41 protein-coding genes, 1 tRNA gene and 13 pseudogenes (1 of these 55 running past the window's edge) are annotated in these 57671 nt (G+C 37.0%); 33 read left to right on the plus strand and 22 right to left on the minus strand.

Annotation, left to right across the window (positions count from 1 at the left end; genetic code table 11):
- The 4 genes and pseudogenes from OWR28_RS01785 to argS form a co-directional block, all read left to right on the plus strand.
- On the plus strand, nt 1-1697 hold a 1697-nt coding region (locus OWR28_RS01785; RefSeq protein ID WP_494168418.1), incomplete at its 5' end, for a SusC/RagA family TonB-linked outer membrane protein.
- Between the two features lie 14 nt (nt 1698-1711).
- On the plus strand, nt 1712-2173 hold the full coding sequence (locus tag OWR28_RS01790) for a hypothetical protein (protein ID WP_332385237.1): 462 nt from the start codon (nt 1712-1714) through the stop codon (nt 2171-2173).
- A gap of 12 nt (nt 2174-2185) precedes the next feature.
- A pseudogene (locus tag OWR28_RS26730) lies at nt 2186-3607 on the plus strand (SusD/RagB family nutrient-binding outer membrane lipoprotein).
- Nucleotides 3608-3737: 130 nt separating this feature from the next.
- A pseudogene (argS, locus tag OWR28_RS01805) lies at nt 3738-5497 on the plus strand (arginine--tRNA ligase).
- 115 nt (nt 5498-5612) lie between these two features.
- Here argS and OWR28_RS01810 read toward each other — a convergent pair.
- From OWR28_RS01810 to ccoN, 5 genes and pseudogenes are all read right to left on the minus strand, one after another.
- Nucleotides 5613-6553 (minus strand): annotated as a pseudogene (locus OWR28_RS01810) (YihY/virulence factor BrkB family protein).
- A 1-nt stretch (nt 6554) separates the two neighbouring features.
- Nucleotides 6555-8875, minus strand: a pseudogene (gene tamL, locus OWR28_RS01815) (translocation and assembly module lipoprotein TamL).
- Between the two features lie 10 nt (nt 8876-8885).
- Nucleotides 8886-13682, minus strand: coding sequence for a translocation/assembly module TamB domain-containing protein (locus tag OWR28_RS01820; RefSeq protein WP_494168419.1), 4797 nt, complete (start codon nt 13680-13682; stop codon nt 8886-8888).
- 505 nt (nt 13683-14187) lie between these two features.
- Nucleotides 14188-15069: pseudogene (locus OWR28_RS01825) on the minus strand (cbb3-type cytochrome c oxidase N-terminal domain-containing protein).
- Nucleotides 15070-15088: 19 nt separating this feature from the next.
- Nucleotides 15089-17367: pseudogene (ccoN, locus tag OWR28_RS01830) on the minus strand (cytochrome-c oxidase, cbb3-type subunit I).
- 183 nt (nt 17368-17550) lie between these two features.
- On the opposite strand from ccoN, the gene OWR28_RS01835 reads away from it, so the two are divergent.
- The 11 genes and pseudogenes from OWR28_RS01835 to OWR28_RS01880 all read left to right on the plus strand — a co-directional run bounded on the left by OWR28_RS01835 (nt 17551) and on the right by OWR28_RS01880 (nt 26169).
- Nucleotides 17551-17844, plus strand: a complete 294-nt coding sequence (locus OWR28_RS01835; RefSeq protein WP_332385240.1) for a helix-turn-helix domain-containing protein — start codon at nt 17551-17553, stop codon at nt 17842-17844.
- Nucleotides 17845-18209: 365 nt separating this feature from the next.
- Nucleotides 18210-18431 (plus strand): two-component regulator propeller domain-containing protein, encoded by a 222-nt coding sequence (locus tag OWR28_RS01840; protein ID WP_332385241.1) that lies wholly within the window; start codon nt 18210-18212, stop codon nt 18429-18431.
- Nucleotides 18432-18490: 59 nt separating this feature from the next.
- Nucleotides 18491-19243, plus strand: coding sequence for a hypothetical protein (locus tag OWR28_RS01845; RefSeq protein ID WP_332385242.1), 753 nt, complete (start codon nt 18491-18493; stop codon nt 19241-19243).
- A gap of 122 nt (nt 19244-19365) precedes the next feature.
- Nucleotides 19366-19587 (plus strand): annotated as a pseudogene (locus OWR28_RS26735) (DUF5074 domain-containing protein); the annotation flags it as partial.
- 27 nt (nt 19588-19614) lie between these two features.
- Nucleotides 19615-20355, plus strand: coding sequence for a hypothetical protein (locus tag OWR28_RS01850; protein ID WP_332385243.1), 741 nt, complete (start codon nt 19615-19617; stop codon nt 20353-20355).
- A gap of 14 nt (nt 20356-20369) precedes the next feature.
- Nucleotides 20370-21101 carry a HAMP domain-containing sensor histidine kinase gene (locus tag OWR28_RS01855; protein WP_332385244.1) on the plus strand — a complete coding sequence of 244 codons (732 nt, stop codon included), beginning with the start codon at nt 20370-20372 and terminating at the stop codon, nt 21099-21101.
- Nucleotides 21098-21712, plus strand: coding sequence for a response regulator transcription factor (locus OWR28_RS01860; RefSeq protein WP_332385245.1), 615 nt, complete (start codon nt 21098-21100; stop codon nt 21710-21712). The genes OWR28_RS01855 and OWR28_RS01860 overlap by 4 nt, the downstream gene beginning before the upstream one ends.
- A 177-nt stretch (nt 21713-21889) precedes the next feature.
- Nucleotides 21890-22669: a hypothetical protein gene (locus OWR28_RS01865; protein WP_332385246.1), complete on the plus strand. Its 780-nt coding sequence runs from the start codon at nt 21890-21892 to the stop codon at nt 22667-22669.
- Nucleotides 22670-22846: 177 nt separating this feature from the next.
- On the plus strand, nt 22847-23671 hold the full coding sequence (locus OWR28_RS01870) for a hypothetical protein (protein WP_332385247.1): 825 nt from the start codon (nt 22847-22849) through the stop codon (nt 23669-23671).
- 187 nt (nt 23672-23858) lie between these two features.
- Nucleotides 23859-25277, plus strand: coding sequence for an amino acid permease (locus tag OWR28_RS01875; protein WP_332385248.1), 1419 nt, complete (start codon nt 23859-23861; stop codon nt 25275-25277).
- A gap of 259 nt (nt 25278-25536) precedes the next feature.
- Complete coding sequence (locus OWR28_RS01880; RefSeq protein WP_332385249.1) at nt 25537-26169, plus strand: DUF308 domain-containing protein; 633 nt, start codon at nt 25537-25539, stop codon at nt 26167-26169.
- Nucleotides 26170-26231: 62 nt separating this feature from the next.
- On the opposite strand, the gene OWR28_RS01885 is transcribed toward OWR28_RS01880, so the two are convergent.
- From OWR28_RS01885 to OWR28_RS01895, 3 genes are read right to left on the minus strand one after another with little or no spacing between them, the layout of a single operon-like run.
- Nucleotides 26232-26555 carry a hypothetical protein gene (locus OWR28_RS01885; RefSeq protein WP_332385250.1) on the minus strand — a complete coding sequence of 108 codons (324 nt, stop codon included), beginning with the start codon at nt 26553-26555 and terminating at the stop codon, nt 26232-26234.
- Nucleotides 26531-27118 (minus strand): hypothetical protein, encoded by a 588-nt coding sequence (locus OWR28_RS01890; protein WP_332385251.1) that lies wholly within the window; start codon nt 27116-27118, stop codon nt 26531-26533. Before OWR28_RS01890 ends, OWR28_RS01885 begins: the two co-directional genes overlap by 25 nt.
- Nucleotides 27043-27444 (minus strand): hypothetical protein, encoded by a 402-nt coding sequence (locus OWR28_RS01895; RefSeq protein ID WP_332385252.1) that lies wholly within the window; start codon nt 27442-27444, stop codon nt 27043-27045. The genes OWR28_RS01890 and OWR28_RS01895 overlap by 76 nt, the downstream gene beginning before the upstream one ends.
- Nucleotides 27445-28096: 652 nt before the next feature.
- Here OWR28_RS01895 and OWR28_RS01900 point away from each other — a divergent pair.
- The 5 genes from OWR28_RS01900 (at nt 28097) to OWR28_RS01920 (ending at nt 32332) form a co-directional block, all read left to right on the plus strand.
- A complete protein-coding gene (locus OWR28_RS01900; RefSeq protein ID WP_332385253.1) occupies nt 28097-28567 on the plus strand; it encodes a hypothetical protein in 471 nt (156 codons plus the stop codon).
- Between the two features lie 63 nt (nt 28568-28630).
- Nucleotides 28631-29047 carry a hypothetical protein gene (locus tag OWR28_RS01905; protein WP_332385254.1) on the plus strand — a complete coding sequence of 139 codons (417 nt, stop codon included), beginning with the start codon at nt 28631-28633 and terminating at the stop codon, nt 29045-29047.
- A gap of 102 nt (nt 29048-29149) precedes the next feature.
- Nucleotides 29150-30451, plus strand: a complete 1302-nt coding sequence (locus tag OWR28_RS01910) for a hypothetical protein (RefSeq protein WP_332385255.1) — start codon at nt 29150-29152, stop codon at nt 30449-30451.
- A gap of 16 nt (nt 30452-30467) precedes the next feature.
- Nucleotides 30468-31013, plus strand: a complete 546-nt coding sequence (locus tag OWR28_RS01915) for a hypothetical protein (protein ID WP_332385256.1) — start codon at nt 30468-30470, stop codon at nt 31011-31013.
- Nucleotides 31014-31258: 245 nt separating this feature from the next.
- Nucleotides 31259-32332, plus strand: a complete 1074-nt coding sequence (locus OWR28_RS01920; RefSeq protein ID WP_332385257.1) for a hypothetical protein — start codon at nt 31259-31261, stop codon at nt 32330-32332.
- A 198-nt stretch (nt 32333-32530) separates the two neighbouring features.
- Here OWR28_RS01920 and OWR28_RS01925 read toward each other — a convergent pair.
- Nucleotides 32531-32601: transfer RNA gene (locus tag OWR28_RS01925), tRNA-Gln, on the minus strand.
- Nucleotides 32602-32701: 100 nt separating this feature from the next.
- Here OWR28_RS01925 and OWR28_RS01930 point away from each other — a divergent pair.
- The 4 genes and pseudogenes from OWR28_RS01930 (at nt 32702) to OWR28_RS01945 (ending at nt 36423) form a co-directional block, all read left to right on the plus strand.
- Nucleotides 32702-33724 (plus strand): AMP-binding protein, encoded by a 1023-nt coding sequence (locus OWR28_RS01930; protein ID WP_332385258.1) that lies wholly within the window; start codon nt 32702-32704, stop codon nt 33722-33724.
- 36 nt (nt 33725-33760) lie between these two features.
- Nucleotides 33761-34153: an alternative ribosome rescue aminoacyl-tRNA hydrolase ArfB gene (arfB, locus tag OWR28_RS01935; protein WP_332385259.1), complete on the plus strand. Its 393-nt coding sequence runs from the start codon at nt 33761-33763 to the stop codon at nt 34151-34153.
- A gap of 542 nt (nt 34154-34695) precedes the next feature.
- Nucleotides 34696-35074: pseudogene (locus OWR28_RS26740) on the plus strand (GreA/GreB family elongation factor).
- A gap of 374 nt (nt 35075-35448) precedes the next feature.
- Nucleotides 35449-36423, plus strand: a complete 975-nt coding sequence (locus OWR28_RS01945; RefSeq protein WP_332385261.1) for a deoxyhypusine synthase family protein — start codon at nt 35449-35451, stop codon at nt 36421-36423.
- A 261-nt stretch (nt 36424-36684) separates the two neighbouring features.
- On the opposite strand, the gene OWR28_RS01950 is transcribed toward OWR28_RS01945, so the two are convergent.
- Nucleotides 36685-36831, minus strand: coding sequence for a hypothetical protein (locus OWR28_RS01950; RefSeq protein ID WP_002976595.1), 147 nt, complete (start codon nt 36829-36831; stop codon nt 36685-36687).
- Between the two features lie 68 nt (nt 36832-36899).
- Here OWR28_RS01950 and OWR28_RS01955 point away from each other — a divergent pair, with 68 nt between their 5' ends.
- Nucleotides 36900-37196 carry an MGMT family protein gene (locus tag OWR28_RS01955; protein WP_332385262.1) on the plus strand — a complete coding sequence of 99 codons (297 nt, stop codon included), beginning with the start codon at nt 36900-36902 and terminating at the stop codon, nt 37194-37196.
- A gap of 286 nt (nt 37197-37482) precedes the next feature.
- Here OWR28_RS01955 and OWR28_RS01960 read toward each other — a convergent pair whose 3' ends face one another.
- Together OWR28_RS01960 and htpG are read right to left on the minus strand one after the other, a co-directional pair.
- Entirely contained in the window at nt 37483-37875 is a 393-nt protein-coding gene (locus OWR28_RS01960) for a helix-turn-helix transcriptional regulator (protein ID WP_332385263.1), read from the minus strand.
- A gap of 255 nt (nt 37876-38130) precedes the next feature.
- Nucleotides 38131-40022: pseudogene (htpG, locus tag OWR28_RS01965) on the minus strand (molecular chaperone HtpG).
- Nucleotides 40023-40173: 151 nt separating this feature from the next.
- On the opposite strand from htpG, the gene OWR28_RS01970 reads away from it, so the two are divergent.
- The 3 genes from OWR28_RS01970 (at nt 40174) to OWR28_RS01980 (ending at nt 44644) form a co-directional block, all read left to right on the plus strand.
- Nucleotides 40174-41520, plus strand: a complete 1347-nt coding sequence (locus tag OWR28_RS01970) for a hypothetical protein (RefSeq protein ID WP_332385264.1) — start codon at nt 40174-40176, stop codon at nt 41518-41520.
- Entirely contained in the window at nt 41448-43061 is a 1614-nt protein-coding gene (locus OWR28_RS01975) for a prolyl oligopeptidase family serine peptidase (RefSeq protein ID WP_332385265.1), read from the plus strand. Before OWR28_RS01970 ends, OWR28_RS01975 begins: the two co-directional genes overlap by 73 nt.
- Before the next feature lie 149 nt (nt 43062-43210).
- Nucleotides 43211-44644, plus strand: a complete 1434-nt coding sequence (locus OWR28_RS01980) for a hypothetical protein (RefSeq protein WP_332385266.1) — start codon at nt 43211-43213, stop codon at nt 44642-44644.
- A 312-nt stretch (nt 44645-44956) separates the two neighbouring features.
- Here the strand turns inward: OWR28_RS01980 and recA are convergent, their stop codons facing one another.
- The 4 genes from recA to OWR28_RS02000 form a co-directional block, all read right to left on the minus strand.
- Entirely contained in the window at nt 44957-45958 is a 1002-nt protein-coding gene (recA, locus tag OWR28_RS01985) for a recombinase RecA (RefSeq protein WP_002976601.1), read from the minus strand.
- A 306-nt stretch (nt 45959-46264) separates the two neighbouring features.
- Nucleotides 46265-47455 carry an oxygenase MpaB family protein gene (locus OWR28_RS01990; RefSeq protein ID WP_332385267.1) on the minus strand — a complete coding sequence of 397 codons (1191 nt, stop codon included), beginning with the start codon at nt 47453-47455 and terminating at the stop codon, nt 46265-46267.
- A gap of 73 nt (nt 47456-47528) precedes the next feature.
- Nucleotides 47529-48002 carry a helix-turn-helix transcriptional regulator gene (locus tag OWR28_RS01995; protein ID WP_332385268.1) on the minus strand — a complete coding sequence of 158 codons (474 nt, stop codon included), beginning with the start codon at nt 48000-48002 and terminating at the stop codon, nt 47529-47531.
- Nucleotides 47999-48163, minus strand: coding sequence for a hypothetical protein (locus OWR28_RS02000; RefSeq protein ID WP_332385269.1), 165 nt, complete (start codon nt 48161-48163; stop codon nt 47999-48001). The genes OWR28_RS01995 and OWR28_RS02000 overlap by 4 nt, the downstream gene beginning before the upstream one ends.
- 137 nt (nt 48164-48300) lie before the next feature.
- On the opposite strand from OWR28_RS02000, the gene OWR28_RS02005 reads away from it, so the two are divergent.
- The 3 genes from OWR28_RS02005 (at nt 48301) to OWR28_RS02015 (ending at nt 49999) form a co-directional block, all read left to right on the plus strand.
- A complete protein-coding gene (locus OWR28_RS02005; RefSeq protein WP_332385270.1) occupies nt 48301-48678 on the plus strand; it encodes a hypothetical protein in 378 nt (125 codons plus the stop codon).
- A 266-nt stretch (nt 48679-48944) separates the two neighbouring features.
- A complete protein-coding gene (locus OWR28_RS02010; RefSeq protein ID WP_332385271.1) occupies nt 48945-49766 on the plus strand; it encodes a hypothetical protein in 822 nt (273 codons plus the stop codon).
- Nucleotides 49763-49999, plus strand: coding sequence for a hypothetical protein (locus OWR28_RS02015; protein WP_332385272.1), 237 nt, complete (start codon nt 49763-49765; stop codon nt 49997-49999). Before OWR28_RS02010 ends, OWR28_RS02015 begins: the two co-directional genes overlap by 4 nt.
- 112 nt (nt 50000-50111) lie before the next feature.
- Here the strand turns inward: OWR28_RS02015 and gap are convergent, their stop codons facing one another.
- The 4 genes and pseudogenes from gap to OWR28_RS02035 form a co-directional block, all read right to left on the minus strand.
- Nucleotides 50112-51116, minus strand: coding sequence for a type I glyceraldehyde-3-phosphate dehydrogenase (gene gap, locus OWR28_RS02020; protein ID WP_002976605.1), 1005 nt, complete (start codon nt 51114-51116; stop codon nt 50112-50114).
- 32 nt (nt 51117-51148) lie between these two features.
- Nucleotides 51149-52133: pseudogene (gene pfkA, locus OWR28_RS02025) on the minus strand (6-phosphofructokinase).
- Between the two features lie 83 nt (nt 52134-52216).
- Nucleotides 52217-53017 (minus strand): DUF4846 domain-containing protein, encoded by an 801-nt coding sequence (locus OWR28_RS02030; protein WP_332385461.1) that lies wholly within the window; start codon nt 53015-53017, stop codon nt 52217-52219.
- Nucleotides 53018-53160: 143 nt separating this feature from the next.
- Nucleotides 53161-53509, minus strand: a pseudogene (locus tag OWR28_RS02035) (winged helix-turn-helix transcriptional regulator).
- Nucleotides 53510-53604: 95 nt separating this feature from the next.
- Between OWR28_RS02035 and OWR28_RS02040 the strand changes: the two are divergent.
- On the plus strand, nt 53605-54405 hold the full coding sequence (locus OWR28_RS02040; RefSeq protein ID WP_332385273.1) for a DNA alkylation repair protein: 801 nt from the start codon (nt 53605-53607) through the stop codon (nt 54403-54405).
- Nucleotides 54406-54724: 319 nt separating this feature from the next.
- Here OWR28_RS02040 and OWR28_RS02045 read toward each other — a convergent pair whose 3' ends face one another.
- Together OWR28_RS02045 and OWR28_RS02050 are read right to left on the minus strand one after the other, a co-directional pair.
- Complete coding sequence (locus OWR28_RS02045; protein WP_332385274.1) at nt 54725-55483, minus strand: TIGR03915 family putative DNA repair protein; 759 nt, start codon at nt 55481-55483, stop codon at nt 54725-54727.
- Nucleotides 55484-55501: 18 nt separating this feature from the next.
- Nucleotides 55502-56759, minus strand: a pseudogene (locus OWR28_RS02050) (putative DNA modification/repair radical SAM protein).
- 155 nt (nt 56760-56914) lie between these two features.
- Between OWR28_RS02050 and OWR28_RS02055 the strand changes: the two are divergent.
- Nucleotides 56915-57671 (plus strand): annotated as a pseudogene (locus OWR28_RS02055) (hydroxymethylglutaryl-CoA reductase, degradative) (it continues 570 nt past the right edge of the window).

The following is a 57671-nucleotide window of genomic DNA, read 5'->3' on the forward strand; positions in this document are numbered from 1 at the left end:
AAAATCCAGCCTCATACATCAATAGTGTAACGTTAGAAAAAGGACAAAAAGGGAAAAACATCAGTTTTACTTATGAAAATATGATGTCTGATGGATTAATGCCTAACTCGCACCTGAATAAAAATAATTTTTCCTTAAAAATTAATTATGATCTAACTCCAAAATTGCATTCTTCTTTTTATTCTACAATGACATTACAGGATACGAAGGGTAGGAGTATTACAGGGTATTCAAACAATATTGCTACCGGTTTCAGACAATGGTGGCAAACCAATGTCGATATTAAGGATTTGCAAAATTTATATTTTGCAAATGTGGATCCGCATGTAGCTAATGCATCCAATAATTATGGTAATGTTACATGGAACAGAAAGTCTGCTGCAAATGGGGCACCTGCATATTGGAATAACCCATATTTCCAGGCTTATCAGAATTATTCTTCAGACAAAAGATATAGAAATTTTACTTATGGTCAGGTTACATATGATCTGCTGGATAATATTTCTGTTACCGGAAAAGTTTCTTATGACAGGTCAAATCTTATGGCTGAAACAAGGTTGGCTGTTGGATCTTTGCCACAGGCTTTTGGACTGTCAAATAACTCAATTGGTTCCGGATATGGAAGACGTGATATACTGCAGACAGAGACCAATTATGATTTAATGGTGAATTATAAATTCGATATTACTGATAATATTAACCTTTCGGGAGTTGTAGGAGGAAATATACGTAGAAATTATTATAATTCAATCTATGCCTCAACAGAAGGAGGATTGATAGTACCTGGAATTTATGCTTTATCAAACTCTAAAAAGGCACCTCTAGCACCGGATGAAATAGAATACACAAAACAAACTAATTCGTGGTACGCAACGGCATCATTTGATTTCTATAAAAAATTCTATTTAGATGCGACATTTAGGGTAGAGGAAACATCAACATTATTAAAAGGTAACAATGTTTTTAATTATCCATCAATCACAGGAGCAGTGATTATGTCTGAAATTCTAGATACTAAAACATGGATGAATTTTTGGAAAATCAGAGCCAACTATGCTCAGGTTGGAGGATCTGCTGATTCTTATCTACTATATAATAATTACAAATCCGCCGGAATTTTATCCAATCAAGGAATTTATAACTCTATTTTAAATCAATCTTTTCCAGGTCTGCAGCCTCAAAAGGCTAATGAATTTGAGGTGGGGACTGAAGCACATTTCTTAAAAGATAGAATAACAGTTGATTTCGCCTATTATAAAACAAGAACTACTCCTCAGATTCTTAATCCACTTCCTACGTCTGCAGCTATAGGATATACAGGTAAAGTATTCAACGCCGGTAGAATTGATAATAGTGGAGTAGAAGTACAGTTAGGATTGGTACCAATAAAGACAAATAATTTTACTTGGAATATTGATGCGAACTGGTCTAAGAATCAGAATAAAGTAGTAGAACTATATCCTGGAATTAATAATTATCTCCTGAATAGTTTTCAGGGAGGAGTGTCTTTAAATGCCAGAGTAGGTGAAGCCTGGGGAACATTGATCGGTGCTGATTATACTTATTTAAATGGACAAAAAGTTATTGACCCTAGCACAGGAAAATATTTGCAAAACCCAAATCAGGTAATAGGTAATACTACTCCGACTGGATTGGGGGGATTAGAAATAGCTTCAGCTATAAAGGATTTTCTTTAAGCTTCTTGATTGATATGCGTAAAGGAGGGGATATATTCTCAACAGATATGTATTATGGATTATCATCCGGTCTGTATAAAGAGACCGCTGAAGGAGACTTCAGAGACAAACCTATTGTTTTGCCAGGTGTTCTTCCTGATGGTACTCCAAATAATATTGCAATATCACCTGTTGATAATAGTGGTTCTACCGGGTACAAAACACAGCCTGCAAGCGCATTTGTTTATGACGGATCTTTTATTAAGCTAAGGGAAGCAAGTATTGGGTATACACTTCCAAAATCCTTATTAGCAGGAACAAAGATTTATGATGCTAAAATTTCGATTGTAGGTAGAAATCTATGGATTATTCATAAAAATTTGCCATATGCTGATCCGGAAGCGATGGTAGGAGGAGGAGTTAGCTCTTACGGATGGTCAATCGGTTCAATGCCTACAACAAGAGATTTGGGTATCAACGTTACATTTAAATTCTAAATTACTTTAAAAATGAAAAATATTATAAAAATAAGTTTGGTGTCTGCATGTATTGGATTAGCTTTAAGTTCATGTCAAAGTGATTTAACTTCTCTTAATGATGACCCTAAACACCCGTCGGTTCTTCCATCTGATAACTTACTAGCTACTGCATTATACCAGTCATCTTATTATATGGATAACCCTAGTGTAAATTTTAATAATTACAGATTCTTTACACAACAATGGGCGGAAACTCAGTACCCGGACGAAACCCAATATAATTTGGTAACCCGTAATCAGCCTCGTAATCATTTTAACAGAATGTATGTTTACAGTATTAACAATCTGAAACAAGCAAAAGTGAATTTGATGAATGAAGTAGAAACGGATGATATACGCACTAATAAGTTGGCAACCTTAGAAATTGAAGAAATTTTTATTTGGGAAAATATTGTGGATACTTATGGGGATGTTCCTTATTCTGAAGCTTTCAAACCGGATGAGATTCTAACCCCTAAATACGATGATGCTAAGACTATTTATCTTGATTTGATCAAAAGAATCGATGCTGTTACTGCTACTATAAAACCTGCAGCTACAGGTTATAGTGATCTGGTTTACGGAGGTAATATGACTAAATGGAAGAAATTTGCTAACTCTATTAAATTAAGATTAGGGATGAATTTGGCAGATGTTGATCCTGCATTGTCAAAAACTACTGTTGAATCTGCAATTGCCAGTGGTGTTATTTCTTTCTGATGACGATGCTTACAAATTCAAATATGATGGAAATACTTTTTCCAATCCGGTATTTGATAATTTAGTAGCCTCGAATAGAAATGATTTTTTACCTAGTGAATTAACAATTAATACTATGAACGCTCTTTCCGATCCAAGAATGGATGTGTGGTTTACCAAAGTAGGAGGAGTATATAAAGGAGGAGTTTTTGGAGAATTAAATGATCCATATACTAATTTCTCTCAATTAAGCTCTTATTTCAGAAGTGCTACTGCAGCATCCAATCTTTTTAGTTATGCGGAAGTAGCCTTCTTAAAAGCAGAGGCTGCTGCAAGAGGATATTCAGCTGGTGGAACTGCTGCAGAGCTTATGCAGCTGCTGTGAAAGAATCTATGAGGGAGAATGGAATAAGTGGTACCATCGCAGATGCATATGTGCTTGCACATCCTTATAATCCGGCTAACTGGAAGCAGTCTATAGGTGTACAAGCTTGGATTGCTATGTTTAATAAAGGTTTTGCTAGCTGGAACTTTACAAGACGTTTGGATTACCCTGTTCTTGTGAATCCTCCGAAATCTAATTTATCTTCAGTGCCTTACAGAATGCCTTATTCTGATCAGGAATATGTATTGAACGGAGCTAATGTAAAAGCTGCCGGTGATAAAATTGGTGGAGATAAGGCTACAACAAAGCTTTTCTGGGATAAGAATTAACACATATTTTATTAACATTCATATTATACCGCCTTCGGGCGGTTTTTTTATTTCCGTATATTTGTACTTCAAAATTTTGAAATGAAATGCGGGCTATTACATGTGGCCTATGAAAAATAAGTATGAACACATGAATATTAAAGATATTATAGAGCAAAAACTTTCGGAAGTTATTTTAAATGTATATCAGTTAAAAGACATCAAACTGGAAGTTCAGGAAAATAAAACTGAGTTTGAGGGCGATTTTACGATTGTCACTTTTCCGTTGGTAAAACAGTTGAAAAAGAATCCTGAAAGCATCGGGGTTGAAGTAGGAGAGGCTTTGACAGAGCAGACAGAACTTTTTGAAAGCTTCAATGTCGTAAAAGGATTTCTTAATGTTAAGGTGAAAAACCAATTGTTTGTGGATAACTTCAGGTCTGTAAGTGAAAATTTCTCTACAATAGAAAAGAAAAATTCTACGGTAATGGTAGAATATTCTTCGCCGAATACTAACAAACCATTACACTTGGGCCACATCAGAAATAACCTGTTAGGATTCTCGGTTGCTCAGATCTTAAAAGAAGCGGGATATGATGTGATTAAAACTCAGATTATTAATGACAGAGGAATTCATATCTGTAAATCCATGCTGGCATGGGAGAAATTCGGGAACGGAGAAACTCCTGAAACAACCAATACCAAAGGAGATAAATTTGTTGGAAACTATTACGTAGAATTTGACAAAAACTATAAAAAAGAAATTGCAGAGCTAGTAGAGCAGGGTGTAGGAGAGGAGCAGGCTAAAAAAGAGGCTCCGGTAATGAAGGAAGCTCAGAAAATGCTTCTCGATTGGGAAAACGGAGATGAGAAAGTAAGAGCGCTTTGGGCAGAAATGAATTCATGGGTTTATAAAGGATTCAATGAAACGTACAAAAGATTAGGCGTTGACTTTGATCAGGTTCAGTATGAAAGCAATACTTATATTTTAGGGAAAGATCTTATTCAGGAAGGGCTGGATAAAGGGGTTCTGTATCAAAAAGAAGATGGTTCTGTATGGTGTGACCTTACAGATGAGGGTCTTGATCAGAAACTATTGCTGCGTTCAGACGGTACTTCAGTTTATATGACGCAGGATCTTGGAACAGCCGTAGAGCGTTTTAAGCAAAATAATATTCAGAAACTGATCTATACAGTAGGAAATGAACAGGATTATCACTTCCAGGTTTTATTTAAAATCCTGAAAAAGTTAGGATATGAATGGGCAGACCAGCTGTATCACCTTTCTTACGGAATGGTGGAATTGCCTGAAGGTAAAATGAAATCCCGTGAAGGGACTGTCGTAGATGCTGATGATCTGATGCAGGAAATGTATGAGACCGCAAAATCTAAGGCTCAGGAATTAGGAAAACTGGAGACTCTTTCTGAAGAAGAGAAAGAAGCTTCTTATGAAACAGTAGGACTGGGAGCATTGAAATATTTTATGCTGAAAGTGGATCCTAAGAAAAAATGCTTTTCAATCCTGCAGAGAGTATTGATTTCAACGGGAATACAGGTCCGTTTATTCAATATACTTATGCACGTATTCAGTCATTGTTGTCTAAAGCAGGTACTTTGCAGACTGGAACAGCTGAGATTGAATTAAATCAGTCTGAAAAAGAATTGATTATGCAGTTGGCAAACTTTAAAACTGTTGTAGCCAAGTCAGCAGAAACATTAAGCCCGGCATTGGTTGCCAATTATGTTTATGACCTTGTGAAAACATACAACTCTTTCTATCAGAATAATCCGATTCTGAATCAGGAAGATGAGAAGATAAAACAATTCCGTTTGAATATTTCAGATATCACAGCGAAAACGATCAGAAAATCGTTGGAACTGCTGGGAATCGGAACCGTAAACAGAATGTAAACATAAAATCCTCCTGAATTTCAGGAGGATTTTTTTATATCAATTAATCGGTTTTTATGCTGGCAATTCGATCGCGCATCTCAAAATCCTGAACCTAGAATCCCGCATCCCGCATTTATGTCTTATCATCGGGCTCACTATGCATCTGCTTCAAACTATCCGCATACAACTTAGCCGGAGTCCATCGTGCATGCTTGGAAAGCGTGACTTTATATCCCTTTTTATAAGTGTAAACCTTGGTAAATTCAGCACCGAAAAATATCAGCATACAGGAATAGTTGATCCACATCATGATGAGAATAACCGTTCCGGCTGCACCAAAGGCTGAGGTAGGCTTTACCTGGTTAAAATAAAGGCTTAATAAAATTTTCCGAGGGTAAATAAAACGGTTGTCAGAAATGCTCCTTTCCATACAGGTTTCCAGCTGATCAAAACATCAGGGAGCACTTTAAACATTAAAGCAAATAGGAGCATAACCAAGCCAAAACCCACCGCAAAATTGACAAGTTCTACCAGCATATAGGTTTCAAAACCAAAATATTGGGTGATAATTGTATTAAACAGACTGATCAGAGAAGACAAAATCATAGTGATCATTAAAAGGAATCCCAGAATAAGAATCATTCCTAAAGAATTGGCTCTGTCCAGTAAAAATTTTACTAATGCTTTTTTGGGAGCAGCTTCTACTTCCCAAAGTGTATTCAATGAATGCTGAAGCTGGAAAAAAAGCGTTGTAGAACCAAAAACCAATGATCCGACTCCTACAGCCTTCATAAAAATATTCTTTTTGTCAATCAGAGCGCCTGCCAGCATCCCCTCGATACTTTTTGCCACATCCGGACCCATAATACCGCTGATCTGGGTGCTGATCTGTCCGCGGATCGCTTCCTCTCCAAAGAAATTTCCAAGTACCCAGATAATAATGATCAGTAATCCGGGTATTGAAAAGATAGCATAATAGGCAAGACTTGCTGAATCTTTTGACGCAGAAGAATTGTTCCATTCTGTAAATGTGTCTTTCAGAACCTCCCAGAAAAATTTGGCAGTTTTGATCATATTAAAAAGGATATCCGATGGCAATATTTAAAACAAGATTATCTTTCCTCCAGCTTGAGTCTCCGAAGTTAATTTTATCGAAGGCCCATCTGTCCCCTTTCTGATAGTAAGGAACTCTCAGTGGCATGGCAAGATCCAGTCTTAAGATCAGGATAGAAAAATCCAGTCTCAGACCTACTCCGGCTCCCACTGCAATTTCATTTAAAAAATCTTTTGAAAACTTAGCCCCGGGTCTGTTTTCATCGTCGTGAAGAAGCCAGATGTTTCCGGCATCTACAAAAACGGCAGCATTTAAGAACTTATAAAGATTGGCACGGTACTCTGCATTTAATTCCAGTTTGATATCTCCGGACTGGTCAAAGTAAGTACCAGGATCTATCGTTCTCGGGTCAAAACTTCCCGGTCCTAATGTTCTTGCACGGAATGCTCTGATACTGTTACTTCCTCCTGAAAAAACTGCTTGGAAAAAGGAATAAACTCCGAGTTTCCATACGGATAGGCGATTCCTCCGATAAATCTCGTTGCCAGTGAAGATTTTTCACTAAACTTATGATAGAATCTGAAATCATTTTCAATTTTTACATACTGACTGAAAGGAATTCCGAATATTTTCTTTTCCTTATCTTTTTTTACATCAGCACCCGTAACCAGCCCTGTAATATTTCCTGCCAGATCAAGCATCCCTTTATAGTAAATGGTATTGGTCTTAGGCAGCATGGTATTGGTATAGGTGTAAGAATAGGTTGGACCGAAAATAAGCTGTTTTGCAACAACTCGCTGCATAGCAGGATTGCTGGCAGACTTAATATGATATTCTTCTGTAACATTTGCAGGAGAAACCAATGTAATATCAATGACTTTCAGGTCATGTTCCTTCCTTGCATTTTCTTTCCATAAATATCCGAATGACCCGGTGAAATTATTAAGCGTGTAATACTGTGTTCTGTTTTGGAATTCATATCCCAATGTGATATTGGTTCTGGGAACAAACTCACTGGAAGAATGAAAACGGAAAGGTGCCACAATTCTCGGAATTGAAAGCTGTACATTTGTTCCTGCGCGGAAAATATTATTGGCATTCTGGGCTCCTCCCATCTGGAAATCAAAAGCGCCGTAGATCGCAGCTTTGAATTGTTCTGCGCCCCTGAAGAAGTTTCGGTGCGTCCAGTTCAGGTTCAGCTCACTTCCTGCATAGTTGGCAGAATTGGTTCTTCCTAATGCTTCCAGACGAAGGGACTGAATTTGTCTCGGAGTTAATAAATAATAGGCGTCAAATTTATGGCTTAAAGAATCGGATACGATGAATTCATTCTTTACAAATTTAAAAACCCCCAGACTGATCAGCCGGTTCAGAGTCAGGTTATGATTGGAACGGTTATACAGATCTCCTGCTTGAAATATAGGGCCCTGTCAAAAATCTTTGGTTTGAATTTATGCTGTGGATCGATAACATAGATATCATCGAAAGCATACTTTGAAAGAGAATCCTTATTCATCGGGATGCTGTATTTTCCATCTTTTACATCCTGAATGTTGTAGTTGGGAAATACAATCACTTTGTCAATACTGAATTGCTGAGTCGCCAAATCCGGAGTATTGTCTTTCAGTTTTACGTTAAGTTCAACCTTATGATTTTTGCTTACCGTACTGTCTGCCTGTACGATAATATTATCCGGATGAAAATAATAAAACCCCTTTCCTTTAACCTGTTGTCAATTCTTTCTCTTTCCGCCTTAATGACATCAAGGTCAAAAGGTCTGCCGTTTTTGAGAAGGGTTTTATCAGCAAAGCTCTGGATTTCCTGATTAACCAGTGTAGAGTCTTTCTGAAACTTTACTCCATCAATAAGGTATCTTGAGCCAGGTCTCACCGTATAAATAACCTGGGCTTTTTTATTCTTTGAAACGGTATCATAAGTAGCTCTAGCATTAAAATACCCTTTGTTTTCAGAATAATTTTCAATAATATCTTTATTGAACTCTCTGTCTACATCCCCTAATAATACTGGTTTTTCGCCTACTTTATACTTAAGCCAGTAATTAAAGCCTTTGTCTTTTTTGGGCTCTTTGGCTATGTTATAGAAATACAGCTTTGGGCGCATTCCCAAAAATGTAGAATTGGGTTTGGGAGTGAGATTGGCTTCCAGTGCAGACTGCAATTCTTTTTTCTTTTTGAAATCGTATCGTTTTCAATCTTTACTTCAGCTCCTGTGTAGAGCATCTGGCCTTCTTTCAAAAACCTGGTATTGCTGCACGAAATCACCGTTGATGCCATTCCGGAAACCAACAGGTACTTACAATATATATGGAACTTATTACTCATTATTTAAATTCTACCACTTGGTTATTTTGATTCTTTTTCGGTTTTTTTCTTTGGATTTCTGGAAAATCTCCCGGAATTTGTCATAATCCAATGTAATAATGAATCCGACTCCGGTTTCTATGATCTGCCCCTGAAGAGCCACCTGATATTCATCCTTGCGATAAGCACGAAGCATATATCTTCCGTCTTTGGAAAGACTGTAATCTACAGAAACATTACCTGCAATATTCGTCATGTTTTCATTCTGCCGGGCCTGGCCTTCCAGTCCGAAGTTACTTCCCACCGTTACTTTCAGTCGGTCATTCAGTAATTTTTTACTGATATCCACATTCAGATCGGTTCTTGTATTTTTCTCCCCGCTGGAATAATCTTCTGAAGAATCAAGACCAAAATTAAGATCTACCCCTTTAATCAGGCCTGCCGCAAGATTATTCAATTGCTGAGAAAGGATTTTACTCACACTCTGTCTTGCCATGGTCTCTGCAGACATTCCTGCTCCGCTTTCAAATGGATTCTCTCCTATGAAACGGTTCAGAAGCAATAAGGCAAATACCTGCTTATTCAGTTCTGATTCCTGGGTTCTGACCTGAGCGAGTTTCTGGTCAATAATATCTTTTACATTCGTGGATACGGCATTATTTTTTTCATCCGTATTAATATCAAAAGTGAGATGGGGTTTCAGAAGCTCACCTTTCATTTTCAATAATGCATTGAAAGGAACCCTTTGCTTAAACTGATTGATTGTAGAGGCACTTTCTCCACTGATCTGCTGTTCTACAAGATCAATAGGCGGTGCTTCAGTTTTGTACACAGCTGTAATATCCATTTGAGCCATGGTAGGTTCACCTGTCCAGGTAATAGTGCTTCCTTTCTGGATATCAAATTTACGTTTCAGGAAGCTTACAGAGAGGTCATAGCTTCCTTTGTTCACTTCATATACTCCTACCAATGTGGTTTTTCCTGAAGGGTCTATTCCTCCGGTTAATTCTGCCTCTCCCTGGAGCTGTACAAAATCACCATTGGCTTTATCAATAATTAATGAGAGTTTTGCTTCTTTGCTGACTTCAATATTGACACTTACATCCATCCCTTTGATGCGGCTCTGCGCAGTAAGGGTATCTGCTTTAATGGTTTTATTCAACACAACCTGATCCTGGTCTACAAACTCTACAATACCGTCTCTTTCCTGTAAAGATGGGCTGGATTGAGGAAGAACGAAAGTGAAATCCGTATTGTCAGCCACGTTCAGTTTTCCGTCTACTTTTGGAAGATCCAGGTTACCACGGATATGAAGACCGGCGTCAATAGCAAGAATACCATACATGATTGCATCATTGGATTTTTCCGAATTAACCACTTTAAAGTCTTTGGCATTCACATTCAGGTTAAATGCAAAATCTCTGTATGTCTGGGTAAGAACCTGCCCATCTACGACAAGTGCGTTACCGTCTTTATCTTTTATTTTGAATCTGTCAAACTCAATTCCACGGCTGGTAAAATCTATTTCATCGCTCAGATGTCTGAAATCACTTCCTGTTTTGGCAATTTCCAGCCCTGCATCATTGAACTTTACTTTTCCTAAAATATTGGGCTGAGCAGTAGTTCCTGTAATCTTTAAGTTCCCTGAAAGATATCCTTCCGTATTGGTAATCGCATTCATAGAGAATCCCTGAATGCTCTTCATCTGAAGCTGGTTAATCGCCATATTCAGGTCAAAAGTACTGGATGAAGTATTGTAATCTCCCAGGATTTTTACATCATTGTTATTCCCGGAAAGAGCGATATCGGCATTTAAAACATTCGGTGAAGCATTGTTCACTTTTACGGCAAGGTTTCCGACAGGGCTTCCATAGACGATTAAATCTGAAATATTCAGGTCGGAAGTGAAAGTCATATTTTTAGTGACATCCCGAAGCTGTGCCGTACCGTTGATAGTCCCTCTTGCAAGAACTGTATCTTTTTTAATAAGTTCCGTAATGGTTTCAATCTTAAAATCTTTCAACGAAATATTTAAAGGACTGGCAGGACTGGCACTTTCAGACTGAACAGCAATTTCACTGCTTCCATTGGATAGAATAAAGTTGTCCGCCAGAATTCCTTTGCTGCTGATCTGAATTTTATTGTTTTCTGCAACATTCCAGTCAGTGTAATTCAGCTTTAGACCATTGGGATTAAGAGAAATTTCGGTAATGTCATTCAAGGATTTTGCGTTTCCTGCAATCAGGAACCGGGTGGCATCCTTTTCATCTTTTGTCGTGACATTGTATCGGATTGTGTTATCTGCAACATCTCCGTCAATACTGATTTTATTTAATGAAAAGCTTGAGCTTTTTAAAGCTGCAACATTCAGATTATATTGTAATGCCTGATTTTCATTTGTAACTTTTAAAGTTCCTTTTTCAATAGAATTTTCACCATACAATAATCGTGGGATCTGCCCGTCAATTTCAATTTTCTGAGAATCGGCGTCATAGTTTCCTGCTAAATTTATGGTTTCAAAATCTTTCAGATCCGGAACAAATTTTCTGATCAGGTCATCATTTTTGATTTTGGCTGTAAAGGTAAAGTGCTGCCCCGGATCAATTTTCCGGTTTTTATCCAGCTTCTGGAACTGATAATACTGATTTACCGTTTGTGTTAAAGCTCCAAAAATCTGAGTGAGCTTATATTTTCCTTTCAGTTCTGCGTCGGCAATCTGGGAATTGAAAATAATCCGGGTGGAATCCTGGGTGGAGGAAGCCTTCAGATTAACTTCCTGTACAGGATATACTTCTTTGGTATCTGAAAAAGCAAAATCTTTAAGATTGAGATATCCGTTCAGGTTATTCGGATCTAAACTGGAGAAATCACCATCAATTTTTCCGGCAATAATCATTGGCTTTTCATAGAAGCCCAGCTTATTAACATCCAGTTTAATAACTTCTCCATTCACTTTTACCGTTGGATTTTTTTCGTCATAAACTCCTGAAGCAGTCAGTTGTAAACTTGCATTGGGATCTTTTGAGTCCAAAAGAACGTGATATACTCCTTTATTGATCTTTCCGGTAAGGTTCATATTCTGATAACGGTATCCTTTGTACACAGCAGAAGCAACATATCCCTTTACATCAGCATTGGCATTTTTAAAATCAAAGCTTTCTCCTTTCGCGGCAATTTGTGCAGTGACAGGGCCTATGTCTTTATTCTGAATAATTTTTCCTACCTGTATTCCCTGAAGATTGGCTTTTACATTATACAGTTCATGATGCTTTCTCCTCAGATCTACCTGCGCGATAATGGCTGCATTACCGAGTGTAGAATAGAGGTTAAGATCAGTATTGACTACTTTCGTTGTCCCTTTTGCATTTCCTTTGATACTGAAATGGGAAGGAAGCGAAATATTGGACGGAATTGTATTTTTAGGAACAAGATTGAATATCGTTTTGGCACTGGAAGAAAATTCGCCGATTCTCAGGTCATAATATAACTGATTCGGATTCATCGCATTCCTGATTTTTCCGGACGCCATTACCCTCAGCTGATCCAGGCCGGAAACCTTAAGATCCTGAATCAAAAGGTCATTGACGCTTCCTTTAACATTAGCATTTACATTAAGGATAGCATTCGGATATGTATTAAAAGGTACTGTATTTCTTAAAGACGGAACTATATTCAGAATATCTGAGAATCCGATTTTGGAATCTTTGATATTGGCCGAAATTTTCACGGCGCCTAAGTTTGAACTCAGCTGATCAATAGAGTTATAATTTAAAATAACCTCATCACGCAATATTGTTTTCGGGGTTTGCAGATAAAGATCTTTGAGGTAGGCCTCTTTTTCAGCATACACAAAATCCGTGTTGAATTTCTGGATATCCAGTCCTCTGCCTTCTTTGATCTCTGCAGAATTCACTGTTCCGGCAAAAGTATTATTCTCCATTTTAAAGCTTCTCACCTCAACATTCATTTTTGAAAAATTAAGATGGTTGAAGTCCATTCCCTGCTTGGTAGGAGCAATCGCAGTATTATTATAAGTTGCTTTTACATCATTCAGAACAAATTTTCCTAAAAGAAGCTTCATAGCTTTATCAGATACTTTTGAAACATCTGGTTCATTTGTTTTTTTCGGATTGGCATTCTTAGCCGGAAGATAAAGGTTGGCATTAATATCTGCCCCGGAAAGAAATACATTTGCTACGTTGAAAGCATTATTTTCCAGATCCAGTTTATTGATCTTTGTACTCAGCTCTTTGAAGATGATTTTTGCAAATGTTTTGGTGTTTTCATCACCGTAATCAATATCGAAATGGGTAAGCTTAATACCTCTCAGTCCAATATTCATAGGCTTCTTTTCATTGAGGGAGTCGACCTTTTTCTCCACCTTTTTGGCAACTTCTTCTACAAGGTCCTGCTTTAGCTTTAATTTTAATCCGTCAAGATTAATATCATTGACGGCATAGTTGTTTTTGTTAAGATCAAAAGTTTTTACCCTCGTATCGAATGATTTAAAATAGAGCTTAATATCATTCTTCGACTGCTGGTCGTTGAAGGTAACACCAATATCCTTTAAATTGATTTTATCAAGGGAAATAATAAAAGGTTTGGAAGGACTTTCCTCCTTGTCACTGGTGGCAAAAGCATCGATGATATAATCAAAATTGAATTTTCCGTCCGGTTTCCGTACCACATTGGCGCGGGCTCCTTCCATATTGACGGATGTAATATCTGCCGTAGAATTAAGAAGTTTCAGCATGTGCAAACCTACATCCAGTTTTTTCACTGCCAGAAGGGTATCTACATCCTGTCCTTTGAGATAAAGATTTTCCATGACAAGACTGTTGGGAAACCCGATGTAGACTCTTTCAAGGCTTACCGGAGTTTTGATTTTTTCTCCAGGTAAACAATGAGTTTGTCTTTAATGAAATTTTGAACGGCAGGAAGTCTTAAGCTTAATATCAACAGGGTAAGAAGAACCAATATTGAAATAAAGGTTATTGCAATACGCCTTAAGAGTTTTGTGGTGTTGATTTTCAGTTTCAAATGCGATGTGGTTTCTAACAAAGATAATAATACTATTTTATTTGATCTTTGTTGTGGTACCCTTTGCGAATGCAAAAATCCTGCCTTGGCCGTCTTTTTATGGAATTTTTAGTTTGTAGTTGTCAAGTGAATAGTTGAGTAGGACGAACCAAGGCAAGAATTGTTATTGTAAAAAACGCCCCCTTTTTATCATTTTTTTAATGTTGAAAAGGTTAGTTAGCAAAAATGAAAATTCAAATGTTAGTGTAGTAAAGGGGGCGTGGCATGGTTTATAAGATAGATAATAAATTTTTTTATTCATTTCCGTTTTCCCATTTTACCTCTTCTCCCTGAGGCGCTGCTCCGCCTTGTGCGGTTGTTATAGGAGCAGTTTCCTGGTTGATGTGGTAAATGTAAGCGGCAATTTTTTCTGCATCTCTTCCGGTAATGGTTCCTTCCTTGATGAATGGTCTCATGGTAGGATTGTTGGGAGAACCGTTTTCTAGCATCCAGAAAACATTTTTAAATAAGCTTTTTCTTTAATATTAATCCAGTGGGTATCGGTAAGGTTGGGGCCAATACCACCTTTTCCTCCGTCTCCGTGGCAGGTAACACAGTTCGTTTTGAAAAGTTCCTGTCCTTCCGCAATATTATCAGCACTGTATTTTGCAGATTCCAGATTGATCTGCGGGGCACTTTTCATATTCTTCGATGGAAGCTAACATGGTTTTTGCTTCTTTGGTGTATTCTACGTCCGGGTGGGCGTAATCTGTAAAAGAGAAAGCTACCAGATACACAGCGCAGAAGATACATCCGAACCAGAACAGACCGATCCACCACTTCGGAAGAGAGTTGTCAAGCTCTGTGATTCCGTCAAAACCATGGTCGATAAGGATATCTTTTTCTTCCGTAGCGGTTTGTTTTTGAAGGCAGAATTCCATAATTTCTGATAATAAGGAATCTTTTTTCTTCAAGGTATTGCTTTTTCTCCTCTTCTGATAATCTGTTGAAACTTTCATTCTCCACCAGATCTCCAATTGAGTTCATGATCAGCAGAAGGATAATAGCGATTAATATCAGTGCCCAAAAAAAGGAGAAGAAAAATATCCTGAATCTCCGGCGAACATTTCAAAGGCCATGATCGTTAAACCTATCGTTGTTGCGATATATACTGAAATTGGGGTTCTCGTTTTCATTGCATTACAATTTTAAATGTTACTCTACACTTGCGGTTTGTACCTGTGTTGTTTTAATATCTGTACCTAATCTCTGCAGGTATGCGATCATGGCTACAATTTCTCTCTGCTCAAGTGGTACATAGGCAGATCCTTTTGCTGTTTTTTCTTTGGTCATCTGATCTTTTACATCGGTAGCTTCAGAATAAATTCTCTGTACAATTGCTTTTGACTGGTTGTCCGCCCATTGGTTAGCAGAATCGATCTGAGCTTTTGTATAAGGAACGTCGAAAGCATTTTTCATCAGCTTCATTTTATCGACCATCTGGGTTCTGTCCAGTTTATTGGTGATCAGCCATGGGAAACGTGGCATGATAGAACCGGCAGATGTAATCCTTGGGTTATACATATGTTTGAAGTGCCATGAATCCGGGTTTCTGCCTCCTTCTCTGTGAAGATCCGGTCCTGTTCTTTTAGATCCCCATAAGAATGGCCTGTCGTATATGAATTCTCCTGCTTTGGAATATTGTCCGTTTTTCCTTCAAATCTTACCACTTCATCACGGAATGGTCTGATCATCTGGGAGTGGCAGGCGTTACATCCTTCCCGGATATATAAATCTCTACCTTCCAGTTCCAGTGGAGTATAAGGCTTCACTGCAGTAATGGTCGGAACGCTTTGCTTAAGAGATAGTGTCGGAACAATTTCCACCAGCCCGCCAATAGCTACCGTAATGAAAGCTAAGATTGATAGGAGAGTAGGCGTTCTTTCCAGCCAAAGGTGTACCCCCTCGCCTTCTTTTCTTGCACTTCCGATATTAGCCAGTGCAGGTGCTTCCGCCGGAACTTCCCTCTGGAATGAACCAGCTTTAATCGTTTTAATCACATTAACAACCATCAGAACAGCTCCTGAAATATAGAACAGTCCTCCTAAGAATCTCATTTTATAGTAAGGAATAACAGCGGTTACGGTATCCAGCCAGTTTTTCCATAACAGCGTTCCGTCCGGGTTGAACTGTTTCCACATCAATCCCTGTGTGAACCCTGAAATATACATGGGTACGGCATAGAAAATAATTCCTAATGTTCCCAGCCAGAAATGCCAGTTCGCTAATTTTACAGACCAGAGTTTTGTTCTCCACATAATCGGGATCAGGTAATAAACAATTCCGAATGCCATGAAACCATTCCACCCAAGGGCACCAATGTGTACGTGTCCGATTACCCAGTCGGTATAGTGGCCAATTTTATTTAATGATTTTGTTGCTAACAGAGGTCCTTCGAAAGTAGCCATACCATAGCAGGTAACGGCAACCACAAAGAATTTCAGAATAGGATTTTCTCTTACTTTGTCCCATGCCCCTCTTAGAGTAAGAAGACCATTCAGCATTCCTCCCCATGATGGTGCAATAAGCATGATAGAGAACCCGGTTCCTACGGCTTGAGCCCATGCCGGCAAAGCTGTATATTGCAGGTGGTGAGGCCCGGCCCAAAGGTATACAAAGATCAGCGACCAGAAGTGAATAATGGATAATTTGTATGAGAATACCGGTCGCTGAGCTGCTTTTGGCATAAAGTAATACATCAGACCCAATACAGGAGTGGTTAATACGAATGCTACCGCATTATGCCCGTACCACCATTGTACTAATGCATCTTTTACTCCTGCATATACAGAATAGGATTTCCAGCTTGTGAAAGATAACGGAACTTCAAGGTTATTGAAGATATGAAGCATGGCTACAGCAATCCAGGTTGCCATATAAAACCATATTGCTACATATAAATGTCTCACTCTTCTTTTAGCAATAGTTCCGAACATATTGATTCCGAAAATGATCCATGAAAATGCAATTAAGATGTCAATGGGCCATTCATGCTCGGCATATTCTTTAGAAGTATTGATTCCCATAAGGAATGTAATCACTACACTTACAATCATCAGCTGCCATGACCAGAAATGAATCCAGGAAAGGGTATCACTGTACATTCTGGTTTTAAGAAGTCTCTGCATACTGTAGTAGGCACCACAGAAAAAGGAGTTGCATACGAAAGCAAAAATTACAGCACTGGTATGAAGCATTCTGATTCTTCCGAAGCCCATAGCTCCCTGTGTATTGATCAGACCCTGAATATTACCCGAAGCCAGGCTTTTAATAGTTGTATCATCCGTACCGAATAAAAATTCAGGTAATTCAGGATAAAAAAGCATCAATGCAGCTGTAAGCCCAAGCAGAAATCCTACAAGTCCGAATGCGATAGTCGCATAGAGGAATGCTCTGACAATAGTATTGTCATAATTAAATTTTTGCGTCTCCATAAATTCCAATAGTGTTTACCGAAGTGATATTTCCTCTGAAAAAGATTTATTTTTAACCTTTTTATATGTTAAAAGTAAATATCATGTAACGTGTATAATGTTTTGCCAAAGGTATTTATTAACTTTGTTGAAGGCTAATAGATAATCTTCTAAAATATACCGAAAACTACTAAAACAGAAACGATGAAAGTATGTGGGCAAAATATCAGGAAAATACGTAGGAGTAAAGACCTTACGCAGGAGTATATGGCCTTTGAAATGGGAATTTCCCAAAAGGCTTATTCCGATATTGAAAATTCCAAAGTGAAGATCAATCTGGAAATACTGACTAAAATATCAGATATTTTAGATATCAGGCCATCCGATATCTGCAGTATTTCCCATAAGTGCGGAACGGACGGTTTTGAAGATAAATACCAAAGCCTCCTGGAATACATGAAAAAGAATAATATATCAATTCCCAAAGAATTTCTATAAGCTTGTAATACTTCTCTGTTACATTAACTTTTCTCATTATAAAACAATGATCTCCCCGGACAGAGGGAGATCATATTTTTTGCGAACAAAAAAGACTGTGTTTCTAGCATGCCTGATGACCATGGCATTGATGAGGGAACAAATGTTTGGTTTTTCAAATTTATTATAATTAATACAGTATTAATAAATAATTATGTAGAAAAAAATTCACATAATTGTGGATAAATATTTACAATAAATTTAATTTTGTATAATATATTTGCCTTAAATATAATGCTGGCCCTCTGAATGAAGCATCTCTACTTTATTTCACTTCTATTTTTTTATGTGTCAACGGCCAAAGCTATACGACCCAGTGGTATACTATGGACAATGGTCTGCCTCAAAACAGCATCAAAGACATTGTAAAGGACAAATATGGTTTTATCTGGCTGTCTATGGAAGGAAGGATCCTGAGATATGACGGAAGTAACTTTGTACAGTATAACAATTTTAAACTTAAAAATTTAAGTTTTGGAGATTTCTATGGCAGTATAAAAAAAGACAGCATTTCCGTTTTCAATATTTCTGAAAAAAAGCTCTTCTGATTTCCCGCCGGAGACCGGACATTATAACTGCCGATAATACATTTGGGCATGGGGGCGTTTTGAAAAATAAGGTATATAAAAGAATTGTAAGGAATACTCTTACGGCCAGGTATATTTCTTATTATATCAATTCCTATTATATTCAGCTGGATGAAGGAACCTATTACTTTGAAGATAATAATATTGTTTACGTTGATAGAAAAAGCAAGAAAAGAACTATTGTTACTGGTGGTTTTTCTTATGACCGGTTGAAAAAAATGTTTGTTCACGGCGAATCTGTATTCATTAGTGATCCGGCCCGTAAGAAAATAACCCTGTTATACAGAGGAACATTGTCAGAGATGGAAGCCGATTCTATTTATACAGATCCGGAAACGAGAATGTACTGGCAGCAAATTTCCGGACAGGTTTTTATCATTGATCGTGGTAAGATATACAAAAGTGAATTTTCAGGAGGTAAGCTAAAACTCACTTTTTTATTGGAGTATAGGGATATTGATAAAGACATCTCCGGAGCTATGTTTTATGATGAGACAGCAAGGAAGCTCTATATCGGAAGTTCTATTAATGGATTGAAGATTCTGAGCATGTCAGATTTCACGGTTTCCAGGAAAAATATGCCCTATCAGGATGAGGTTTGCTATGCCGCAATTTCTTACGGGGACAATTCTGTTCTGACACAGGAAGGAATAAAATATTCCCGTAATCTTTCACAGAGGGTTTTTTTGCTCCTCAGTCCTATGATAAGAGGTATATATTTGAGGATAATGCGGGAAATCTTGTATATCGGGAAAATAATTCCATTCATGTAAGATATAGAAATACCGGATTTTCAAAATATGATTCTATTTCTTATCAAGGGAAAGAGATTGACGGGCTTTATAAAAACGGGAATCTTTACAGTGCATCCATAGTAGATAAAAATAAGTTTTATCTGTATCTGTTTGCTCAAGATGATTTTAAGAAAACTGAAAAGATTATTCCGTGTGAAGATAATATAGATGCCGTTTTCAGGTATGATAAGGATCTGCTTTATCTGGGAAGCAGCGCAGGAATTTATGTATACTCTTTTTCCCGGAACAAAATCATAAAGCAGATAGGAAAAGGTCTTCCTGTAAAACAAATCATCAGAACAAAAGACGGAAATATCTGGTTCACCACTTACAGCAGAGGGATTTATTTAATGAAAGATCAGAAAGCTCTCAGAATCCCTTCCGATAAAAATGATTTTCTGGCCAATGCTCATTATCTGTTGGAAGATCAAAAGTCCAATTTATGGATATCTTCTGATAACGGGTTGTTCATGATTAATAAAAATGATCTCCTGCAGTACATGAAGACATCCCGGGGTGCGGTCACTTATTACCGGTATACTAAAAAACATGGCCTTTTGAATAATGAATTCAATGGAAGTGCAAACCCTTGTGCTCATGTGCTGAAGGACGGACAATTTGTATTTCCGTCTATGGAAGGATTTGTATTTTTTAATCCCGCAAATATCAGCGTTTATTATCCGGGCAGGAAAGATATTTATTTGGAAAGAGCAAGGATAAAAGGAAAAATGATCCAGCTGAAGGATAAACTCTTTCTGGAATGCGGATATAAAAATACGGAACTTTATATAGATATTCCTTATTATTCCGACCCTGACAATATCTATCTTCAGGCCAGGCTTTCAGGGAGTGAAGACAGTCGATGGATCAATATCAAAAGTGATAGGATATTCCGGTTAGCCAATGTAGAGCCCGGAACTTACAATCTTATTGTCCGGTTTTTATCTTCCGAAACCGGTAAATTCGTATATAAAACACTTCCGGTAGAAGTTGAGGCTTATTTTTATCAGACGCTGTTCTTTAAAATCATGATCGCAGGGATTATCATTTTCGTCATTCTCGTGATCGTGCAGGTCAGGACCAATTTTTAAGACTGAAAAATAAAGTGCTGAAAAATACCCTGGACCATAAAGACAAGCAACTGCTGGAAACCAATAACAAACTTAAAAACGAATCCGATTATCAGAAAAAACTGGTGGAAAGTATCAGCCATGATATTACGACCCCTGTAAAATTTATTGCACTTCTTTCACAGGAGCTCAACCAGTCTGAAGATCCGAAAACACAGAAAAAATACTTTGACAGCATTTACAAAACCTCAGAGCAGCTCTATAAATTTACATTAAGCCTTAAAGAATATACGGAACTCTATAAACAGGAAAATACAGAGAACGAAGAATATTCCATCTATGATCTTATTGAAACCAAAAGGCTGTTATTTGAAGAAATTGCAGCTCAGAAAAAAACATTTATCTACAATTTTTGTGATCATCAGCTGAAGAGTAAACTTAATAAAAACATTCTCCTCGCAGTTTTCCATAATATCATTGATAATGCAGTGAAAAATACTTCAGACGGAGAAATTATCATTACATCAGCTTCTGCGCAATCCCATATAGAGATCAATATTGCAGATACCGGAACCGGGATGTCTGATGAGCAGATGGCCTATTATTCAGGACTGTTTAAGAAAAACGGGAATGAACATATGATTTTTAAAAATTACGGTTTAGGGCTTCATATGGTTGTTCAGCTGGTAAGAAAGATACATTCTGAAATGACTTTCTATAAAAACACTCCGAAAGGAACCCTCATTAAAATCCTTATTAAAATATGACAAAAAAAATACTCATTGCCGATGACCACCATGTGGTAAGGATCGGGACCGCTATGATCCTGGAGAAAAATTTTAATTATGTTGAAGTAAGTTTTGCAGAAACTTATGACGAAGCAAAACAGAAAATTGAATCTGAGAAATATGATCTGGTTATTCTTGATATTGAACTTCCCGGGAGCATTCTCAAATCAATGGTCAAAGAAATTAAAGCCATCTCTCCGGAATCCCTTATTTTAATCTTCACTTCCTATAAAGAAAATATTGCGCTGCAATATATTGAAGAAGGTGCAAATGGTTTTCTTAATAAACAGAGTGACCCTGAAAATTTTGTCAAGGCTGTTGAAACAATCTTTAAAGACGGATATTATTATACTTCTGAGATGATGAATGAAATTTTAAAAGGGAACCAAAGGAAAAAAAACATTGAAAATCTGTCAGAGAGAGAACTGCAGGTTTTTAACCTTCTCGCCAAAGGAAACGGAAACCTTGAAATTGCTAATGCCCTTAATATCGAAGAATCTACCGTAGGAACCTACAAAAGAAGAGTCTACCAGAAATTAAAAATATCCAACCTTGTTGAACTGCTGGAAATTTACAGCGAAATTCATTAGAGCAATTTTCATAAAGTCATAATATCACTACGTTTTTGTGGAAAAATACGTACAGGATCGGTTCTTTATTTACTCATTTTTCGCAGTAGGTTCGTATTGTGAAAAATAAGTAAATAATAAGGTATTGGATGATGTCCCAAACCTTGGTTCTGAAAACGTATTTGTCTATGAAAAAAGATGTTTTTTATTATCCTGCTGGCAGGGTTAAATTATTCCCTTATCTCATTAAATGCACAAACAGGAAATGTAGGAATTAATACAACTGCTCCTGCCAATACGCTTACTGTAAACGGAAATACTTCCATAGGTTCCGGTTATACGGGCATTGCTGCTCCCACCAATGGAACAATTATAGAAGGAGACGTCGGTATCGGAACTTCTGCACCTGCTGCTAAGCTGGATGTTATCGGTAAGATAAAAATTACTGACGGTTCACAGGGAGCTGGAAAAATATTGGGTTCTGATGCTAATGGATTGGCAACATGGCAGCCTGCACCAGGCTCTATACTGATTACAGGGAACAATAATCAGACTCCTAATTTTTCTATTATTACCCCTCCAACAACAGAATTTATTGCAGACTGCCCTGTAACGCTAAACAAAGGATTATATACATTGTATTATTATGTACAATATGATTATTTTATTCCGGGAACCACCACTGCAAGGCCTATAGATCCTACCAGTGGATCTACAGTTGCAGCCACTTTTCCGAGATTTATCTATTTTAATTTTATTACCAGTTCAGGATCGGCAAGCTTTCCAAGTTATCCTGCATTTGGAGGGAATGAAGGACCTCATATAGTTCCTTCCATAAGCGCTCATCAGGTTGCAGCCAAAATAAGCCAGCTTGTTGTTGTAGATCAGGATAACACGGTTATACGCCCAAGATATTGGAATATTCCTGCATATGGGAGAGTTTCAAATATAGGGCCGATTATTGCTGTAAAAATGTAATTAAAAATATACAACCTTATTGAGCTGCTGGAAATTTACAGTGAAATTCATTAGAGCAATTTTCCTAAAGTCATAATATCACTACGTTTTTGTGGAAAAATACGTACAGGATCGGTTCTTTATTTGCTCATTTTTCGCAGTAGGTTAGTGCTTCAATAAACTTAAAAAACAATTTCAATGAAAAAGATTTATGTTATGATTTTAGGGATTTTTGCAAACTTAGCTGCTGCGCAGGTTGGGGTTAATACTCCAAATCCCCAGGGAATGTTTCATTTAGACGGAAAGAAAAACAATGAGGCTTCAGGTCCTGTGAACCCCGCCAACCAGGCAGATGATGTAGTAATGACGGCTGATGGCCGCATAGGCATCGGGAATAACAATCCGGCAGCAAGCTTAGATATAAAAACCGCAGGAACTTTAGCTGCTCCGGTATCAGGAATAAAAATTGCAGACGGAGCACAAAATGATAACTATGTTCTGACTTCTGACGCCAATGGTAACGGTTTATGGAAGCCTGTGAGACTAACTGTGGTAAGAGGTACCAATGGACCTGGAGTAGATATTCCTTTTACATTTACTAACGCATTCAGTTATACAGGCTCTTATATTGATTTACCACCCGGGAAATGGCTGGTGACTGTACAGCAGCTTATTATTCCTGCCGGAGCTGCATTAATCAGTGATCAGTGGATGTGGCTAAGGACAAGTTTTTCAGACCAGCCCAGTATTGTACCGGGAGATGTGGCCGATATTTCAGGAGATATTTCCCAGGCTCCGGTTTTGGTAAGCGGACTTATTCAGGGGCCGACTGCTCCTACGCTTACAAGATTTTCTATTATTCAGGGAAGTCTGGTGATTAACAATGCTTCCGGTGCTGTAAAAAGATATAAATACATAGCAGGAAATAATGTCATTGGAGGGGTGCAGACAACTGCTACTTATTTTCAGGGATTTGGAGGAAACTTTTCCGAAAATATTATTTATGCAGTACCAACAAATTAAACGACAATTATTAGGATTAAGCTCTTAAGAGAGAAAGATCAGTGATTTTATATTAGTGTTCAGATAAACCTTGTCAGATTGATGAGGTTTTTTCTTGTCGGCTCCATTGCCAATTGCCAATTTCGCCCATGGAATGTGAATTTCTCTGAAAAGTTTTTATATATTTAGCGACCGAATAATTCATTCAATGAACAACGAAAATAAAACAGGACAAAACGAGAATTTAGTTAGAGGATTAACAAATCGACACATACAATTAATTGCCCTCGGAGGTGCTATCGGAACCGGGTTATTCCTGGGAATCGGGCCGGCTGCAGTACTGGCCGGGCCATCCGTAATTTTAGGCTATGCTTTGGCAGGTATCATCGCCTTTTTTATTATGCGTCAGCTTGGTGAAATGGTAGTTCAGGAACCCGTATCGGGAAGTTTTAGCTACTTCGCTTACAAATATTGGGGAAATTTTCCAGGATTTGCTTCAGGATGGAACTACTGGATTCTCTATATTCTGGTGAGTATGGCCGAACTTACTGCTATCGGACATTATATTCACTTCTGGTGGCCGGAGATTCCGCTATGGGTGTCCAGTTTATTCTTTTTTGTAGTCATCAATGCTCTTAATTTAGCTTCTGTAAAGGTCTATGGGGAAACAGAGTTCTGGTTTTCCATCATCAAGGTAGTGGCTATTATTGCGATGATTATTTTTGGTGTATACCTTCTAATAAGCGGTACAGGAGGAGAAAAAGCAAGCATTACCAATTTATGGAATGACGGGGGATTCTTCCCGAAAGGATTATTTAATAAAACAGAAAGCGGATATTCAGGATTATTTGCAGCCATGGCGATGATTATGTTCTCTTTCGGAGGATTGGAGCTTATTGGGATTACTGCTGCTGAGGCGAAAAATCCGGAAAAAACGATTCCGCAGGCAACCAATCAGGTGATTTACAGAATCCTTATTTTCTATGTAGGAGCGTTGGTAATTTTATTTTCTTTAAGTCCGTGGAGAGATATTACGGAAGGATCCAGCCCGTTCGTAATGGTGTTCCAAAATCTGAACGGTCTTGAGTTCAGTCTTTTTGGAAAAGTAATTCAGTTCAATACTTTGATTGCCAATGTTCTTAATCTGATTGTTTTAACAGCTGCTTTGTCAGTGTACAACAGCAGTGTTTACAGCAACAGCAGAATGCTTTTCGGATTGGCCCAACAAGGGAATGCTCCGAAATTCCTTAAAAAGCTGAATAAAAATGCTGTGCCGATCAACGCAATTATTGTGTCGTCATGCTTTGCAGGAATCTGTATTATCATCAATAAATTAGTTCCTGAAAAAGCTTTTGAATATTTAATGGCTCTGGTTGTATCTACGTTGATTATCAATTGGCTGATGATATGCTACACCCATCTGAAATTTAAAAAAACAATAAGCGCAGAAGGAATCCGTTCAAAATTCCCATCCATTTTTTACCCGGTATCTAACTATATCTGTATTGCATTTCTGGTTTTGATTCTGGGATTAATGAGTATTACAGGAATGGAAATTCAGGTGATTCTGATTCCGGTCTGGCTGGGCTTTTTATTTGTGATGTATAAATTATACAAACCGAATTAAGGATTAAAACAATATTTGAAAAGGTGGAAATCATTTGATTTTTCACCTTTTTTGTTTGTGATTAGCAGTAAAATCAATCTTTTATGAGAGCTGCAGATAAGAATAATTCGGAGAATGTCATCGTTTTTTCCAACTTATTTTTTGTACATTAGTGATAGGTTATATTTCAAATTAAGGTGAAAATTGCAATCTGTTTGAAATTCCTGCGGATAAGCCGACACCCGCTATAAAAAAGTAGGCAGAACCAAAAAAGACACCTATGGCCAATTTATTTCAAGCCCTTACCAACACTGTAAAACATTGGTATATCCCGTTAATCTTCGGAATTCTGTTCCTGATCTTCGGTTTTTATGTATTCAGTGTACCTCTTGCCACGTATGTTACACTTTCTATCTTTTTCAGTGTTTCATTCTTATTTTCAGGAATTACTGAAATATTCTTTTCCTTACAGAACAGCAAATCCCTGCAGGGCTGGGGCTGGTTTCTTGTGAGTGGATTATTAACAACAGCAATTGGAATTTATCTTATTGCAAATCCACAGATTTCTATGACAGTACTTCCTTTTGTGATCGGATTTACTTTATTGTTTCGTTCATTTCAATTATTAGGCTTCGCATTTGACCTGAAAAGCATGAGAATAATGAGCTGGGGAAATGTGGCTCTTGCCAGCGCAGGAGGTATTATATTTTCTCTGTTGCTGATATTCAATCCGGTGTTTACAGGAATCTCATTAGTAACCCTTACCGGTGTTTCCTTCATATTCATGGGAATTGCTTCCATTATGCTGGCTCTGGATTTAAGAAAGATAAAAAAGATTCCGGGAAAGGTAAGTCAGGAATTAAGAGACAGGATCAGGTCAATACAGGAAGAGATTGATGAACTTAAAAAATAGTAACGGATTATTTCAATATAAAGACCTTGTGAAAGGTCTTTTTTTGACCAGAATAAAAAATGTTAAAGTTCCAGAATCCATTTCTGAAGTTCGACTTCTTGCGGGAGCTTCAATTTCTTTTTAAGCCTGTATCTTTTGGTTTCTACTCCCCGTAAGCTGATGTTTTCATATTGGCAGATTTCTTTATTGGTAAGGTTTAATCTGATATAGGCACTGAACTTTAGATCATGTTCTGTAAGTTCTGGCGTATGCGTAATTAATTTTGCGTAGAATTCAGGATAGACTTCCTTAAAACGTGTCAGAAATAATGGGCTTCTGCTTTCCATCAGCTGAATGATTTCTTCAAAGGAGTCATTTACTTTTAATTTAAGAACATCCGTTTCCAAAATCTTTTTTCAATAATTTTATCTTTTTTGAGTTCCTTTTTGATATAGATTTTTCGTATAAAATAGAATAATATCAAAAATACAGCTATAATAGCCAGCGCTACCACATAAAATGTTTTTCTTTCTTTTTCTTTTTCTTCCTTGTTTAATTCTACCAGCGTATTCACAGCAAGATTTACAGCTTCTCTTTCATTTTTGTTGAGACTGTCACTAAGGGCAGTGTACTGTCTTAAATAGGCATTAGACTTTTCAATTTCATTGAGAGATCTGTAAACACTGGAAATAGTATCATAAACGGTAAGTAATGCTGTTTTATTTTTTGTTTGCTTGAAGAAATCAATCGTTTTTAAATAATATTCTAACGCTTTCTTTTGATCTCCTTTCACATTATAAAGATCTCCGTAGCTAAATAATGCGATTCCTTTTTCAGTTCTTCTTGCTGTACTGAAGTTAAGCAGAGCCTTATTCATATAGTATTCTGCTGAATCTAAATGGATTTTCTTCGCAATAAAGCCATCAGCAATCCTTGTATAAGTAAGTGTGCCGGGGTTAACAGCCAGCATTTTTTCTCTATATGCTGTAAAGAATCCTGATCTTTCATCCTTACAAAATTCGTACGCTTCCATGAATAATTATAGAATAGAATAACTTTTCTCTGACGTTCGTTAGTAAGCTTTTTAATATAATATTCAGCTTTGTTGAATGCAGCATTGGATTGCTCTAATAATCCAAGATGAGTATAGTTCTTACCATACTCATTGTACAAATTTCCTATCAGAAGAGGAGAACTGATATTTTTAAGTTCCTTTTTAGCTTTATCAAGGTATTCCAGACTTTCTTTGTACCTGCTGAAATTGCATAATATACCGCCAATATTTGTATATACCATAACGATTCCTTTGGTGTCTCCACTTTGTTCATACTGGGCAAGCGCTTTGGTATTAAATTTTAAGGCACCTTCAAAATCACCTCTGCTTTTATATTCCCATGTTGTTTTTATAGGTTCGGGCTGAAATGAGTAATCCTGAGCATCATAAAATAGGGAGAAAAAAAGAAAATCAGATATAGTGTTTTAATTCTAAAATTGGGGAACATATTTTTTAAAATTATTAAAGCAAAAATAACTTTTTTATGAATATGATTAAAAATTTAATTAATTACAGATTATTCTTACACGTATAGAGTATGAAAATATACTTCAAAAATACTCCAGTCTATATATAAAATACTGTTTATTAATTCATTATAGTGTGAAGTATATTTGACGTAATGTTATGAATAGATAATATGGATACATTTATAACGAATTAATTTTTTTCATTCTTTCATGTTTGAAAATTGTTTGTGTTTATGAGCGGGGATATTCATGATCCCTGCTTTTTAAATGATACATAGGATAACAGTACGGAGCATTTATATTTTCCTTTATCCAATCCTCAAAATTGCTTCTGAAAAGTTAATAATTCACTTTTTCTGCTTACTTCAAAGTTACTTCATTTTGGTTTCAACTGTTTGTTTTACAGAATATTGAGTGTTGAAGTATGTTTGATGTAGGATTTTTTTTGTTTGCAGGCCGTAAGTTTGCACCATCTAATTCGAATAATGAGAAACTTCAGACCGGTCATGTTTTTCAGTACGATTCTAAATACACACACAAGAAAAAATTTAAACATCAAACCTTTTTAAAACGTAAACAAATGAAAAAAATAATCATTTCATCAGGGATGCTTATTTCGAATTTAATTTTCTCTCAGGTAGGCATAAATACTCCTAGTCCTCAAGGCGCTTTTCATGTGGATGGTGCAAAAGATAATGTTTCAACAGGAGTTCCGACAGTGGCTCAACAGTCTAATGATTTTGTAGTACTTAGCAATGGAAATGTAGGAGTAGGAACAGTAAACCCTGCAAACAAACTTGATATCCGTTCTGCGACCAGGGGTGCAATAAAAATTGTAGATGGAACTCAGGCGGATGGAGCTATTTTTACTTCAGATGCTAATGGAGTTGGTTAATGGAAGATTACAGCAGTTACAAAATCAACTGTTTCAGGTACATTTCCTACTGCGGGAGCTAATGTGTTGTCTGGAGGTGGGACAACTCCTAAATACAGTAATGTCTCTATTACTTTAACACCGGGCAAATGGATTGTAAATGCAGGAATGACAATGTATAACAGAAGTGAAGTAATAGAAAAATCAAGGGTTTGGCTGCATGCCTATCTATCAAGTTCAACTACAGGTATCCAACGGAATGGCTTTACATTATCAGGTCCTTCCGGTAATAATACATCTTATGCCGGAGTACTAACAAAAGGTAGTGGAAGTAGTTCTGGTAATGATAATGACCTGAATTTTCTGTCAGGAAGCTCCATGATAGAAGTAACGGCTGCCTCTGTAACACTCTATCTGTTAATTGAAGATAAACCTGTTAATACCTGGGAGTTTAATCCAAGAGCCTGGGAGAATTATTTCTATGCAATTCCAATTAATTAGTAAATGATTACATATTAATGAAATTCAAAACGATCGTGTTTTTATACGATTCTAAACACACAAGAAAAAATTTAAACATCAAACCTTTTTAAAACGTAACAAATGAAAAAAATAATCATTTTATCAGGAATACTATTCTCAAGTTTAGCTTTTACCCAGGTAGGCATAAATACTCCGAATCCTCAGGGCTCTTTCCATGTAGATGGTGCAAAAGATAATGCTTCAACAGGAGTTCCGACGGTGGCTCAACAGTCTAATGATTTTGTGGTGCTTAGCAATGGTAATGTAGGAGCAGGAACAGTAAATCCTACAAACAAACTTGATATCCGTTCTACCACCAATGGAGCGTTAAAAATAGTCGATGGTACGCAAGGCAATGCCAAGGTTCTTACATCTGATGCTAATGGTGTAGCGACATGGAAAGATCTTCCAGCAGCTGTAAATACTAACATTTATAATTCAAACGGGGCACTTACTGGAGCCCGTACAGTGGCTCAGGGAAATAATTCTCTGGCATTTACAAATACTGCAACTACAGGAACCAACCATTTTTCAGTGGATGGAAGCACGTTTTCCGTAGATGCTGTTAATAACAGAGTAGGGATAGGAACAACAACGCCCAAGAATATGCTGGATTTGGGGGTTGGCAACGGAAAAAAATTGGCATTATGGAACAGTACTGCAGGAGATGATTTTTACGGATTAGGAAATGAAGCCAATGTATTGCAGCTGTTTGCAGGTGCTACAGCTACAGGGGACCCGTTAATGACTTTAAATAAAAATGGTAGAGTAGGAATTGGTACTACAGCTCCCACAAATGTACTGGATGTTCGTTCTGCAACCAGCGGTGCATTAAAAATTGTAGATGGAACACAGGGAGCCAATAAAATATTAACTTCCGATGCCAATGGTGTGGCAACATGGCAGAGAGCTGCATCAAATGTTGCTGTAGGAACATTGGGTGGAGGGTATGATGTTCCTTTTTCTCAATTTTCTGATTACAGATATACAGGCTCTTCCATTACTTTACCTCCGGGAAGGTGGATGGTTACCATTTCATTATTATTAATACCGCAGGGAACAATTACAGCAAGTGACTGGATGTTTGTAAGAAGTACTTTTTCAGAAGCAAATCTTACAACCATCGGACAGGCCGGCACTCAGTCAGCAGATGTCATAAGACCTACTTTAATGAGTTTTCAATTGGAAGGACCATTTAATGGTGGACAAAAATATAGTGTTGCTACGGGTACAGTACAAATTAATAATACATCCGGGACAACCAAAACGTATAGATATATTGTAGGGAATACTCAGGCTAGTGGTACTGTGATAGGGGCCGGATTGGGTAAAGTAGGAGGAGTATGGTCTGAAAATGCGATTTATGCTGTTGCAGTAAATTAGTAATGAAAGAAGAGCAATGAAAAGAAGTATTAGATTATCATGCATTGCACTAGGTGTCGCCGCCGTCACACTGATTATGTCCTTAGCACTCTTTGTTGGTACCGCTTTTTTTGATACCAGTACATCTTTATTATGTATTTCTGTTTTTCTAGTCCTAATTGAAATTGAATTCCTTCTTCTTTGTTTCATCCCGATCTGGAAGCTATTTGCTCTTTTAAAGAAAAATAGTAAGGATAAACAGATTAGACTCGCTCATTTTTTAGCTGCGATTCCCCTTTTTTTAATAGGCGGATATGTGTCACTGTGGTCCGCATCAAAGCTTTATCTGAAAGCAAATGCAGTATTCAGGGATTACAGGGCCGGGACCTTTACCTATTATTATGAAGAGAAATTCCCGGTTTGGGTTACATACAGTATGGATCGTGATTATGCCGAATTTACATCTGAGATCATTTTCAGATATTTTATCGCAGGCTTATGGGGATTTTTACTGGAATTTGGAATATTGCTGATAACAGCAGCATTTGCTTTTATCATAAGGCCAACCTTTCGGAACGCTTGAAAGTAGTGCATTATCAGGTATAGATACTGGGATTTTGGTTACAATAAATAGATATTCTGGCAAAATGTTATGTTGTGTATATGATTTTTATAATGAATTATTTGTGTTAATTTAATATTGAAATAGGGTTAAAAAGTGTAAATTTGATTGAAAATATACCTTTATTTAAATAAAAATTCAAACAATAAATAAAGTAAACATTTTCTTATAAATATCCAAATTACACAATTTTAAATTTTAAAAAAATGAAAAAAAACTTAACTCTGGCAATGATATTCTTTTCTGTCATTGTGTTTTCACAGGTAGGGATCAATACCCCTAATCCTCAAGGTACCCTTCACGTTGATGGCGCAAAAGACAATCCGGCAACCGGCATTCCAACTGATGCACAACAAGCCAATGATTTTACAGTAACTACCACAGGTAATGTAGGTATTGGTAATGTCACGCCATTATCGAATCTCCATATAAAAAACAGGGGGACGGCTACAGGGATTGGAGGCGGTGAAGCCACCAATACAGGATTGTTGATAGAAAATCCTGTCGTTAATAGTTCCCTATTATCGATTTTAAGAACTACAGGAGCTACGGGAGTAAAACAAGCAGTAATGGGTATAAATCCTAATTTTAATAGTAATAATGGGGTGTTTATTATTTCCCGTGTTCCTGGTGGAAGTGATTGGTCAATGGACTTAACCTCGGGCAATATAGGTGTCGCTACCAATACTCCTACCAATACTTTAGATGTTGCGGGCAGTACCAGAGTAAGAACCATGGATGTAGCAGCAGGTGCCACCCTTATTACGCCGGTATATTCAGATGCAAATGGTGTCCTGAATAAAGCTGTTGATAACATTTATGGAACGGTTATTAATAACACGATTACCGTAGCATCAGGTGCTACAAATACTTTGATTGCGGGACTTGCTAATAATGCGGTATATAAAGCAGTGGTAAATGTCAGTAATAGTTGTGGGCGTATTGGTATTGCAGAATATTATGTCACTAATAATGCTGTTAACAATTCTTTCTCTATTAAAGGAATGGATGGGATTTTAAACACAGATACCACTGTTAAAGCCCCTACTTTTACTGAAGTAAACAGATATACAACAACAGTTGTTTGGTCAGGTATCCCAAATTGTGCTGCAGGCGGGACCAATATTGCATTTAATTATACATTAACAATGCCTTCAGCCGGAACAATAGATCTTACGAATAATGGCGATGCAAGCCTACAGTATAAAGTGATACTTACAAGACTTTTTAGTTTTATAAAATCTAAAAATATTATAAACAAAAGGCTGCTTCATTCATAGAGGTAGTCTTTTCAGTCATTATATAAGACAAACACATAAAACTGTAATGAAGTGTCAGTTGTCCAGATGTATACGTTCAAAAATCGGACAGGATAAATATTCTGATTTCCAGAATCACTGAATATATACTCTCAGAAAGAAAAATAGATAATTGAAGTTGGATAAAAAACAAAAACCACCCTTAAAAAGGATGGTTTGTAGACCCACAGGGATTCGAACCCCAGATGACTGAACCAAAATCAGTAGTGTTACCGCTACACCATGGGTCTCTGTTTGTTTTAGTGGTGCAAATTTACAGCTTTTTTCTTTACTTACAAGAACTTTTTGAAATTTTTTTTAAATTTACTGTAGAATTTATTTACGGAAATTATGCTGATAGACTTCAATAATCTCAATATTAACAAATTATCATTCGATACGGAATTTGAAAAAAAAGTAAAAATATTTCTGGAAGAATGGTTCTCGGAAAAAACAGAAGTACATGTCCAGACTTCAGGCTCTACAGGAATTCCAAAGATTTTTGAAATTGAGAAAAAGAAAATGGTCAATTCAGCAGTAATGACCTGTAATTTTTTAGGATTAAAAGAAGGAGATACTGCACTGCTTTGCCTGCCTGTGGAATACATTTCCGGTAAAATGATGATTGTCCGTTCTATAGAAAGAAAACTGAGGTTAAAAATTACTGATCCTTCTTTAAAACCGATAGAAAACCTGGAAGAAGAAGTTGATTTTTGTGCCATGACACCACTGCAGGTAGAGAATTCCCTGGATAAACTTCATCTGATTAAAAATCTGATTATCGGAGGTGCTGCTGTTTCAGAAAGCCTGAAAAATAAGATCCTTAAGATGAACCTTGATAATTCCAGCCGTATTTTTGAAACCTATGGAATGTCTGAAACCCTTTCCCATATTGGTTTAAAGCAATTGATGCCCGAACAGGAAGAATACTTCACTGTTTTTGAAAATGTAACGATTTCTCTGGACGATAGAGGCTGCCTGAAAATTTTTGCACCTAACGTAAATGGTGAGGTGCTTCAAACTAATGATTTAGTTGAAATCAGGAATGAAAATCAGTTCAAATTCCTGGGAAGAATTGACAATGTAATCAACTCCGGAGGGGCAAAAATTTTCCCTGAAACCCTTGAAGCTTTGGTGAAAAAAGATATTCCGGGCGAAGCAATATTTGTAGGACAGCCGGATGAGAGTTTGGGACAGAAATTGATATTGATTATAGAAGGTGAGGAATCTGATGAGGTGAGAAGAAAGATTTCAGAAATCCCGTTTGAAAAAAACTTCCATAAGCCCAAAGAAATTATTTTCATCAAAGAAATTCCGAGAACACCCAACGGGAAAGTAAACAGAATGGAGCTGTATAAAAGTATAAACCTTTAGCCAGGGCTATTGAAGTCGGATATAAAATTTAAAGAAATGAAAGACTTTTCAAAAGAACTCAGTTTCAGGACGTCCCGCAGCAGTGGGGCTGGAGGGCAGAATGTAAACAAAGTAGAAACTGCTGTGACCGTACTTTGGGAAGTGGATGCATCAGAATTTTTTAATGAAGATGAGAAAACATTGATTCAGAATAAACTGAAAAACAGGATCAATGCAGATGGGTTTTTATTCCTGACCGTTTCTGAAAGCAGAACCCAGCTGATGAATAAAAATAAAGCCATTGAAAAAATAACAGAAATCGTAAATAAGGCCCTCATTATTCCCAAAAAAAGAACGGCTACCAAACCTTCAAAAGCCCAGAAACAAAAAAGACTGGACAGCAAGAAAAAGCTTTCAGACAAAAAAGAAAACAGACGTTTCAGGTTTTAATGTGTTTTTCCGGAGTAAATTTTATTTTTGACGGAAGCTTTTAAAACCATGATAAAAAATTAATTACGCGGGGAGTATTCATCATTTCCATCTCTTTTGCACAGAAATTTTCTGTCAGACCTTCGGCTTAAGTGGCGTACGCTGAGTAAAATGAAGTACAACGGGGTTACTTATAAATTTGATGATGATCAGAAAGAAGGCTTGCACAGGGTTTCTTTGAGTACAGCCGCTACATTCCGTTTTTAAGTGTTATATTTGTAGTAATTACAACATCTCATTAATAATGGCAGCAACAATTTCTTTATCAGCAGAAAGCAGACAATCAGGATTGTTGCTGTCGTTACTTTATCTTCATACAGATTCTTTTCTGAAAAGTTCTAAGGACTTTATCAATTAAGCCCTGTCAGGATCCAAGACAGGGAGTTATTTCGGAATTTATATATTGTTTTTGCGGTTTTCTATAGAAGAAGGCTGTCTTACGCCTGTATTCTACATTGGATCATCAGGGAATAACTGCATTTTAATTTTAAAAATTGAAGAATATGTCCAATCATATTATTGTAACCACCGGAATTTATGATGCTATAAAAGATACACTGAGAAGAAAAAAGTGAGCATCGAAGAAGAAAAAGACTCACTGAAGAACTCAGAAAGGCAAAACAGGTCCTGAGAAGAGACCTTCCTGCCGATATTGTTACGGTGGACAGAAAAGTAACATTGAAAGACCATACATTGGATTTTGAGCACGAATATATTTTTGTGCCTTCTACCAAAGAAAAACTTAAAAAGAATAAACATTCCATACTGTCAGAGATTGCCCTTGCAGTGGTAGGCTATAAGGTGGGAGATGTTATCAGCTGGCCTTTTAAAGACGGAGAAAGAAAAATCGAGATCCTGAAAGTTGAGGCCTGGGAAGGATAATCCTGACTGAATAATTAAGCTGAATGATAACGAAAGCGTGGCTCACTTTGGGTCACGCTTTTTTATAAATAGAAATTTCTAATGTGAAGCAGAATCACTAGCTTTTATACATTTTAAATTTCAAGGTATAAAAATCGAGATTTCCAGCAAGAACAATGGACAATGAGTAGCAGTATATAATTTTATCGGAGATAAAATCTTTGCGCCTTAAGGCATGAATCATGTTGGAAAAAAACAGCGTCCTTGCGTTTCCCGGCAATAACTATTTATGCATTCATTTAACAAATGATAAAAAAAGATGTCTCTATTACACTTTCTTCAAGTGCTTTCGCTGCATTCCGTTTTTAAGTTTTATCTTTGCAAAAAATTTAAAAATGAGCAAACCGATAACTGAATTCATAGAAAAGTATTACCTGCACTTCAACGCAGCTGCATTGGTAGATGCTTCTAAAGGATATGTTGCACATCTTAAAGATGGCGGAAAAATGATGATTACTTTGGCAGGTGCAATGTCTACTGCTGAGTTAGGTAAAATTCTTGCAGAAATGATCCGCCAGGGAAAAGTAGATTTTATCTCTTGTACAGGGGCTAACCTGGAAGAAGATTTAATGAACCTTGTAGCACACTCTCACTATGAAAGAGTTCCTCATTACAGAGATTTGACTGCTCAGGACGAATGGGATCTTTTGGAAAGAGGTCTGAACAGAGTTACAGATACATGTATTCCTGAAGAAGAAGCATTCAGAAGATTGCAGAAGCATATCGTAGAGATCTGGAAAGATGCTGAAGCTAAAGGAGAGAGATATTTCCCGCACGAGTTTATGTACAAAATGATCCTTTCAGGAGTATTGGAGCAGTATTATGAAATTCCTAGAGAAAACTCATGGATGATTGCTGCGGCAGAAGCAAACTTACCAATCGTGGTTCCGGGATGGGAAGATTCTACAATGGGTAACATCTTCGCTTCTTACTGTATCAAAGGAGAGCTTAAACCTACTACAATGAAATCAGGAATCGAATATATGACTTACCTTGCTGACTGGTACACTAAAAATTCAGGAGGAAAAGGAGTTGGATTCTTCCAGATTGGTGGAGGTATCGCTGGGGATTTCCCTATCTGTGTAGTACCAATGCTGTATCAGGATATGGAAATGCATGATATTCCTTTCTGGTCTTATTTCTGCCAGATTTCTGATTCTACAACATCTTACGGTTCATACTCAGGAGCAGTTCCAAATGAGAAAATCACCTGGGGTAAACTTGATATCAATACACCTAAATTTATCGTTGAAAGTGATGCAACAATCTGTGCGCCATTGATGTTCTCTTATATCTTAGAAAACGCTTAGGAATAAAATTCCCGTAAGAGATTACCATATCAGCGCTTCAATTTATTTTGGAGCGCTTTTTATTTTAGGATTGGGAAGTAGTTTCATCTTTGATGAAAAAAGCTCATAGCTAAAAAATAACTTAGCTAATTTCTTAATACTTAAGGTTCAAACTAATGTACAGTGTTATCACATAAAAGATTGAACTTTACACTTCCGGTTTTCCGAAGGCATCTGTGAAATCCGTGTTATCTGTGGAAAAATCTACCAATTATAAAAAAATCAATCCAAAGAATTCACCAGCACAAAATAACGATACGCCAGAATTCCCTTCTCCATCTTAGTAAGATGGTTAGGGTCTTTATGACTCAGCTTGGGAAGAACTTTTTTGTTGATGGCATTCAGCAGCCTGAAAAATGATTTTTTCATATCTTTATCTTTTAATGAAACATCATTGTCATTGATATGAATTCAAAAATGATGCAAAAGAAGTTGATATGGACGAAATTTTCAAACAGCAGGTATACGAAGTGGCAAGACTGATTCCCAAAGGAAGGGTATCTACCTATGGCGCCATAGCAAAGGCTGTTGGCTATCCTAACCATTCCAGACATGTAGGAAAAGCAATGGGAGGATGTCCGAAAAATGTACCAGCCCACCGCGTGATTTCAAGTTCAGGGGTATTATCTGTTCCGGAATTTCAGCCAAAGCTGGAGGCAGAAGGAATCATTGTTGAAAATCTCAGAATAAAAAATTTCAAAAAACTGTTCTGGGATCCGCTGCAAGAATTGTAAATTTCAAAGGATCTAAATCAAATTTTTTTAACGCAAAGGTTTTACTGTATACTGTATATTTTTAAGGGAGCAAAGGGTGGAATCAATGAAATTGATTCTCTTTAAGCGAACGTATTATTATCATAAAGCTTCATCAGCGACAGAGTCGCAACTCTTTGCCTTCTGAAATCAAACATAAGAATTATAGTTCTTTGCGTTAAAAAAATACCAGCATACATTAATACAAAAAAACGCCACTCCATAATTCATATGAGTGACATCAATATTTTTATAGTTTCAAACCGTATTATTTTTTCCCGTCTGGAAGGCCTTTCAATTCTTTTTTAAGCCTTTCGTTTTCTTCTTTTAATAGGGTGATATAGTTTTGTAGATTTTCAATGATAGCTCCCGGAATATTATCATAATTATTCTGATTAGTGATTACTCCTGCAGAAGATGATCTGTCATTAAATACAGGATGGTCATTATTGATCACTACTGCAGATTCATCCTCTTCATAAATGTCCTCGATCGGTACATCCAGAAAACGGGCAAGTTTGTCCCACTCATCTCTTACAATTCTTACATCGCCGCTCTCTTTTCTGCTGTAGTTGGATACATCTGTTGCGATAAAATCAGCTACCTGTTGTTGGGTATAACCTTTTTGTTTTCTGATGAGACGTAATTTTTCTTTTTGCATGACCTACATTTTATACAAAAATGGCAAAAAAGCAGAATCTATACAATAGAAAACAGAAAAAATATAGAGCAAACCATTGAAGCCAAATAGAAACTTCGGAAAAGATTTATAATATGAATCTTATTCATTGTAAATGTTGATGATTTTAAGATTAAAATCTTTGCGCCTCAAAAGCATTGGTATCTAAATAAAATTGTGCCTTTATGTTTTCAAACTAAAAAAGACTGCTTCAAAATTGAAACAGTCTTTTGTAAATTATTTTTCAAGTTGCTTATAGCTTCTCTGTATAAAATCTGTCAGATCTTTTCCTTTCAATAAGTTTTGTGAAAGCTTGGCAAGATCCAGCGCATATTTGATTAAGCTTTCTTTCTCTTCAGCATTCCCGGTCTTTAGGATCTGATTGGAAAGCTCACTGTTCGAGTTCACCACAAGATTGTACATCTCCGGGAAACCACCCATTCCGAACATACCGCCACCACCGGTAGCCTGCATTTCTTTCATTCTTCTCATAAATTCAGGTTGGGTAATGGTGAACGGTGCATCACTGCTGTCAAGATCTTCAAGCTGAACTGTGAATTTTGAGTCTTTGATGGCTTCTTCCACATCCTTTTTCAAAGTTTCTTTTTCAGTTTCGTTCAGTTTTGAAATGACAGGCTCATCTTTTTTGATCAGGTTGTTCACATGATCAGCGTCTACTCTTGCAAATGAAATATTTTCTTTTGAAGTTTCCAGTTTCTGGATCACGTGCGAAATGATAGGTGAATCTAATAAAAGGACTTCATATCCTTTATCCTTTGCAGATTGGATGTAGCTGTGCTGTTCATCAGCATTGGTAGCATACAGAACAACAAGTTTGTTGTCTTTATCCGTTTGTACAGGTTTGATTTTCTCCACCAATTCGTCCCAAAGGAAATACTTACCGTCTGTTGTAGGATATAATGTGAATTTGTCTGCTTTTTCAGCAAATTTTTCTTCCGTAACAATTCCGTATTCGATAACTACTTTAATATCATTCCATTTTTTCTCATAATCTTCACGGTTTTCGTTAATTAAAGAAACCATTTTATCGGCTACTTTTTTCGTGATGTAAGAAGAAATCTTTTTCACGGCACCGTCCGCCTGGAGATAAGAACGGGAAACGTTCAACGGGATATCCGGAGAATCAATAACTCCTCTCAGAAGCATCAGGAAGTCCGGAACGATCCCTTTTACTTCGTCTGTTACAAATACCTGGTTTTGGTATAACTGAATTTTATCTTTATCGATATTTAAATTGTTGCTCAGTTTCGGGAAAAACAGGATTCCGGTAAGATTGAAAGGATAATCCACATTCAGATGGATGTTGAATAATGGTTCCTCAAACTGCATTGGATACAGCTCGTGGTAAAACTTCATGTAATCCTCATTGGTCAGTTCACTGGGAGCAATTGTCCATGCCGGTACCGGATTGTTGATGATATTGTCTACCTCTTCTGTTTCAGCTACTGCATCTTCAGGAGCATCTTCCGGCAAAGGAAGCGTATGTGTTTTTGTTCCGAATTTAATAGGAACAGGCATGAATTTGTTATACTTTAATAACAGTTCACGGATTTTTGCTTCTTCTAAAAATTCTACTGAATCTTCAGCGATGTGAAGTATGATTTCCGTACCTCTGTCAGTTTTATCAGGAGTTTCTTCCAGAGTAAACTCAGGGCTTCCGTCACAGATCCAGCGTACTGCCGGCTCATCTTTATAAGATTTTGTAAGGATTTCCACTTTTTCTGCCACCATGAAAGCAGAGTAGAAACCAAGACCGAAATGCCCGATAATTCCGGCATCCTTCGCAGAATCTTTATATTTTTCAAGAACTCTTCAGCTCCGGAAAAAGCAACCTGGTTGATGTATTTCTCAACTTCTTCACCTGTCATCCCGATACCCTGGTCGATGATGTGTAAAGTTTTCTGGTCTTTATCAATTTTAACCTCAAGTTTTGGATTTCCGTATTCCACTTTGGCTTCACCAATGCTTGTAAGATGCTTTAATTTTAAAGTAGCATCAGTGGCATTGGAAATCAATTCTCTCAGGAATATTTCGTGGTCACTGTAAAGAAATTTTTTAATAAGCGGGAATATGTTTTCCACAGATACATTAATATTTCCTTTAGTCATCATATTTAGATTTTAATTTTTAAAATTCTTTCTCAAAAAAATACCATGCAGAAGAATGTGACAGAATGACATTTTTTTTAACCTGAAACAGGTCCGTTATGTGAATTTATCGGAGAAATATCTTATTTTTAGTTCTTAAAATATTTTAAAAATGAAGTTGAAATGTACAGTCTTTATGCTGCTCATTATGACCTGTTGGGTATATGGGCAGAAGAAGCCTTTAGACCATTCTGTTTACGACAGCTGGCAAAATATCGGGGCAAGAAAAATCTCAAATGATGGAAAATGGATTGCCTATTCTGTGGATGCTCAGGAAGGAAATTCAACCCTTTCTTTATATTCCGTTAAAAATAAAACCTCAAAGAAGTTTGTAAGAGCTGCAAAAGTGGATTTTACAAATGATTCCCGCTTTGCTGTTTTTCAAATCCGTCCGCAGTATAAAGATATAAAAGCGGTAAAAGATAAAAAACTGAAGAAAAATAAATTAACGAAAGACAGTCTTGCAATAGTTGACTTTTTAAATGATAAAACAGAGAAGATTCCTAATGTAAAATCATTTAAAATCCCTGAAAAAGCAGGTTCTTATGTTGCTTATCTGCTGGAAAACCTCAAGGATAAATCCTCGGACGATGCTTCTGAAAAAGAAGATGGTGATGAAAGTAAGGATGAAGATAAAAATGTAAAGCCATTACAATTGGTAGTGCGTAATCTTTTAGACGGAAAAAGCACAACCTATGATAATGTAATCCGTTATGAGTTCAGTAAAAATGGGAAACAGCTGGCTTTTATCACTAAAAAGCCGGATGAAAAGAAAGAGAAAAAGAAGGGAAGGATTCAGATGAAAAGGCTGCGGACAAAAGATACAGACAAGTCGAAGCCAAAGAAATATGCATTGGAAACCGTACAGGTCGTTGATCTGCAAAAAGGAACTGTTAATAAAATTTCTGAAATGGAGGGGGACTTTTCACAATTGTCTTTTGATGAAGAAGGAGATCAGCTGGCTTATGTAGGAACTTCTTCTGCACAGAATGATCTGGTGAAATTATACCAGCTGTATTACTTTAATTTTAAAGGAAATAAAAAAGAAATCATAACCCATGAACATACGCAGATGAAGAAAAATTGGGTCATTTCTGAAAACAGATTGCCTTTGTTTAGTAAAAACGGAAAACAGCTGTATTTTGGGGTTGCTCCAAAACCTGTTGCAAAAGATACGGCAATGATTGCAAACGATCATGCTGTTGTAGATATCTGGAATTATAAAGATGATTATCTGCAAACCGTACAGTTAAAGGAATTGAAAAATGACCTGAAGAAATCCTATGCTGCAGTAATGCAGACAGAAAAACCTGATTTCTTCCGTAATATTGATGGGGAAGACCTGGATACCTTAAGATTGGTCAACGAGGAAATGCTGAATTTGCATTGGGGATTACAAGCATTAACAACCGTATTTCTTCACAATGGGAAGGTTCTACAAAGAAAACCTATTTCCTGATCGATAACAAAACAGGAGACAGAACCGAAATTATTAAAAATCTTAACGGAGCAGCGGCTGTATCTCCTCTTGGAAAATTTGTAGTGATTTTTGACAGAGAAAAAGGGCAGTGGCTAAGCTATAATGTGAAAACAAAACAAACCCTTCCTCTTAGTACAGGCTTGCCTGTTTCTTTTGTAGACGAGGAATTTGATATGCCGGACTTTCCGAATTCTTATGGTATTGCATCATGGACAGATAAAGATGAATCCGTGATTATAAAAGACCGCTACGATCTTTGGGAATTCTTCCTGAACGGCTCAAAAAAGCCAAGAAATATCACGAATGGATTCGGGCGTAAGCATAAAATAACATTTGATACATATGAACTGGATAAAGATATTAAAAGCCTGAACCGCAAATTTCCTATCTATTTATCTGCATTTGATAATACATCCAAGGACAACGGGATCTTCAAAACAACCATTCAGTCAGGTGCTGATCCTGTGAAAATTCAGATGGAAAATGTCTGGGGATACAGAAGCCTTCAAAAAGCAAAAAATGCGGAAGAGTATATTTTAGTAAAGGAATCATATACAGATTCTCCAAACCTTTTTGCTACATCAGATTTCTCGGAGCAGCAAAAACTAAGCAATACCAATCCACAGCAAGCCAATTACAACTGGGGTACGGATGAATTGGTACACTGGACAACGCCAAAAGGAAACACTTCTACAGGGATTTTATACAAGCCTGAAGATTTCGATCCGAATAAAAAATATCCTATGATTGTCTATTTCTATGAAAAACTTTCTGATAACCTTAACCGTTATGTAGCTCCGGCTCCTACACCTTCAAGATTAAATATCTCTTATTTTGTGAGCAATGGATATCTGGTTTTCACACCCGATATTTCTTATACAGAGGGTTTCCCGGGAGAATCTGCCATGGAATACATCAATTCCGGTGTGGAGAAGTTAAAACAAAATTCCTGGGTGGACGGTACTAAGATCGGAATTCAGGGGCAAAGCTGGGGAGGCTATCAGGTAGCCTATCTTATTGCTCATACCAATATGTATGCCGCTGCATGGAGTGGAGCACCCGTTGTCAACATGACTTCTGCCTATGGAGGAATCCGATGGACTTCCGGAATGAACAGACAGTTCCAGTATGAAAAATCACAAAGCAGATTAGGAAAGAATTTATGGGAAGCTCCGGATCTTTATATTAAGAACTCACCGCTTTTTACCATTGATAAAGTACAGACTCCGGTAGTTATTATGAGTAATGATAAAGATGGTGCGGTGCCCTGGTATCAGGGAATTGAAATGTTCACTGCATTACGCCGTCTTGGAAAACCTGTATGGCTCCTGAATTATAATGGTGATGATCACAATCTGATGAAACGCCAGAACAGAAAAGATATTCAAATCAGGGAACAGCAGTTTTTTGATTATTACCTGAAAGGAGCTAAAGCTCCGGTATGGATGACAAAAGGTATTCCGGCCACCCAAAAAGGAAAAGACTGGGGATTTGAGCTGACAGATGATAAACCTAATTAGTAAAAACCGCGGCGGAGCCTTTGGCTCCGCCGCGGTTTTTACTACGTCCCGAAAAAAACAATAGAAAGGGCAAACTGACACAATGGCATTTTTTATGATGAGCCTGTTGAGCACTTTTATTATATTTACTGCCAATTATAAATAACAGTATGGGAATCTTTGATTTTTTTAAGAAGAAAAATAACAATCAGGAAAATGTAAGTACTCCGGTTCAGGAAATGGAAATGCCGGAGGAAAAAATAGTTGAGGAAGTGGTGGAAGAAGTTGTGGAAACAATACCGGAAATCCCTTCACAACCGGCAGAAGAGCCGAAAGTAAATGAAGAATATGAAAAAATCAAGGTTTATAATGATTATATCGTTTATTCTATAGCGCTTCAGCTAAGAGGAGAATATACTCCTATTTCTGCTTTTGAAAAAGAAAATGGTGAGGTAGAAGGCTTCGCCTATATGGTGACAGAAGATGCTTATGCACTTGCTCCGCAGCAGGCGATCGCGCAAATGGAAGAAAAGTTTGAAAATGAGCTTCAGGAAGGTAAGATCAGATCGTATATGATCCTGTATCATTCTCAGTTCGACAACAATGGTAACCACAATCCGGCAACACAGGACGGGGAATTCAGGGCGATTTCACTTGCTTATCATTTTGCAGGTTCTGAAAAAGCAAAAACAGGACTGCCTTATATTTTCGAAAACCAAAATATTACTTATAAAGGTTTTGCAGAGTTTTCACACGAGGAAAATAATGAAATCATGAATCATCAGCTGGTAGATGGTAAAGATTATTTCCCGAATACGGAAGGAATTACAGCACCTGAAATGACCAATGAAGCAGGAATTATCATCAGAAAATCCAATGTTCATAACCTTGTGAATACATGGAGCGGGGTTTTTGGTCATCAGAATTTCCAGACTAAAGATTACGGGCAGTACCTTAGCACAGTTTTAATGCAGTCTACCGTTTCTGATCCAACCGGAGAAGCCAAAAATAAAACAGAATTTGAGGATGTAAGATTCAAAACCATTGTTACGGATGAGCTGAGTACCATAATTCCGGAAGTAAAAACGGATTATACCCTGGATTTTGAAACGAGATCAATCAGAGAATGGGAAAATGCGTTGAATCTGCAGGCAATCGTAGCTGGTCCGGCAAGAGATACTTTTGGCGTTTGGTTTTTCGCTACCGATTATGCTGAGAACAGAAACATCTACATGACACAGCCGCATCAGAAGGTAAATATCAGTGGAATTGTTTTCATCCTTGATGTCCATACCAATACAGACTTACCTGACGGTACTAAAATGAGTGAAGATTTCACAACCTATGCTCCAAGTCAGGATCTTCCTAACTATGCATGTTTTGATTTTATTGGTCAGATTGTAGATTGTAAGGAAACAGAATTGCTTGAAGACGGAAGCATTAAAGGATATATTCTGAAACTTAAGCTGATCACGAATGAGGAAAATGAGGATTTCTTCACCATTGATGCCTTTGTAAATAAAGAAAACATGAGATTTGAAGCTCCAACAAAAGGTATGAAAGTAACCGGAGCACTTCAGCTGCAGGGTAAAATTGCTGGATAATTTTTAAGTATAAACTTTCAAGAGGTTGTTTTATGGAATAACCTCTTTTTTATTTACTGATGATTATTTATTATTTAAACGCAAAGGAATAAGAGATTCGAAAGTTAATCTTCAAGGAAGCAAGGATTGCGGCTTTGTCGCTGATGAAGTTTGGTAGTACATTCGCTTGGTAAGAATCAATTTCATGATCCCATCCTTTGCTTTCTTAAAAATATTACGATATACAAATGAAACTTTGTGTTCAAAAACAGAATCATTTAAAAACAAAAAAGGCAATCCTAAAGATTGCCTTTTCCTGTATTTTCTGAAAAATTATTTGTTTTTCATTTCTTCCTTGATCTTAGCTTCTAATTCTTCAGCAAGATCCGGGTTGTCTCTTAAAACATCTTTTACAGCATCACGTCCCTGACCAAGTTTAGTCTCTTCATAGCTGAACCATGATCCGCTTTTCTTCACGATACCCATGTCTACAGCTGTATCAAGAATTTCTCCTACTTTAGAAACGCCTTCTCCGTACATGATATCGAATTCTGCCTGCTTGAAAGGAGGTGCTACTTTGTTTTTTACAATCTTCACTTTCACACGGCTACCGATCGCTTCATCACCTTGTTTGATTGGTGCGCTGGCTTTTCTGATGTCAATTCTTACAGAAGCATAGAACTTAAGAGCGTTACCTCCGGTAGTGGTCTCAGGATTTCCGAACATCACACCGATCTTTTCTCTCAGCTGGTTGATAAAAATTACTGTACATTTCGTTCTTGAAATAGTAGCGGTAAGCTTTCTTAATGCCTGAGACATTAGTCTTGCGTGAAGACCCATTTTAGAATCTCCCATTTCACCTTCAATTTCAGCCTTTGGTGTAAGAGCGGCAACAGAGTCAATCACAACGATATCAATAGCTCCTGAACGGATAAGGTTATCCGCAATTTCCAGTGCCTGCTCACCATTGTCCGGCTGGGAAATGATCAGGTTTTCAAGATCGATTCCTAATTTTGCAGCATAAGTTCTGTCGAAAGCGTGCTCTGCATCAATGAATGCAGCAATACCTCCTGCCTTTTGAGCTTCAGCAATAGCGTGAAGGGTCAGCGTTGTTTTACCTGAAGATTCAGGACCATATATTTCAATGATTCTTCCTTTTGGATATCCGCCTACTCCTAAGGCAATATCCAATCCTAAAGAACCGGAAGGAATTACTTCTATTGTAGTGTCTACGGCATCATCACCCAGAGTCATTACAGTTCCTTTTCCGTATGTTTTATCTAATTTGTCAAGCACTAAAGCGAGTGCTTTTTTCTTATCATCAATGTTACTCATCGCTATTAAAATAATTTCTCAAAAATACATAATTTAAATATCAAAAGCTAATATTATTTCTCGCTGAAAGCGGTTTTTAGAGTTAAAAAATGATAAAATTTTACTACTGATCTCATTCATAACGAAGCAGATGCGAAATGTGGTAGGAGTGTAATAAAATATTTATTGGAAAAAGGCCGGAAGCTGGAAGGGGAGTTATTGAAGCCTGTAAATGGATTGAACTTAATTATATTACTTTTACTAAGTGAGATTTATCGTCCAATAGAAACTTCCAGCTTCAAACTTCGGGCTTCCTGACTTATTATCCTAATGAAAATTTGAATTTTTAGTGATATTCAGATAATCATTCAATACTTTCATCTGATCTTTATTTCCTTTTTTTATTCTGGCGTTGCGGCCTACCAGTATGTCATAAATTGTGTTGAAAAGTATTTTTGATTTTGGAAATAATGTTTTATACGGAACATCAGGAATCTGTAATCTTTTGCAGACTTCATCATCCAGCAGAAACCAGGTGCAGCAGATGTGCAGATATCTTAAATTTTTTCTCTGGAATTCAAATTTCAGAATAGGGTTTTCCAGTGATTCATTCAAAAGAGAATGGGCAAGAAGCACAGAATCTTTATCTGAAGGCGGTTGAACGGAGGTCCATAAATAAAAATATTCAGTAGCCTGCTTTTTGTTATCAGGAAGAAGCTGTTCCGGTATTCCCAAAAGGTAACCTACATACTTCCAAAGATGGAAAATTCCCTGTTCCTCTTCAGCAGAAAAACGATTTCCCAGTTTTTTAAGACTATGAAGAAATACCAGGCTGAACCCAATGTACGTTGCCATCATATCCCAGGAATTGATAGGCTCTCCCCAATTCTCAGTATCCCAGTCCTTGTAATGTTTTTTTATGGAAAGTCTGGCGTAAGAATGGATCATTCGGGTTTTGATAGCAAATTCATACCCCTTTTCATGAACGTTCAGGGCATTGTATCGGGTTGCATTTACCCAGAAATCCAATGTTTCAGAAAGGCGTTTCACAGCTCCCTTTTTTAGAGCTTCAGTAACAATAAGAGGTTTGTTGAGGTAGGCATAATCATAACCACCGATCAGGCAATAATCCCTCAACGAAATCAGGGAGTCCAGATTGCTTCTCATGCAGAGTTCAGCACCGCTTTTGAGTAAATTGTAATCAAGCCAATCAGGAACTTTCTGAGTTTGGCTGAACAGTTTTTTTACACTTTCAGGAACAGCATCTGTTTCGGGAACTCCATTTCTGATATAATGTTCAATCTCCCTGGAAGCTTCATGGAATTTTTTAGTGAAATAAACATCTTTTACAACCTTGTCACCCGCTTCATCCACATGATGAAAAAAGGGAGCAAAATTTTCAAATTTTTCAAAACCTACTTCTGCTCCGGAAAATTCAATAAGCTGCTTTCCGTTGCCTTTCTCCCAAAAATCCCTGAAATGAGGTGCGTCTTTAAACCGGGGGTGTATCATGTTCATTCCTTTACCTATAAAAGTACAAGTTTTGCACCGAAATATGCTGGTGAGATTTATCAGGATTATAATTGTCTTTTTAGAGATATCCCCATTCAAAAGTCTTTTTGATCAGTTCAGAACTGTTTTTGCAGTCCGATTTTCTCAGGATATTTTTTCTGTGGGTACGTACGGTTTCTTCAGAAATACTTAACAGATCGGAAATTTTCCCGGTTGAGTATCCTTTCGCAATACAGTTGATGATTTCAACCTCTCTTCTGGTAAAGATGACTGGGATAGACTCAGGAAATCTGTCATGTTCTGTCCACTGCATCTGGTGGAAATCTTCCCGGCCGTTGATTCCGGAAACTAATACAACATAAGAATTTTGATGGGTGATGTGTTCGATATTGGTATGTATATTAACAGCCTGCAACAGCCTGCCATCTTCATCTTTATAGGTGTGCAAAGCCTGATGATGGAACAATTCATAATTTCCTTTTGAAGTTCTCATTCTGAAACAATAACTGGTTTTCAATTCCTGCTGATAATCAAAGCCGTCAATTTCTTTCATTTTTCGATGGACATTCTTTCAGCCTCCATCACAAATTTCAGATCATCCGGATGAATCAGATCTATGATTTCTTTCAGATGTGCGGGGTATTTACTGAATCCATGTATTTTCAAAATATCTTCATGATGGTTGCAGAGGGTGCTGTCCGCAAAATTGATCACATATGTTTTCTTAAAAATAATAAAATTATGATAAAAAAAATCACCCTTTTGTGGTATTTCGTGTGGTAGGTAAGTGTCGTAGCTTTAACTAAAAATAATGACCATTTTAAAAACTTTAATCTGAAAAATAAATACCCATGGCAACATTTAAAACACAACAAGCGCAAAATACTTTTTTGTATTTAAAAGTAAGTGTAAGAGCAAATTCACTAATATACTCAAGAACGTATGTTACCGTGAATCCAGGAGGGGTGATTATTGTACAATCATCTCCCAAGGCAAGTAATGGTTCTATTCCTCCTGATAAATATAGCTGGTATAAATTAGGAAGGACGATTAATTTCGTAGGGAAACAGCTTAATATAGATACTTTGCTTTCAGAGACAAATAATGTTGATATTATATGTGCACTGGTAGAAGATGACGATATCAACACCCCATTTGTTAATGGTTCAAATTATCATTCGACTAATATTGTAAATAATATTGCAAGATTAACTATTGACATAATTTAGATTACCATGAAAGCAAAACTGATATTCGTATTCTGTGTTATTTATCTGAGAACTTTTTCTCAGATAAATAACACCGTTAAGAGAATTTAGATATTCCTACGACTCCTGCTGTCGTATTATTAGATCAGAATGTCACTTCAATTGAAGCTCCAAAAACCATAAAAGAATTTGGACTTTCAATTATTAATTCTTTTAAAGATAATGGGCTCCCTCAAAATTATGGAGTAGAATTTAATCCCTACTGGATTTTTAAAAGAAATACCACTGTGGAAAAATATTTTAGAGATGAGATGCACTCAGGATTTGTTCACAACCAGTCTATATCAATGGCTTTTGTGAGGAATGATAGTATCCAAAACCTGTCAGTGGGTTATCGAACCAATTTATTCAGAGTAATGAATAAAAAATACAAGGCAGATGTTGATTTAATTGATGAGAAAGTAGCTGACCTGAATAATCTTAATGATGCTGAATATACTAAGCTTAATGAATTGGTTATAAAAGAACGCTCTGTAATCAGCAAAAATGTCATTGACATAACAAGCAAAACAGTGTATAGTGATTTTAACGATAATTATACTAGTATAAAATTACAAATTAAGGCATCTTCGTTAGAAAAGGAAGCTCTAAACGATCTCATCAAGGATATAGATGGCTTAGCAAAGGATGAAGAAAGTTTCAATGTCAACAGAACGAATATTATTAATTTGTATAAAGGTCTTAAAACAAAGATTAGTATCTCGTCATTTGATCGGAAAACATTTAGTGAAATGAATATAACCAAAATGAAAGCGTTTCAAAAATTCGTAAATAATTTGTCAGAGTCTAAACCTATATTTTCTATTGACTTCGCTGGTGCATACAATCATTTTTTTGATAAAGATAGATTTTCTTCAGGTGGCTTCGGGAGATTTGGAACCTGGCTCACGATGAATTGGAATATTAATTTAGATAGTCCTGATAAAGAAGAGCAGAAGAATTATCTTAAACTTTATATTCTTAACAGATTTCTTATTGACAGAATGCACTACAATAAAAATGCTAATGATTATGATAAAAATTCTTTTATGATCTTGGCGGTAAAGTGAATTTTGAATTTAACAGATTAAGTGTAGCTTATGAATATATCCGTAGGTTCGGTGATTTTGAAGATTACAGAAGTGTAGGAAGTATCATGTATAAAATCAGTGATAATGTAAGCCTTATCGGAGGTTTTGGAAAAAACTTTGAAAATCAGAATGATCTGGTTACTACACTTGGGTTACGTTGGGGGCTCAACTTCAATAATGATCTTGAGAAAGGTACCGGGAAAACCGATTAAGCTTTTTAATGGAAGGTTTATCTTAATTGATACCCTCTGCTAAATATAAAATGATAAAAACCTTCCCATCGGGAAGGTTTTATATTACTCATTGCTTATCGCTCATTACTGATTATAAAGAAGCAGCGTGTACAAGCATATCTACTAACTTGTTAGAGTAACCCATTTCGTTGTCATACCAGGAAACAAGCTTCACAAAGTTAGGAGAAAGCATGATACCAGCGTCTTTGTCGAAGATAGAAGTTCTCTTATCTCCTACGAAGTCCTGAGATACTACTGCATCTTCAGTATAACCTAGGATACCTTTCAATTCACCTTCAGAAGCAGCTTTGATTACTGAACAGATTTCTTCATAAGAAGCCGCTTTTTCAATTCTCACTGTTAAATCTACTACAGAAACGTCAACAGTTGGTACTCTGAAAGACATACCTGTTAATTTTCCGTTTAGTGAAGGAATTACTTTTCCTACTGCTTTAGCAGCACCTGTAGAAGAAGGGATGATGTTGTTCAGAGCAGCTCTACCACCTCTCCAGTCTTTCATTGAAGGACCGTCAACAGTTTTCTGAGTAGCTGTTGTAGCGTGTACAGTGGTCATTAAACCTTCTACGATTCCGAAGTTATCGTGGATTACTTTAGCTAAAGGAGCTAAACAGTTTGTAGTACAAGAAGCGTTTGATAAGATTTTGATATCATCAGTAAGTTCCTTGTGGTTTACCCCCATTACGAACATTGGAGTATCATCTTTAGAAGGAGCAGAAAGGATTACTTTCTTAGCACCTGCAGCAAGGTGTTTTGCCGCGCTGTCTTTATCAAGGAATAAACCTGTAGATTCCACTACGTAGTCTGCACCGATTTCATTCCATTTTAGGTTGCTTGGATCTTTTTCAGCAGTTACTCTGATTCTCTTCCCGTTTACAACAAGATCATTTCCTTCTACAGAAACTTCACCTGGGAAAATACCGTGTACAGAGTCATATTTTAACATGTAAGCCATGTATTCTGCATTGATTAGGTCATTGATTCCTACAACTTCAATGTTGTCTCTTTCAGTCATTGCTCTGAAAACAAGACGTCCAATTCTACCAAAACCGTTGATACCTACTTTGATTGTTGACATAATAGTTTGTTTTTATTAGATTATAAAAATAATTAGATTGCTAAAATTTCTGAAATCAGTAAAAGATCTTTATTGATTTCATTATGTTTTTTAATGGCTTCTTCAATCGGGGTATACGTCAGATCATTAGAACGCATTCCTGCCATTACATTGGTTTGTCCTTCCATTAGCCCTGTTACAGCTCCATATCCCAGACGGCTTGCCAGAACTCTGTCTGCACAGCTTGGAGAGCCTCCTCTCTGCATATGTCCCAGAATAGCTACACGAATGTCATAATCAGGGAATGTCTGCTTTGTCTTTTCAGCCAGTTCATATACGTTGGCTAGTTTTTCGCCTTCAGCTACCACTACAATGCTCGATGCTTTTCCTGTTTTTTCAGCATTTCTGAATTTCGCGAAAAGCTCATCTATACTGTCTTTTTTCAGGAATTAAAATATCCAGCGCTCCGGCAGCCAATCCACTGTTTAAAGCAATGAAACCGGCATCACGACCCATTACCTCTACAAAGAAAACCCTGTTGTGGGAAGTTGCGGTATCACGGATCTTGTCAATAGCATCCATGGCAGTATTCAAAGCCGTATCGTAACCGATAGTATTGTCCGTACCGAAAATATCATTGTCGATGGTTCCCGGAATACCAATTACCCTGATTCCGAATTCTTCATTGAAGATTTTGGCACCGGTAAATGTTCCGTCTCCGCCGATGCATACCAATCCGTCAATTCCTAACTTTACGCAGTTGTCGTAAGCTTTCTGACGGCCTTCTTTAGTTCTGAACTCAGCAGATCTGGCAGACTTTAGAATTGTTCCGCCCTGGTTGATTATATTTTTTACGGAACGGGCTCCCATTTTCAGGAAATCATTGTTGATAAGGCCGTTGTAACCTTCCCTCACTCCGTAGCATTCGATATTATAGTAATTGGCGGTTCTTACTACCGCTCTTAACGCCGCATTCATACCCGGAGAGTCACCTCCTGAAGTAAGAACTGCAATCTTTTTTACAGCACTCTCTTTCATCAAGTAAAAAATTTCGAACACAAATTTACAAAAACAAGTTCAGATTATCGTAGTAACTTTCCAATAGTTTTGAATATAAATTATTAAAAGCTTCTGAAGTTTGTAGGTTTAAAAAAATATCTTGCCGTTTTTGTTTCAGGAGCATGGATGTCAAGATCATACCAGGGCGTAAAATAGGCATTAAATGGATTTGAAATCACATGAACGGATTGTGCCGGTGTGAATCCTTCACTTAACAGGTACAGTCTTTTTCCTTCCTGATTCCGGCAGACTCCTGAAATGAAAACAATATGTCCCGGACTGCCGGGCGTGATCAGAATATCTCCCGTTTTAAGATCAGAATTTTTTGTTACGGGCTTTGTCTCTTTATGTAATGAAATTGTTCCGGCATAATTAAAAATCAGCTCCAGATAGTTTCTGAAACTCTTATAAGAATCATCAAAAGCAGCAGTTTTTCTAAAGCTTACCGAATTCCCACTGATAAAAGCTCTTGTTCCGTTTTTATAATCATTCCAGCTGAAAAGGTCACCACTTGTAAAATGAAATTTAATTTCGTCAAACTTTTTTGCTTTATAAAGATATTCAGCTCTCATGCGGATAGCTGCATCAGCGCATTGCTGAAGGTCTTTATTTCCGGTATCAATATCAAAAACAGCTTCGTGAAGATGCTGGGTAGAAACCGGAGTCCCGTCATATTTTAAGATCCGGCTGCCATAAGGTTTCAGCTTAAAATTTTCAATAAAATATCCGAAAGAGCCAGGTTTTTCTGTAACCCATTCATAGCCTTCGGGTGGAGAAAATCTTTCACGGATGGTATTTTTATTCTTATTGATTTTTAAAGCATTTTCTGCAATTAAATGCTCATTCTTATCCGGTTCAGCCAGTAAACGGTCTGATAATTTTTCTTTTGTACAGCCTGTGAAAATGAGAATAACTGTAATTCCTGTAATAACTTTTTCATGCGTTTTTAGTTAACACAAATATCTTTTTTTCCACGTACCAACAAATAAAGATTTTGAAAACATATTTAAAACCTGCTATACTTCTTCTTTTTCGGAATCAGTAACGTACCCCAATCATTCAGCTGCCAGAGAATCTTCACCAGCTTTTCGCCCAGTTCCGTCAAAGTATATTCAACCCTCGGAGGAAGTTCATTAAAAGATTTTTAGTTAAAATACCGTCATCTACCATTTCCGTCAACTGCTGATTGAGAACTCTCCGGTCTACTTTAGCAATGCCGCGCAGAAATTCACTTGGGCGTTTTTTCCTTCATTAATCTGCCAGACAATGGGAATTTTCCATTTTCCACTGATGGTATTGACGGCGACTTCCAACGGACAGATTTTATTTTCTTCAGCTCTTCCCTTTGTTTCCATAAAATTGACTTTTTTATCCCTATGGGTGAAAAATATGCGGTATTGTTTTTCTCCGCTCACTTTCAGACTTTTGTAAAGATAATCATTAAAATAGTATGACAGAAAAAAGGAAAGGGGCCCGCTCCATCAAAGATATTCCGCCGGTTATTCTGGATCGGCTGAACAGAGGAGAAATTGAAACCGCCAATCTTACAGAATGGCTGGCTGTAGATCAAAGGCTGCTGCTGGAAAATCTGCTTTTACAGAATGAACGCAAAGAATATTTGAAACCGGTTTTAGATGATGTAAACCAGCTGAAAAAACAAACCGTCAATTCGATTAATGAAACAATAGGAATTGGTTTACTTAATCTTGCTGTAAAAAATAAAGATGATGAATTTCTGCTGAAGCTTTCAACTCATCCTGCAGACCTTGTACGTTGCTGGGCAGCGTATACCATTGGAAGAAATAATGATTTAAAACTTAAAGAAAAATTAGATAAAATTCAGTCATTCGCTTCAGACTCTCATTTCGGAGTAAGAGAAATCTGCTGGATGGCAGTACGTCCGGACATCGCCGGAAATCTTGAGGAAAGCTTATCTCTTTTATCAAAGTGGACAATACATGACAATGAAAATGTAAGACGCTTTGCCAGTGAATCCACAAGACCAAGGGGAGTATGGTGTGAACACATTAACGCTTTGAAACAAAACCCGGGACTGGGATTGGAAATTCTAGAACCCTTACGATCAGATTCTTCCCGGTATGTGCAGGATAGCGTCGGCAATTGGCTGAATGATGCCAGTAAGTCACAACCGGAGTTTGTCATAGAAATCTGTGATGAATGGCTTCGGGAAAGCCAGACAAAGGAAACGCAGTATATCGTTAAAAAGGCTTTAAGAACGATAAAAAAATAAGAGTTATCCACAAAATTGAAATGGGAAACTGCTGTTTTGTTTTACAGATTGCAGATTTATAGACGCTTACATCCCTTTTTTTATCTCCTTTTTCTTTGGAGTGGCTTTATTTACGCAATTTTTACACAAAAAGCCCGATTGAAATATTTTCAATATTAACTGTATGTTAACTGAAAAAGTTATCCACAATATGAGTTTTCTATTAATGTGGATTCTATCTGTCAATAAATTAACACGTTAATGAATATGCTTGTAAAAAATGCTTGAAATACAATCTTTTTTCACCGGAATAAAAAGTTATCCACAATATGGAATTTAGTTACCATTTTTCAGTCAGGTATTTCCAGTATCTTTTCGGGACGTGCTGCATATGGAGTTTCATATTTTTTCGCTCAACAATATTGGTTTTGGTAAAATATCGCTGCCAGAGTACCTGATAACTCTTTTCTTCATCATGGAATTTTTGCTGATAATTATTTAAATCAATTTTTTCGTCAGGATAGAAAAACTCACAATCATTAAGGTCATAAAGGAGTCCATAGTTTCTCCTAAGGTCATAGATCATCCATTTCTGGTCCTGGTATCGGTTATGAAAGTGTTTTCTGATCAGAGGAAGAACATTAAAATCAGGATCAATTTTGGAGAAATAAACATCATCATGCATTTTTTCAAAGCGTACAAAAGCTGTCATTCTGTGTCTTTCCCGATCCACAGATTTGCAGATTTTTGAAATTTTTAAAATATCAGGATCGGCAAAGTTCTCCAGAATATTGTTTTCTTGATGTCTGACAGATTGCCTTACTGCAGATAAGATGAGCTTTTCCAGATTCTGAACTTCAGAGAGGAAAACTTTTAAAAGTTGATAGATACCCTGTTTCCCGATATTCTGCTCCAGTTTATAGAGAACCCTTTCAGATTTATCCGTTTGGGTAATGACTTCATGAATGTCAGCAAAAATATTTTCCTGATGAATCCTTTCTCTGCTTACGATTTCCACATCTTCATACCGATATTCAAAAACTTCAAATATAGCAGTGAAAAGACCGTCAAAACTTCCGTCGTAGAGTAGGGTTGTCATGTATTTGTAATTTTGTGTTTAAAACAATGTTAATTGCTGTGAAAACTGATTGTGAAACTTGGAAGAGCTTCCACCAATCAGCAGCTTTCTGAAGTTTTTATCCGTTAAATATTTCAGGTAAGCATTGCCCGCAGAAAAATCTATAAAATATTTTGCCCGGTTGACAGCCGCTCCAAGTTTTTTCAAATGATCCATTGTTAAAATCTGAAAACGTCTGGCACTTATAATTTTCTGAGCTGTTTTAACACCAATTCCGGGAATTCTTAAAATCGTATGATATTCAGCGGTCTGAAGATTCACCGGGAACTGATCTAAGTTTCGCAATGCCCAGCTCAGTTTCGGATCTACTTCCAGGTCAAGGAAAGGAATATTCGGATCCAGAATTTCTTCCGCTTTAAAACCGTAAAATCTCATCAGCCAGTCAGACTGATAGAGCCTGTTTTCGCGAAGCATGGGTACTTCGGTGGTTAAAGAAGGTAACCTTTGATCTTCCAGAACCGGGACATAGCCTGAATAATACACTCTTTTCAGATTAAAATTTTTATAAAAATGATCGGCAACTTTGATGATCTGCAGGTCATTTTCATTGGTTGCACCCACGATCATCTGTGTAGACTGTCCGGCAGGGGCAAACTTTGGAACTTTCTTCAGGACTTTTTTCATCCTGATACTGACTGATTCCTTTCTGAATATAGCGCATCGGGCTGATCATATCCTGTCTGCTCTTTTCAGGCGCTAGCAATTTTAATCCGCTCTCCGTAGGAATTTCAATGTTGACGGATAGCCGGTCTGCGTACAAAGCTGCTTCCTGCATCAGATCATCACTGGCTCCCGGAATAGATTTTAAATGGATATAACCGTTGAAATTTTCTTCGAGACGCAGCTTTTTGGCCACTCTTACCAGACGCTCCATCGTTGTATCTGCATTCTTGAAAATTCCTGAACTCAGAAATAGACCTTCAATATAATTCCTGCGGTAAAAATTAATGGTAAGATCTACCACTTCCTCTACGGTAAAAGCAGCTCTTTTGATATCATTCGAACTTCTGGAAACACAGTAAGCACAATCGTAGATGCAATGATTGGTCAACAGAATTTTAAGCAGGGATACACATCTTCCGTCTTCCGTATAGGTATGGCAAATACCGCTTGCGGAACTATCGCCCAAAGCCCCTTTTTTATTTTTTCTCGTGCCTCCGCTTGATGAGCAGGAAACGTCATATTTCGCTGCATCGGCAAGGATTTCGAGCTTTTCTTTAAGGCGGTCAAAATTCATTCTTTCGGTTTTTTGATATTATTTGTATCAATTTAATTTCAAATTCTGTTCAAATTTAGTTCCAAAATTGATAAAAGTCAACCTTTTTTCATAGAAGTTATCAACAAAAAAGAGCCTCAAAATCATTATATTTACGGCTCATTAAAGTTTATATCATGAATCATAAACCAATCGAAGGTTTTTCCAAGCTTCCAAAGCAGGGAAAATCGACTGGCTCGTAAACGAATATCTTGAAGGAAACCAGGAATATCAAAATATATTACAACAATACTGGAATGATGATGCAGATCTTCAGAAGCTTCACGAAGAATTTTCTGAAAATACCATCTCCAATTTCTATATGCCTTACGGAATTGCTCCAAACTTTTTAATCGATGGAAAACTGTTGGCACTTCCAATGGCTGTTGAGGAAAGTTCAGTGGTAGCGGCCGCTTCCAAAGCTGCGAAATTCTGGATCGATAAAGGGGGTTTAAGACAACCATTATCAATACTGAAAAGCTGGGGCATACCCATTTTATTTTTAATGTAGAACCTCATAAACTGTTACATTTCTTTAATTTCAGTTTGAAGAAAAAACTATTTGAAGCCACTGAAGATATCACAGCCAATATGAGAAAACGCGGCGGTGGTATTTTAAATATCAGCCTGGTGGATAAAACAGCAGAAATGCCCAACTATTACCAGCTGAAAGCAAGCTTTGATACGGTAGATTCAATGGGGGCCAATTTTATCAACTCATGTCTTGAACAGTTCGGAAAAACATTGAGACAGGAAGTAGCCACAAGTGAAGATTTTACTCAGGAAGAAAAGAATTCACTGCAGATCGTGATGAATATCCTTTCTAATTTCACTCCTGACTGTATCGTGAGAGCTGAGGTTTCATGTAAAATGGAAGATTTAAAAGATGACAGC

The organism is Chryseobacterium sp. 1B4, from assembly GCF_036631475.1.
Taxonomy (GTDB): domain Bacteria; phylum Bacteroidota; class Bacteroidia; order Flavobacteriales; family Weeksellaceae; genus Chryseobacterium.

Coding starts and splice junctions, on each gene's coding strand:
- OWR28_RS01790 (WP_332385237.1), top strand. CDS start 1,712: ATGCGTAAAGGAGGGGATATATTCTCAACAGATATGTATTATGGATTA.
- OWR28_RS01820 (WP_494168419.1), bottom strand. CDS start 13,682: ATGGAAAATCTTTATCTCAAAGGACAGGATGTAGATACCCTTCTGGCA.
- OWR28_RS01835 (WP_332385240.1), top strand. CDS start 17,551: ATGAAAGTATGTGGGCAAAATATCAGGAAAATACGTAGGAGTAAAGAC.
- OWR28_RS01840 (WP_332385241.1), top strand. CDS start 18,210: ATGGACAATGGTCTGCCTCAAAACAGCATCAAAGACATTGTAAAGGAC.
- OWR28_RS01850 (WP_332385243.1), top strand. CDS start 19,615: ATGAAAGATCAGAAAGCTCTCAGAATCCCTTCCGATAAAAATGATTTT.
- OWR28_RS01860 (WP_332385245.1), top strand. CDS start 21,098: ATGACAAAAAAAATACTCATTGCCGATGACCACCATGTGGTAAGGATC.
- OWR28_RS01865 (WP_332385246.1), top strand. CDS start 21,890: ATGTTTTTTATTATCCTGCTGGCAGGGTTAAATTATTCCCTTATCTCA.
- OWR28_RS01870 (WP_332385247.1), top strand. CDS start 22,847: ATGAAAAAGATTTATGTTATGATTTTAGGGATTTTTGCAAACTTAGCT.
- OWR28_RS01875 (WP_332385248.1), top strand. CDS start 23,859: ATGAACAACGAAAATAAAACAGGACAAAACGAGAATTTAGTTAGAGGA.
- OWR28_RS01880 (WP_332385249.1), top strand. CDS start 25,537: ATGGCCAATTTATTTCAAGCCCTTACCAACACTGTAAAACATTGGTAT.
- OWR28_RS01890 (WP_332385251.1), bottom strand. CDS start 27,118: ATGCTGGCTGTTAACCCCGGCACACTTACTTATACAAGGATTGCTGAT.
- OWR28_RS01895 (WP_332385252.1), bottom strand. CDS start 27,444: ATGGTATATACAAATATTGGCGGTATATTATGCAATTTCAGCAGGTAC.
- OWR28_RS01900 (WP_332385253.1), top strand. CDS start 28,097: ATGTTTGATGTAGGATTTTTTTTGTTTGCAGGCCGTAAGTTTGCACCA.
- OWR28_RS01910 (WP_332385255.1), top strand. CDS start 29,150: ATGAAAAAAATAATCATTTTATCAGGAATACTATTCTCAAGTTTAGCT.
- OWR28_RS01915 (WP_332385256.1), top strand. CDS start 30,468: ATGAAAAGAAGTATTAGATTATCATGCATTGCACTAGGTGTCGCCGCC.
- OWR28_RS01920 (WP_332385257.1), top strand. CDS start 31,259: ATGAAAAAAAACTTAACTCTGGCAATGATATTCTTTTCTGTCATTGTG.
- OWR28_RS01930 (WP_332385258.1), top strand. CDS start 32,702: ATGCTGATAGACTTCAATAATCTCAATATTAACAAATTATCATTCGAT.
- arfB (WP_332385259.1), top strand. CDS start 33,761: ATGAAAGACTTTTCAAAAGAACTCAGTTTCAGGACGTCCCGCAGCAGT.
- OWR28_RS01945 (WP_332385261.1), top strand. CDS start 35,449: ATGAGCAAACCGATAACTGAATTCATAGAAAAGTATTACCTGCACTTC.
- OWR28_RS01950 (WP_002976595.1), bottom strand. CDS start 36,831: ATGAAAAAATCATTTTTCAGGCTGCTGAATGCCATCAACAAAAAAGTT.
- OWR28_RS01955 (WP_332385262.1), top strand. CDS start 36,900: ATGGACGAAATTTTCAAACAGCAGGTATACGAAGTGGCAAGACTGATT.
- OWR28_RS01960 (WP_332385263.1), bottom strand. CDS start 37,875: ATGCAAAAAGAAAAATTACGTCTCATCAGAAAACAAAAAGGTTATACC.
- OWR28_RS01970 (WP_332385264.1), top strand. CDS start 40,174: ATGAAGTTGAAATGTACAGTCTTTATGCTGCTCATTATGACCTGTTGG.
- OWR28_RS01980 (WP_332385266.1), top strand. CDS start 43,211: ATGGGAATCTTTGATTTTTTTAAGAAGAAAAATAACAATCAGGAAAAT.
- recA (WP_002976601.1), bottom strand. CDS start 45,958: ATGAGTAACATTGATGATAAGAAAAAAGCACTCGCTTTAGTGCTTGAC.
- OWR28_RS01990 (WP_332385267.1), bottom strand. CDS start 47,455: ATGAACATGATACACCCCCGGTTTAAAGACGCACCTCATTTCAGGGAT.
- OWR28_RS01995 (WP_332385268.1), bottom strand. CDS start 48,002: ATGAAAGAAATTGACGGCTTTGATTATCAGCAGGAATTGAAAACCAGT.
- OWR28_RS02005 (WP_332385270.1), top strand. CDS start 48,301: ATGGCAACATTTAAAACACAACAAGCGCAAAATACTTTTTTGTATTTA.
- gap (WP_002976605.1), bottom strand. CDS start 51,116: ATGTCAACAATCAAAGTAGGTATCAACGGTTTTGGTAGAATTGGACGT.
- OWR28_RS02040 (WP_332385273.1), top strand. CDS start 53,605: ATGACAGAAAAAAGGAAAGGGGCCCGCTCCATCAAAGATATTCCGCCG.
- OWR28_RS02045 (WP_332385274.1), bottom strand. CDS start 55,483: ATGACAACCCTACTCTACGACGGAAGTTTTGACGGTCTTTTCACTGCT.